Origin of the sequence: Bacillus multifaciens (genome assembly GCF_030756675.1) — a bacterium.
GTDB lineage: Bacteria > Bacillota > Bacilli > Bacillales > Bacillaceae_G > Bacillus_A > Bacillus_A multifaciens.
In genome coordinates, this window is the sequence record NZ_JAVBXD010000006.1 from 115,344 (window position 1) to 170,575 (window position 55,232).

Consider the following 55,232-nt stretch of genomic DNA (forward strand, 5'->3'; position numbering starts at 1 on the left):
TTCGGGAAAATGATAATGGACAATGGTGTATATGACGGGAAAGAAGTTATTTCTTCTTCTATAATTGAAGAAGTTAAACATATACAAAAATACGAACTTCCAGTCGGCGATGGTGAGGAATATTCTTATCATAATCAGTGGTGGATTTCACATAATGAACATAATGCTTTTGAAGTACTTGGCAGTTATGGACAAAGATTGTATATCGATCCAACTGCACATATGGTTATTGTTCATTTTTCTTCCAATGCGAATCATAATGGAGAAATACAATCCGCATATAGCAAAATGTATTTGCAAATCGCTGAATATTTACAGAAAGAGTCCTCTAATTAAGTTTAAATCCCTAAATTTTTGTTAAGAAAAGAGCTGTCTTATGACAGCTCTTTCTCAATAATTGTAATTACATGTTTCCATTGTTCTTCTGAAAGACATAACGGTTTTAATTGAAATACCATAAAACAGATATCTTCTATATAACGGACATTTTTTCGTAAAAATTCCCATTGGAGCAACTTAGGTACATACAAATCTGCAACTTGTTCACTTTGTTCTACTAAAATATCCACTTCTCTTTCACAAATGCCTCTTATAAGATACTCTTCTCGCACTTTTTGTTTGACTTTAGTAAATTGCTCGCTTTTCTCCTTTATACCAGATAAACACCTAAGATAAGAACAAAACAAATCATCTTCTCTTTTACATATACTCATAATTTTGTAAATCAGTTCTCTATTTTCCATAATTCCGTTGCCTTTTCATACATTCTTTATAACCATTCCTCTCTCTTTTGACTCATCAAATGTCAGCACAGAACTAAAGTATTCTTTATACAAACCAAGAACAGTTACAGAATATCCCCTCTCTTTCAATCCTGTTTTTTCATGTTTCAAAATTGCAGCATTGAGGCTAGAAGGGTTTGGATGCGCATATACAATTAATATGTTCATTGCAAACAGCACTTTCCTTTAATTCCCTTTTGACTTTTTCTATGCTCACATGCTATTCTAATACATGTCAGAGGGCAAGCCTCTTTGACAAAACGACTGACACCTATTCGGCGATGGTGTCTTTTTTATTTTTTAGCCGAGAACGCCCATCTTTTGGGGCACATTTAATTTTTTAACACTACACACTCAGCACCATTTCCTTGTAAAAAGACTGCATAGCACAGTCTTTTTATCTACATAACGCTTATCGAATAGGATGAATTTTTAAATAAATACCACTATAAAAAAGGGAGTGTAACTCCCTTTTTGTTATTTTACTATATAATAAACTCCCTTATCATCTATACATTTATGTTGCTCTGCTAAAGTAATTTTCCCATCTAATTTTAGTTCATCTAGCAGTCGCAATAAATAAAATTGCTGCAGCATTTTCTTCGCAAATTCCCCTTCATGTTCAGTAGTAATATGTTGTTGAATATCCAATAATGTAATCGGTTCTTCCTTCTCTTCCATATAATTATAAATTGCATTACGTAGTGTAATATATTTCTCGAGTGTCACAGTATGCTTGCTCCCTTCTTCTCGTTGTCCATTTTTCATTATCGGTTTTTTTACAATAAAAAAACCTCTTCGATAAGAAGAAGCGGATTATATCTCTTCCTTCTTATCTGTCAGAACAAAACTGTTCTGCTGGAATTAGCACCTGCATAGCGGTTGCTGGGTTTCATCGGGCCAGTCCCTCCACCTCTCTGGATAAGAAAATATTCACTTTATCTATTACTATAATGAGTACAAACTAAAAAGTCAATTCTTATAAGAATAATCAGGATTTATTTTTATTCGTTAGCTTAATATTAGCCATTCAATTGAAATAATATTATAGTAACAATGAAAAAATAAACTGAGTTGACGATTTCCCACACACCCACTTTTAAAACAGTTACTTTTTTACCATACAAAACGATAGCTCGAATACAACTTGGAATAAAGACAATGACAAACCATGGAGATACAATAAACGTACCAATTACAAGTAATACATGGTATCCCCATGAAATCCAACGATATGTTGGATTTTTCTTTTCTCGAATCATCGTTTTCACATAGAACGTACTTCCCATAAAGTATAAAAATGAAACAAGTGCGATCAGCCATGCTGTTTCATCAATTGTTTTCATCGTGAAGTAATAACTAATCATTCCACCAATACAAAAAACGATAATAGCACTAACGTCATTCAGTAATGCTCGTTCATTCTTTTGGCGAGCAAAAAAAATGTTTATAAAAAATAATGGAAGCATATATATTGCAAAAAATAGAATTCTCCATTCGTATGTAAGTGGAACTATACCAAATAAAATAGCAAGACTAAAATATATGAGCGCCCAGTGTAAATAGCGCTTTTGTCGCATTTGTTTCATATACATTAGAAAGGGATATGTTGCTAAATAGACAAATAACCATGCTAAGAAAAGTGGTATGTGTTGCCAAGTCGCTTTGCCAATGAAAGCACTCAGTAAAAAAGGGATTAGGAGCATCGCCCATGCACCATGTTGCTTCGGAATTACTGGTTTTATCATATAGACACCTCTAAATCGAAAATGATTCTCAATATTCATTATAAATAATTTCATTCTTCGACTTTTGATGAAAATGTGTCTATAATTGAACAATTCCAGTTGCAACAACACACTGAAATCTTTTTACATTGTAAAATTTTTTCTTAAACCTTTTTACTCACTATCTCCTTCTCCCATTCACTTAAATAAGGTACATATCCAAGCTCGTTTGGTTCATTAGATAATAGAGAAATAAATTCCAGTTTGTTCCCATCGTAATCTAAAAAATACAAACTTGCTGCTGGCATCCAACTTTGAACAATAGGCTCTTCATTCCCTTTTCCTTGACTTCCAATTACCTCTATTCCCCTATCTTCTAGCCAAGTTTTAGATCGCTTCAAAAAATCCAAGTCTACTCCAAAAGCAAAATGATTACGCTGAATCATAGCATCTTTTGACTTTTCCCATAATCCCAGCATTTGTTGTCTATCATTTCCTATCCAAAAAAAGGCCACTTTCCTTTCAGGTGATTTTCTTGCAAGTTTTAATCCAAGTTTATTTTGGTAGAAATCAATTGCCCTCTCTAAATCTCTTACATGTAAATGTGTTTCATAAATATTCTTTATCATATTTTACATCCCCTTCTTGGTTATAGTGTAATACGTTACAACTATTATTAGTGAGAATTTTCTCCCTACGCTAATTCATTTCACTTTATTACCATCAGTATATAAAAAATCTGATTCCGCCAACATCCCTCTGTTGTATGTACTTATATCTATCAATGTCATACCAAAGTATGACAGATTATCCAAATAAAGAAGACACCTCTTACAAGATGTAAGAAGTGTCTCAAAAGGCAAACGAATATGTAAGTCGCGATCCTACTGTATATATGTATGACTTCCAATAAAAATTTATTCATTATTTACGTACGAAAGAATTTATGGTATTTCCTTAATCTAAAATACCATACTTCCTCTTAAAACGTGTCAATATTTTAAGCCAAGATGTACTAAACATCCATAAAAAAAAGACATTAGAAAGTGCATGCGCCAAATCAAAATAAAAGCTTGTAATATATGCTTTTATAAAAGTATCCCATGTTACGTCTTTCAAAAAGCCAATGAGGAACCATAAATTCATAATCCAGTTAAAAGCAAATCCTGCGATTAAGCCAAAGAGAACTCTTCCCCATAATGTTTTCATCATCCACGTATGCCGCAATAGCCCTGCCGAAAATCCCATCATACCCCAGCAAAACATTTGCCACGGTGTCCAAGGTCCTTGTCCTAAAAATATATTAGAAACAAGGGCAGCTGTTGCACCAATAAGGAAACCAGCCTCACCGCCAAATACAATGGCTGATACGATAATCACAAATGATGTTGGTTGTACACTTGGAATGATGGAAAACGGAACACGGCTAATCGCGGCAATTGCCGCTAGTACAGCTACAAGTACAATTTCACGTGAAACAAACGCTTTTCTTTCAAAACGCACATAAAATGGGAGCATAATTACAATTAAAAAGAAGAGACTGCACCATATGTAGTATTGATCTGTTACAAAAGAAGTAAATAAAAGTGTACTAATCAATACGAACAAAACGGCTAAAACGATACACGCATATCTTTTGGACACGCCTCAAACACATCCTCCCACGTTAAAGCATACGGCAATTGTTTGCGAATAAACCGATTAATAGATGTTGTATAAAAAAAGTTCTCGCTAAAAAAACGTGCCGGCGTTTCTTCCATGATAATCTTCCCGTCAAATAACATCATACAGTTATCCACGTATTTTGCTGCAAATTCAATATCATGCGTCGCCATAACAATTGTCGTTCCTTCTCTTTGTAATTGCTGAAACAAATTCCCCAGTTCTTCTTTCTTTCCTGGATCTAGTCCCTTTGTCGGTTCATCTAATAATAATAGATTTGGCTTTGATAATAACACTGTACAAAGAGCAATTAATTGCTGTTCCCCGCCGCTACAATCATGCGGATGACGATTGCGAATATGGAAGATTGAAAAATTCCGAAGTATTTCTTCTACTTTTTCATTTGCTTCCCCTTTATATAATTCTTCTGCACGGCTAAGCAACTCGTTCCAAACAGTATCATGGGTAAAATGATAGTAAGGATACTGCGATACATAACCGATTTTTCGGAAGCGTTCTTTCGCTTCCACTTTATGAATGAGCTTTCCTTCCCAAACTACTTTTCCTCTGCGACACTTTTGCAATCCTGCTAAAAGCGCTAATAGCGTTGATTTTCCAGTACCATTTTTTCCAACAAGCGCTGTCCATTGTCCTTGTTTAACATTCAACGCCAAATCCTGCAAAATGAATGGTCCATGCTTTTCATATTGAAATGAAACATGCTTTGCTTGTAGTAGTACATCCCTTTTTTCTAAATGCTGTAATGGTATGTCATACCGTAACTCATTTAAAATAGGATACATTTGTTTCTGTGCATCACGAACGGTAAACGGGACATGGTCAGCCTTACACTCTAAAAACAATCGTGGAATTTGCGGAATATATGGACGAAATGCTTCTACTTTCCACATTTTTGGAATCACTTCTGTTGGTTTTCCATCATAAACAATCGTTCCTTCATCCATAAAAACAATTCGATCAGCAAGAGGAATCACTTCGTCTAAACGATGTTCGCTCATAATAATTGTAATTCCTAATTCTTCATGAATTCGTTTCAATAATCCTAAAAAGTCTTTTGCGGCAATTGGATCTAACTGTGCTGTCGGTTCATCTAATAACAACAATTTAGGTTGCAAAACAAGTATAGCAGCTAAATTTACAAGCTGCTTTTGCCCTCCAGATAACGTATGTACAGATTGATGCAACATATCTTGAAATCCTAAAAAGCTAATTAATTCAGCAATTCTTTTTTGAATGACAGTTGTTTCGTAGCCAACGTTTTCTAACGAAAAAGCAAGTTCTTGAATTACCGTATCCATCACAAGCTGATTTTCTGGATTTTGAAATACCATACCAATTTCCTGAGCTGATAATAAATCTGGTATTGATTGCAGGGATGCTCCATCATAATACATGTTTCCTTTTCGTGTACCAATTGGGAGAAGTTCTTTTTTGAAATGTTTTAATAGCGTCGTCTTTCCACAACCTGAGCGCCCTGCTAATACAACAAATTCTCCATGGGAAATCGATAAAGACACATTACATAAGGCAGCTGACTCTTCGTCTGTATATGTAAATGACAACTCTTTTATTTCTGCATGCGCCACCATAACCACTCCCTTCCTTCTATTAAAATTGGTAGACTGATATACATCAGAAATGGAATGAAGACAATTACATCATTTCGCGCTAAAAAGAGCGATTCTACTTTTGGATAAATTGTTAAAATGCCATACCCCTTACTTACACCGAAAAGACAACATGCAAATAAAATGACGAACAAGCTAAGAATAAACCAATCTCTATGTCCCATACGATATCGAATATATGTACTTCGTTTTGTCACACCGAATCCACGCGCTTGCATCGAATCAGCCGTTTGCAGCGCTTCTTCTAATGAACAAACTAATAATACTTGTAAAAGCTTCATGCCATTACGTGCCCGGTCTTTCAAAGAACCTGCGTCCACTTGAACTCCCTTTGTTTTTTGTACAAGTGTAATATGAGTAAGACGCCTCATAAATAAAGGTACAAAGCGAACTGTAATCATCGTGAGCAATGCTACCTTCGGTGAAACACGAGAAAATAAATATAAAAACTTATGACTCGATATCATCTCATTATAAGAAGTAAACGTAAACATAATGACAGCCAATGATAACGCCATTGTGTATCCATATGTTACAGCTTCTAAAGTAATTGGATTAAAACCAATATAAAATAAAATCGTACTGCCTCGATGCGTTAATAACGGATTGGCTATCGTAATAATAAAAGCGAAAAATAGTGAACTAGGTAACATTTTTCGCAATTTCGCTCCATTACCTTGCGTAATATTTAATATAAGGATCATACAAATTGCACCAATTAAAAAAACAGGATGAAGACATACCATACATAGTACCATCACCCCTATATAATATAGAAAATTGATGAATGGATGCATTGAAGAAAATGCTAGTTTCATTACCCTTTACCGATCTTCTTTCCTATAATCTAATGAATAAAACCATTCAATTTTATCACCTTGTTTCACTTTATAGCTACCTGCACCCTTATTCACAGCAACACCATTCACACGATACATCCATCCGCTCCCGGCACCTTTAGATTTCTCGTATAAATTATTAATACCTTGAACATATACACCGCTTCCGGAACCTGTATAATCCATTTGAATTCCTTTTTTCTTCAATGTCCGGCCCAATACTTTAAAGACTGTATCTCCATCTTGAAGTTCTACTTCTGTTTCTCCCAAGATTGTACCTTGATCATCTCGTACTGATAATGTAACTGTCTTTACTTCTGGTTTTGGCTTCGGTTGAGGTTCTGGGTTTGATTTCGGCTCAGGTTTCGGTTCAGGTGCAGGTACTGGATTTACTTGTGTTTGCTGTACATTTTCTTGTTTCTGTGTTTCTTTCGGTTCATTTACAACTTTAGATTGTTCTTTTTGATTTTGTGATGGTTCCGCAGCTTTTTCTTCTTTTTGTTTCTCTTCTTGTTTCTGTTCTTCAGCTGGCTTTTGTTCTTGCTTACTATCTTCTTGTTTTTGCTCTTCCTGTTTTTTCTCTTCTTGCTTCTTCTCTTCTTTTTTCTCTATTTGCTTTCCAGCAACTTTTGCGTCGGTTTTCACTTCATTTTGACTACATCCCGTAATAAAGCTAAAGGAGAAAACTAACAATACAAGCCATTTCATCATGTTCATCTTTCTCACACCTTTCATAATAAAATTAGGAGCAAATATTTGCTCCTAATTTTGTCAAGCCGCTTTTCTTCTCCATAATACATATGCACCGGTCATACATAATACACCTAGCGCAGCTGATGTAGCAATGTCTCCACCTGACATACCTGTCTCTGGTAAGTAACGATTTTCTACTTTTGTATCTTTTTGTACAGATTGGTTTTCATCATTTACGGCAGAAGATTCACTTGTATTCTTTTGTGGTTCTTCTACTTTAGGCTGTTCATTTGTTGGTTGCTTTGACTCGTCAGTTGGATTATTCCCTTCATTTGTTGACGTTTTTGTCCAATCATAAACAGAGCCTTTACCCGTTAAAAAGTTCTTATATTGCACAAGTGCTAACATCGCTTGCTCCGTTGTCATGCCACTTTCTTCCGTATCAGCTGACAACCATTTAAACCCACCATTTTCTAATTGATAGGATAATAGATTTTGCACCGCATTATAATTATTTTTTGTAAATGTAGCACTCGTTGGATCGATACCAGCTGCTGCAAGCCCAAGTATCGCTTGCGCTACACTGTTAGCATTTTCTACACCACCAGATGAAAATCCACCTTTACCTGTTTGTGTACTAGCTAAATATTTCTTCGCTTTTTCTAACGCTTGTTTTACTTCTGCTTGATCTTGATATGGTGCTAATGCCACAAGAGCCATTCCTGTTACATCAGCATCACCTGGTTCCTCTAAATTCCCCATATACGCCCAGCTACCGTCTGTATGTTGTAATTTTAAAATAGCATTAATTAAGGCGTCACGATTCCATTTTGCATTCGCTGGCACTTCGTATTTTCTTGTATCTAACGCTATTAAACTAAAAATGTAATCTGTAATAGTTTCTGTTTTTTCAAAGTTATATAGCTTTGAAATTAAGTTATTATTAGCAATGTTTGTTGGATCTCCATTTACTGCTGTAACTGCTAAAATGGTACGTGCTAATTCAGTAGAAGAAAATTTATTTTCTTTTTCATCAATACGTTCTACTAACGATTGTAAATAACTTGACTTTGTATCTTTAGAAACTTCTTGGCCTGATTGAGTAAGTCCAATCATGACCCAGTCACCATCGATACCATCTTTCATCATCTTTTGGGCAGTTTTTGTAATCGCTTCATCCACTTTCTTTGTTACATCAACTTTTGTAGGTTCTTGTGGTTTTGGTACATCTGGCTTATCTGTATTTGGCTTTTCCGTATCAGGTTGTTTCTTACATGTACCAAGTTTATCTAACACTTGTTGCAAAGTTTCTTGACTCATATTGTTCCAATTAACAACATAGCGATACGCAACAACATCTCCAGCATTTAATTTATAGCTATCTGCCCCAACCATTGGTGATTGATTATTTACCTCATATGTCCAGCCGCTTGTTGCACCAGCCATTAATCCATCAATACCTTTAATATATACACCATACTTTGTGTTTTCTGCCGTTACTTTATTACCCATTTCTTTTTGCAGTAAACTATAGGCTGTATCTCCATCTTGAATTGCAACTTCTTTTGGACATAGCATAATTCCTTTTTGCGAATCTCCAACAATTGCTAACGTTGCTGTATTCCCTTCAGCAAACGTAATATGTACAGTATTTGCAAAAGACAAGACAACCAATGCAACTGTCATAAATGACGTTACTAACCACTTTTTCATATTCGTCATACTGATGAATCATCCCCTCTCCTATAAATCACATAAAAAATACCCACAATGGCTGCTGCATAAACACGCAGCGAAACAAATATTCAATAAGCGCTTTACATTTCTGTTGCTTCCTTTATATATATTAGGAAACAATAATGTTTTACATCATAGATTTTACGCTATTGCAAATCCATAATGTTACAAAATTCTGTACTATTTTACTATTTATATATTTTTTTGTCTATGATTTCTCATATTTCCTTCTAAAGATTAATAGAATTTTTATACGGCTACTTGTGGGTATTCCCCCTCATGATTGTAAGAAATCCGATAAAGATAGACCTCGTAACAACTCAATAAGGAATGAAAAACATTAATACAAAATTCACTTTATCACCTTATTTTATATCATAACTCATGATGAATTTCTTTTTCACATACAATTACACCATCTTCGTCAACATAAACATAATTTCCCGGAATCCAAGAAACTCCGCCAAAAGACACCGGAATATTTGTTTCTCCCTTCCCTTCTTTCACACTTCGCTTCGGCATCGTCGCAATCGCTAAAATACCGATTTCTATTTTCTGTAAATCGGCACAATCACGAACACATCCATAGATAATGATGCCGGATAAATTCCGCTGCCTTGCTATGTTTGCTAAATTATCACCAAGTAATGCGCAATTGGTTGAACCTTCTCCATCTACAACCAATACCGTTCCTTCTGGTACCATTTCTAGTGCTCTTTTTACGAGTACATTGTCATCTTTAACTTTCACTGTCGCAATTTTCCCATGGAACTGCTTTTTCTTTCCATATGATTGAAATAATGGTTTACATACTCGTACTTCCCTTTCATTGTCATCATAAAGATCACTCGTTCTCCACATCATTTTCCCTCTTCTCTTTTCATAATTTATCCCGCATTAACGGGCAGTAATATTCCCACCTCAAAATTCGGCGAAAGCAAAGAAGTTAGGTGGGAGATAAACTGCCCGTAAAAGCCCGATTGGTTCAACTAATAATCAGTGGGGGATGAAGCCCCCCACTGATTAAAGTTTCACTTTATGTTACATATTCTTGTCCTTTCTTATTTTCCCTGTCTTATTTTGCAAAATTTTGTATACTGAATAGAAGAAATAAAAAAGGAAGTGTGTAACATGAGTAGTAAAACAAATGCTTGTCGTTTATTAGATAAGCACAAAATCGTATATACAGTTCACAAATATGAATGGGATGAGGAAAACTTAGATGCGAAACATGTCGCCGAGCAAGTTCATTTACAATTAGAACAAGTCTTTAAAACGCTCGTCCTTCGCGGTGATAAATCTGGCGTAATTATGGCCTGTATCCCTTCACACAAAGAGCTCAATTTAAAAGCGCTGGCATCTGCAAGTAAAAATAAAAAAGTTGAAATGGTTCCAATGAAAGAAATACTTGGATTAACAGGATACATACGCGGCGGTGTTTCACCGCTTGGTGGAAAGAAAAATTATCCACTCTTTATTGATGAATCTGCTGCAAATCTAGACCCAATTAGTATTAGTGCTGGAAAAAGAGGATTGCAAATTTTCATGAACGGCGCTGACTTAATCAAAATTAGTGACGCAACACCTACCTCCATTACTTCATAACAAAACCTGTCTCAATAGATGAGGCAGGTTTTGTTTATTTAATTTAAAGTTTAACACCTCTTGTTTTATAGAATTATTTCGTAACTACTCAGCTATACCTTTTAGAAATTTAGAAAAGGGTATGATTCTAGTGAAGATGTGTCTCTCTATTACTTATAAATTCATTTTTTGGCATACAGACTGCTGTCATGCAAACAAGGGCAGGGGCCTGCACTTATTGGCTGCTTTTTGCACGTGGCAGGAAAAGGCCCTGACCGCCCCTATGCATCGCCAGTACCTCTCGCCCATTTAAAAAAATGCTTTTCTGTCGGTTTTTCATAAAGTAACTGAGTCGTTACATTATTTCTAAATAAAAAAAGTTTGATAATTCAAATTTTAAGTAGTATACTACTTAAAACGCTATAGGAGAGATTGCTTATGTTTAGAATAGATTGTTCTTTCCAACTTTATCATCATACATAAAGCCTTGTATCCGAAGAATTTTTTCTTCGTGGGTACAGGGTTATTCCTGATTACCCACGAAGCGATTATAAAGCTATGTGGGTATTTTCATACCCACATAGCTTTTTTTATTTCAAAAAGGAGTGATAAGCATGAACTTACAAAATGTAAAAGGTACAAAAGATTATCTACCAGAAGAGCAAATGCTGCGTAATACCATTAAACGGACTTGTGAAGAAATATTTGAGACTTATGGCTGCAAACCACTAGAAACACCTATTTTGAACATGTATGATTTGATGGCTTATAAATACGGTGGAGGATCTGAAATTTTAAAGGAGATGTACACGCTTCAAGATCAAGGGAATCGCGAGCTTGCACTGCGTTATGATTTAACCATTCCCTTTGCAAAGGTTGTCGCTATGAATCCAGAAATTCGCCTTCCTTTTAAACGTTATGAAATTGGGAAAGTATTTCGAAACGGCCCTATTAAACAAGGAAGATTTCGAGAGTTTGTACAGTGTGATGTAGATATTGTTGGCGTTGAATCCGTCTTAGCTGAAGCAGAATTAATGGTAATGGCTCTTGACATTTTTAACAAATTGAACTTAGACGTAACCATTCAATATAATAATCGAAAACTATTAACAGGGTTGTTACAAGCAATTCAAATCCCTGAATCACGAGTACAAGATGTTATTTTATCTGTAGATAAACTTGAGAAAATTGGTATCGATGGTGTAAGAAAAGATTTAATAAACCGAGAGATACAAAGCGAAACGATTGATGTGTTATGTAAGACATTAGAAACATGTATGTCTATGCCACTTTCTGAATTTAATAAAGTGTTTCCTAACCTTCTTGTTAAAGAGGGAGTTGCTGAACTTCAAGAACTTCAGCAATACTTAGGTGCACTAGGAATTCAATCTAATACAATGTTCTCCCCCTTTCTTGCACGAGGGCTCACAATGTATACCGGAACAATTTATGAAGTTTTTTTAACTGATGGCAGTATTACGTCTAGCATTGGTAGCGGTGGACGCTATGATTATATTATTGGTGCATTTCGAAATGATAAAAAATCTTATCCGACAGTTGGAATTTCGTTTGGTTTAGACGTCATTTATACTGCGCTTATCCAAAAAGAACAGGCCTCCTCTTCTATCGATCTCTTTATCATTCCACTTGGAACACAGGCAAGATGTCTAAAAATTGCTCATACATTGCGAACAAATGAAAATTTAAAGATAGAACTTGAACTGGCAGATCGTAAACTAAAACGAGCCCTTAACTATGCAAACAAAGAAAACATTCCGTATGTACTTATTGTCGGTGAAGAAGAAATAAATAATGAATTAGCTGTTTTACGAAACATGAAGGAAGGCACGGAACAAACGATTCCCCTTGCTTCTATTGAAAATGGAACTTTCAAACAATACTTATGTCGTTAAGTAAATCAATCTAGCTAATTTTTAATTTGAAAACTGTATTATATATTTGTTGCAACTAAATCATAAAAAGAGAAACGTACACTGTTGCTACGTTTCTCCTTTTATGACATAGGCTATATATAGGATAAAATTTAATTTCGCATTCATTTTTTATTAAAGCTTATTCAACAATAGATTTAAATCTTGCTTTGTTTTCGTCGTTAACGTCTTTAGCTTCTTTAAATCTTGTTTTTGTTTTCCCATTTCAACAATGAGTGGATATAAATTTTGCTCAATTGTTTTATAATCAGATGCATGCTTTGCTTCAACTTCTTTCTCAACTACATCCCATTTATCAACAAGTTGCTTGCCAAGTTTATTTACAGTTTCTTGCTTTGGAGTTGCTTTCAATTGCTTGTCTACTTCTTCTATTACTTGTACAACTTCTTTTACTCCGCTCTTCATGCTAACATTTTGCTTTCCATTTGTTGATTTTGTTTCATTTGTTCCGTTTTTCTCACTTTTGGTTTGGTCTGCATTTGTTGATTTCGTTTCAGCTTTCCCATCTGCACTTGTTGTTTTCGAATCCTTTTCATCATTTTTACTCGTATTTGTTTGTTCCGCACTTGTTGTTTTCGCTTCTTCTTGTGCGTTTGTTTGTTCCTTTTTACTTTGATTTGCTTGATCTTTTTCTGTTGAGGTACCGCAAGCTGTAATGGAGAGCATCGCTCCAATTGCCAAAGAAGCAATCGATATTTTTTTCAATTTCATAATAAGCCTCCTAAAATTACAATTTCGCCTCCCAAATAGGTTTCTATATGCTTCCAAAAATCCCTTTTTTATAATTATAAAAAATACAAATTTCTCAATAAAACCTTTCAATCGCATGAATCAATTACCCGTTCACCTCGCTGTTTCTATACCCGTACCATCTCAATTTTCCAATAGCAATAAATAATAAATCCTCTGTATAGTAACAGAGGATTTACGTTTTACTTAATATTTGCTAGAATACGTTCAGCACCAAGTTGTAAACTACGAGACACAATAACATTTACAATAGTAAAAATAACTAGGATACTGAAAAACATCCCCCACATTCCAACTCCTAATGAGAAAAATAACGCACATGCTCCCCCAACAGTAAGACCGACTAATAATATATTCACAAAAAAGTTCCAAAGCGTAGTATAACGACTTTTAAACATTTTTTGTTCGGAATCCCAATGAATATCAGCTGTTTGCGCATCCCAGCGTGTGCCAATTAAATTGTTTAACCATAACCCATTTGCACAAAGTAAGAACCAAAGTAAGATAAATACTGGTGACACACCGCCTACAATCATAAGCACTAGACCAAAGACCGCTAAAATAGTAGTATTAATGAGCCAAGCTGTAAATACTTTCGCAAAGAAAATTCCTTCTGCCTTAACTGGTAAATACCGATTGATAAACCACGTACGACCTTCCCTTGAAAAAGATGTTGTCGCAATAACGTTGGACCCCATCAAAAACATACCTGCACAAAAAGCAAGACCAAGCGCAAGACCTGTTGTTTCACTATCATTTATAAATTTATTTATCCAAACCAAGCTCCCGTCTTGCACAAAAATAACAAAGAAAAACATAATTGGCATCACGAAAGTTTGCACAATACAATTAATAAAAAATTGTGGCGTACGAGTCAAAATACGAAACTCTTTTTTCACATATGCTTTCCAATGTGAATTTTGTACGGTAGCTTTATTAAAATTCGCAGAAGAAATCACTTCTTTTTTCGCAGTACTATTTGAAATTCCAATAACTCCTTTTAAATATGTGCGTTCTGCAACATAGAAAAACAATACATAAAATGCTAACGAAATCGCAGCGAAAAGAAGTAAATAGAAAATTCCTTTCCACGAAGTACTTTCTGTTAATGCTATTGCCCCAAAATATGTTGTCGGAAAATAGTTTGTCATTTCAAATAGAAATGAAGACTGATTATTTGTAAGAAAGTCTGCTGCTGATCGCCCAGAAGCAGCACTTCTATTTTTCCATTGTATAAATATATTAATACCGACAATTAGCAATAAAGTAAATAACCCCATAAACATATTACTTCGATCTTTATTTTTTGCGATATTTGTATAACGCATAATGATTGTCATAAGAAGTGAAGCAAGAACTAACGGAATAATTGGGAAAAATGCGTAAACAATTAAAAAGTAAACATAATATGTAATAAATGCACCACTTTGTAATCCATACACAATGAAAATAGGAAATAAAATAAACGAAGCCATTACATATTGTGTAATTAAAACGGTAATAAACTTCGCAGTAATAATGTGGGCTGGCTTAAGTGGTAGTGGTAATAACATTTCAACGTCACCGCTATAGTAAAACACTGTTAAAATTGTTGTAATACTAAACACAAATACCCAGATGCTGCCAACAGCTAATCCCATGCCAAGTAGTACGTTTTCCTGATTAACTTGTTTTAATACGCCATACATACCATTCGCAAGTGGACCTATAAATAAAAATCCAACAAAGAAAAGACCTAATAATGAAAGTAAAGATGAAACACGCTTCTTCTTATCAGTTACCATATCAGCATAGTTCATCTTTAATAATATTTTTGTTAACATCCAAATTTTATTCATTTTCTGTCATCTCCAAGAACATTTTTTCAAGAGATTCATTAGATTCAAAGTGCTCTCGTATTTCTGCTAAATTCCCTTGAAATTGAAGTGTTCCTTTATTAATAATCGCAACTTGATCACATAATTTTTCGGCAACTTCTAACACATGTGTTGAAAAGAACACCGTTTTTCCTTTATCAGCATGTTCACGCATCATTTGTTTTAGTATAAATGCCGATTTTGGATCTAATCCAGTCATTGGTTCGTCTAAAATCCAGACATCTGGATCATGCAAAAGAACTCCAATAATAATAATTTTTTGGCGCATTCCGTGTGAATAACTTTGAATTTGATCAGATAATGCTTCGTACAAACTAAAACGTTCTGCTAGTGTTCGGATCTTTTCTTGACGTACATCTTTCGGAACATCATACATATCCGCCATAAAGTTTAAATACTCAATGCCTTTTAATCGTAAAAACATATCAGGACTGTCAGGAACATACCCAAATAACTTTTTCGCTTCAAGCGGCTCTTTCGCAATGTCTTTTCCATTTACAGAAATCGTCCCACTATCAAGAGAGTGAATACCTGTTATCATCTTAATTGTCGTTGATTTCCCTGCGCCATTGGGGCCTAAAAAGCCAAATATCTCTCCGCTTGGCACTGTTAAATTTAAGTCTTTTACTGCAAATTTACTACCACTATAGCTCTTTGATACATTAATAATTTCAATCATTCATATCCAGCCCTTCTCTTATTTTCCAATAATTACATTTAAATTATAACATAGTATGTTTCTGTATTTTATAACTTTTTAGAATTATCGAACACAACATCTCTTTATCTCACATTAACGAAAATAAGACCTCCTACTGAAGGTCTTACTTTCTTTCTACTACCCTATGTTTCCTTATCCATAAAAATATATATATGAAGCTACCCCAACTGCTAAAACAACCCCTAAAAGTAGATAAATAATTGAAAGTCTCGTAAGATTTCCTTTCGTTGAAGTTCCGTAATTTTCTTCCTCACTTTTCCCAACCATTATCGTCCCCATCACTGTCACTGCTACTATGATTAATACTCCTAATATCCATGCTAACATTTCCCCATCCCTCCCTATATTTCTAATTTTACGTTATTTACACTATCTATAATGTGGATATCTTTGTAATTATTTCAACAATTTTCAAATTAATTATAAAATAAAGAAAATAAAAAAGGTAGAGATTCTAAAAAGCAATCTCTACCTTCTATCTTATTTTTCTTCTAATAATAAATTGCGTAAATTATCTATCTGTTCTTTCGAAAGTCCAATTCCTTTTTCAGCATATTGCCAGGCAGAACCATATACATTGTGAATTTCATCAAATGCCGCTTGCAAATATTCAACTCTCGCTTCAAACATCGCACTTAAAATTTCAATACTTGTTTCATCCTTAAGCTGTGCTCCTAAAAAGACCATCATTTTCTCATTCAACTGTTCGCGAAATCCGTTACTCAATAAATAATCCTGCATGACCGTTTCTTCTGGCACACCTAATAACAGTAATAATAAAGCAGATGCAAAACCAGTTCGATCCTTTCCTGCTGTACAATGGTTTAAAAGTGGTAAGTTGTTTGCGTCTTGTATAAGTTCTAAAAATGTCACAAATGCTTCATTGCCAGTTACGAAATCTCGGTTCATCTTCACTAAATATTCTCCTGGCTTGCCGAGCATTGATAAATCTCCTATATGGAAAAATTCATTAATATTTAAATCTTTCGCTAAATCTTGCATAACTGGTAAGGAAACTTGACGAACATCTTGTATCTCAGGGTTTGGTTTATGTTGCACTTCGAAATCTGTGCGATAATCGCAGACAGTTTTCAATCCCAAATTATGTATATAACGAATATCTTCTTCTGTTAGTCCTGCTAATTCTTCAGAACGGTACAATTTCCCCCATTTCACCACACGGCCATCTTTCGCTTCATACCCGCCTAAATCACGAAAGTTAAACGCACCTTGTAGTGGTAAGCGGCGCTCGGCTACTGTAATTCGCTCTCCTTTATTCGTGACCAATCGAAAATAAACACGCTCTGCTGGATTCGGATCTTCAATTGTAACTGATGAAGCATCTGTTACAATCGTTAATAATTGTCCATTTTCTTCAATACTCTCCGGAGATGTACTCCAATACACCTGCACTGATTCTTCTAAAGTACCCCATTTTATAGATAAAGTGTTATCGTTTTCTCGCTCTACTGTTACATCTAAACCTGTTTGTTTCATGTTCGTTTCCATTCATTCACCTATCACTTTCTCTATCTTTTCTAACCCCTATTTTATACTACATCAATGTAACGCGTCTTACATATTTCATGACATTTTGCAATCAATTTATAAATACAGAGAAAACATTTCTTGTATATCTGTAAAAGATGTACAAGGCATTCCTCGAAAGACATAGGCGATTTGTTCATTCCCCAAATCTTGATATACAACTGTACCTCTTTGTGGATGCACATAGTATTCACAGTTTTCGACTTTTTGCGGGAGCTATAATTTCTTATCCATGAGGATACAGGGTGATAGCAATAATTTGTATGCCGACATGCCCATAGTGTATATAACTGCTCTTTGGCATCCCAATATACATACTGCGTTTCGTTCTCACCAAAACCAACAGACTCTAATTCCCATGAATAAGGAACTAGAAGCGGTAATGCTTCAAATTTCTTTTCTTCAGGAGAACACCATACGGAGCAACGACTAATTTCGCCTCCACCCTTTTCTGTTTGAGCCTGAAAGCTTAGTTGATGAAATGGTAATTTTATTTGTTGTTTTGCTTTCTCTAATTCAAGTGGCTGTAACCCATATAAAAATTCCTCCATCTCATGCTGCTGAATAACTCCATTATCAATAGAAATTTCAATTTGTGTTTTCCACTTAGAAGTGACATAACTATCGCACCCTTTATAATTTACCCCACGCCAATATGTAAGTTTATTATATTGAAAACACACGCCCTGTGCGTGATACAGACAACTATCTGGAAAAGTCGGTTCCATAATATCCAGAAAAAACTGTTTCACTCGAAATATTCCTGTAGGAGTAATCACCTGAAACCAAAGTGATTCCCATTTTTCACTCTCCTGCCGCTGCGATATGTGTTCTACATGCCAGTCTGGAAATAATATTTCCGGATATAACGGAATCATTTTTTTAAATGCTTGTTTTATCATCCAATTCCCCCTTGATTGAGTTCTTCTATACTTCGAGAGGGAACCTCATTTACCCTTTTCTAATCACTCTAGTGTATTTCTCTATCTTTCCTAACTGTATACAGTTGTTGTAAGAAAACACTTGCTTCATAACATCATTCATTTCGTCAGTGCTCCCTACATAATATGAAGCACCAATTTCTTTTAAAATATATAATGCTTTTTCATGAAGCATTGTCCCGTATCGTTTTCCACGCATATTCGGAACAATACCGAGATAAAATAATCTTCCTTCTTCTACCGTACCTGGCTCTATATGCGGCAAAATAACACCTACTGGATCTTCTCCCTGAAGAGCGACTAAACAATGTTCATTCCATCTACCGCCAATTTCTGTTTGAAAAGCATATAATAATTGGTCTATAGATAACGATTCTTTCATATTTAAAGAATCCTGCATAGATTCTAGCCAAATTGTTTTAAATGTGTCTTCGCCTACTTCATCTATTGTTTTCAGTGTAAACGGAACTTCCACATCTGTAACATCAGATAAATCCTTCAGTACCATCACACAACTTTTTTGATGCTGAAATTGCAAACGCTGAAACACCTCTTCATAATGTGTAAAATTTGGACTTTTTGATGAAATAACGAAATGTAAATGTAAAATTCCTTTATCCGTTGCTTTTCCCATCCAATATTGCACAATTTCTGTAACTTGTTCCTTTGTGTAGGAAACTGTATTATTTTCTTCAATTGTAATATAATGCGGTTCTCCTACTAATACTTTAAAATCACGTTCCATATTAACAAATTGATTCATTCTTTAACCTCTTTCTGTATATTTTTTAAAATAACTTGTTTTCGATTGCATGAGCAGGAGTTTTTATGAATATGTAGAATACTAGAAATTTGATGTTTTTATCAAGAAAGGATACATTACCTTTCATTAGTAATTTTTAATCATATCGATAAAGCTAAAATGAGGGGGAGCATCATTGAATACCATTATGCTGCAGCAATTGTTAGAAACGATTCAAAAAAACGGATATTTATTACCTCAAAATATCGATTTAAATCAATTAAGCATACATATGCTAGAGCATATTGGAACGTTAGACAGCTATTTACGAGATCAATTGATTTACTCTACCTTTTCTTACCTCATTTCACGTGATTATTTTCCTGGAGCTCAATTAGAAAAATTACTTATCCTAACTTTAGAAGAACAATATTTATATTGCGGCATCACTTCTAATGATAATGATAGCGTCTTTACGCGTTCTTTCACAACATTATTAATCGCATTAATATTATGCGCAGATAATAAAACAAATTTTTTACCACCAGAAATGATTATTATCGTCAAAGAAAAATTAGTAGATTATATGAACCAAGAAATTGATTTAAGAGGATATGTACACCCTCACGGCTGGGCGCATAGTGTTGCTCATGCAGCCGATACTTTTGATGCCTTGATTCATAATCCAAAACTGCCGCAGCAATATTACGAAGAACTAACTCATTGTCTTTTAAATAAAATATTCGTTTATTCTATAGTGTATCATTTTGATGAAGATGAGCGTATTATTACCCCTCTTCTTTCCATGATATCAAAAGGTTTCTCACAAAAGCAGTTTTTTGAGATTATCCGTATCAAATTAAACTTGCTCCCGCAATATAAAGCAAGACTTCCAGTCAATGATTTTTGTAATCTATGTACAAATATAAAAACGTTCCTACGCAGTTTATATTTTAGAACTGTATCTAATATTCAATTTAGTAATATAACATCTCAAGCAGAAATAATGTTAAAAGAGTTGCCAGCATTCTATTAAGATATATTGGGAAACAATGATTGTGGCAACTATATAAATACGAATTAAAAAACCGACATAAAACCATCTTTTTATAGGTGGGCGAGAGCATCTGTCCATGCATAGAATCGGTCAGTGCCTTTTCCTGCCACATGCGAAGTGAAAACAAAGGGAGAAAGCGAGTGGAAGCTCCTTTTTTTCTGCATAGCAGCAATCTATATGTCGGAAAATCAAAATGAATTCATATATACAAAATACACAGGAAAAAACACTATTTTAAAAAGAGCCGATCATTCTGTTCCCATTTTAGAATAGTTTAGATTAACTCCATACGAAACATACTTACAACTTGACGTATGTAATATAAATAAAAAGGATTGGTGTCTATATGGGATATATCGAAGAAATGCGTAAATTAGTTGGAAATCGTCCACTCATTTTAGTAGGTTCACATGTAATTATATTAAACAAAAATAACGAAGTACTTCTTCAACTTCGCAGCGATTACAACTGCTGGGGTATAATTGGCGGCGCACTTGAATGCGGTGAAACGTTAGAAGAGGCCGCTAAGCGAGAAGTCTATGAAGAAACAGGGTTAATCGTGAAACAATTAGAACCATTTCAAAATTTTTCTGGGAAAGAATTTTTTAATACATACCCTAATGGAGATCAAGTTTATGGTGTTCTCGTTACATATATTTGTCGTGATTTTGAAGGAACATTACGAATCGATCACACTGAATCAAAAGAGTTACGATTCTTTCCTATCCAAGATCTCCCTACAAATATTGGATCAGTACATAAATTAATTTTAGATACATTTTTAAAGAACAATATAGATTAACAACCAATTCGTTTTTTTATTTCCGCTAAATTCACCCTAGCAATTACCCTGGCCCGCTCTACTCCTTTTTCTATCGCTTCTTGAAGTAAATGCGTCTCATTCATATACATTTCATATTTCTTTCTTGGCTCTTCTAACTCACGATTGATGACGCGGAATAACTCTTTTTTTACATCCCCCCAGCCGATACCTGTTGCGTATCGCTTTTTCATGATTGCAACTTCCTCAGCTGTGGCAAATTCTTTATACAACATAAATAATGTTTCAAGTTCCTTCGGTTCATTAGATAAAGAAGAAGCTGTTTTGATTTTAAAAATGAGTTTTTTCAGCTTTTCTGGTTCTTCAAATAACAGAATGACATTTCCATAGCTTTTACTCATTTTTCGTCCATCGGGACCTGGTATAATTGCTCCTTCTTCTTGAATGATATACTCAGGCAATACAAAGATTTCACCGAACGTGCCTATACTTTTAATTATAAATTACTATATATTAAACTTCTTTCTATTATTAGCAAATAATCCCTTAAAACCCAACAATTTATTTGTTATACTGAATAATGTAATAAATTCATGTTAGTTTTTGAGGAGGACATATTTTGAAAGACACTGTAAAAATATTAAAATGGGTGAGCGGTGGTTTGGAAGCCCTATTAGGAATACCTGTGCTAGGTGGAGCAATTATTGTTTCTTTACTCTGGCTACCACTTCTCTTCATGTTAGCATTACATATCATTACTTTAGTATTAGCTAAAAAGAGTGGAATAAACGCTAACGGTAATGTTTTAGGAATTGTAACATCTTGTATTGCCTGGATTCCATTTGTCGGGATGATTATGCACATTTTATCGGCTATCTTCATTATGATGGACGCAGCTCGTAAAGAAGAAACTTCAATTTAACATTCATCAAAAAGGTAGTGTTAAATGTATTTTATCTTATTCACAAAAGCTCCTCTCACATGAGAGGGCTTTTTACTCTATTCATTAAGTCTCGTGAAAAAGTTTCTTCTAAGTATCTAAATGCAGAAACTTCTTCTTTTTCATTTCTCTTACATAAATTGATTCCTCACGTATCGATAGTTCTAATAATACCAATCCTGATATATTTCTATACTCTCTTCTAAAATTCATTTGATCTTTTTCGCTAGGAAGTTTACTAAGAAATAGTCCAACAGGAACATGTGTTAAAAATTTATTATTTTTATCAATAAATTTAATATCTATGTTGTCATCAATTTCCCAAATGTGAAACAAGAAATTTTTATCTAGCTGAGCATAAGCCAATTGTTTTTGTTTATGTAACCTGTTGAATTTGGTTTGCTACGAAGACAATAACACCCTTCGTCTAATTCTATCAGCTCAACTTGTGCCAATATACTTCTTCCCCCTTGCAAACACGTTTCTTACCATTTGTTCTAACCTGAAATGCTCACTTGGGTGCAGTTCATAAACGTCCTTCACACATAAATGAAACAAATCTATTGGGTGGTTTTTACATTAACACCCAATCCGTTTTTTTATTTCTGCTAAATTCACCCTCGCAATTGCCCTTGCCCTCTCTACTCCTTTTTCTATTGCTTCTTGAAGTAAATACGGCTCATTCATATACATCTCATATTTCTTTCTTGGCTCTTCTAACTCACGATTGATGACGCGGAATAACTCTTTTTTCACATCCCCCCAGCCGATACCTGTTGCGTATTGCTCTTTCATGATTGCGACTTCCTCAGCTATCGCAAATTCTTTATACAACATAAATAATGTTTCAAGTTCTTTCGGTTCACTTGGTAAGGAAGAATCTGTTTTGATTTTAAAAATCAGTTTTTTCAGCTTTTCTGGTTCTTCAAATAACGGAATGACATTTCCATAGCTTTTACTCATTTTTCGTCCATCGAGGCCGGGCACAATCGCTCCTTCTTCTTGTATGATATACTCAGGTAATACAAAGATTCCTCCAAATGTGTTATTAAAATACGAAGCAATATCCCTAGCAATTTCTACATGCTGAATTTGATCTTTTCCAACTGGAACATAGTTTGATTGGAATAACAAAATATCAGCAGCCATTAAAATAGGATACGTATATAATCCCATGTTTACACCAGTATCTACATCTACTCCTGCTTCTAAATTTTGTTCAACCTTTGCTTTATATGCATGAGCACGGTTCATTAAGCCTTTCGGAGTAAGGCAAGCTAAAATCCAGTATAACTCTAAGATCTCTGGTACATCTGATTGGCGATAAAAGATTACATGCTCATCTAACCCTAATGATAACCACGTTGCCGCTACTTCTTTCGTATATTCACGAAATTTCTTTGGATCTTGTACGGCATTCAAGGCATGATAATCGGCAATAAAATATAACGCCTCTCCTTCTCTTTGTTTTGAAAGCTGCAAGGCTGGTTTAATTGCTCCAATATAGTTTCCGAGATGCGGATGTCCAGTTGGTTTAATTCCTGTTAACATAACTTTTTTATTCACAACTACTCCTCCTTTTACAAATAAAAAAGCCCCTCAATCCTAAAAAGGACGAGGGACTCCCGTGGTACCACCTTTATTAGCTACAATTTCATAGCTCTCTTTATGATTCGAGTAACGTCGAAACAACCGTCAAAGCCTACTCAATTCAGCTTGCAGCTCCAGAGCCCATTCCACATTTTTCCCTTACTGATTCCCACCAACCATCAGTTCTCTGTGAAGTTCCAAATATGTACTCTTCTCTTTCATCGCTTTTTCTTTAATTTTTCCTTATTATACCATGATGTTTTTTTAGATAAAAGGGAACTTTCTGTCTTATCAAGCAGGAATTTTCCTTTTTTTAGCTAATTACATATAAGTTTACGAAAAAGATTCATTCAACTATGGAGGATTTATTATGGTGAAATATATTTCAATTTTGGGATCAACTGGTTCGATTGGGACATCTGCTTTAGATGTAGTCGCTGCTCACCCAGAACATTTTCAAATTATTGGTTTAACTGCAAATGAAAATATTGATATGCTAGAACAACAAATCCAAACATTTCAGCCACGAATTGTCAGCGTTGGTACGAAAGAATTAGCAAATACATTGCGCTCACGTATTTCTACTAGAACAAAAATTGTATACGGAGAAGACGGCTTAATTGAAGTTGCTACGCACCCTGATAGTAATCTTGTCTTAACTTCCGTCGTTGGTGTAGCAGGACTGCTTCCAACAATCGAGGCCTTAAAAGCGAAAAAAGACATCGCTATCGCTAATAAAGAAACATTAGTGGCAGCCGGTCATATTGTTACAGAATTAGCAAAGAAAAATGATTGCCGCCTTATTCCCGTAGATAGTGAGCATTCTGCTATTTTCCAATGCCTAAATGGTGAAAATAATAAAGAAATTGAAAAGTTAATTGTAACAGCCTCTGGCGGTGCATTTAGAGATAAAACACGTGAAGAAATGAAACTTCTCAAAGCGAAAGATGCGCTAAAACATCCAAACTGGCTAATGGGAGCAAAATTAACAATTGATTGTGCAACATTACTAAATAAAGGATTTGAAGTAATGGAAGCACGTTGGTTATTTGACGTTCCCTATGACAAAATCGATGTTATGATTCATAAAGAAAGCATTATTCACTCTCTTGTAGAGTTTGTAGATGGCTCTATTATGGCTCAGCTTGGGGCATCTGATATGCGTATGCCGATTCAATATGCATTCCACTATCCATCACGTTTAGCATCTTCTTTTAAAAAATTAAATTTATTAGAGGTTGGTAGCTTGCATTTTGAAAAACCTGATTTAGAGAAATTCCCTTGCCTACACTATGCTTATGAATCTGGGAAAATCGGGGGGACAACTCCAGCTGTATTAAATGCTGCGAATGAAATTGCGAATGCATTATATTTACAAGATAAAATTTCATTTTTTGACATTGAAAACACAATCTATTCTGCCCTAGAAGCTCATCATAATACTGCGAATCCTACATTAGAAGAAGTATTAGCAGCTGATCAATGGGCACGTCGATATGCCAATCAATTACTTGTGAAAATGTAAAATAATGATACGAAAGCGTGAGAATTTTATATTCTCACGCTTTTCAGAAAAGGAGGACTTTATATGATTCGAAAACTATCAGCTTCTTCTATTGAAGAAGCTGCGGAAATTTTAGAAGTTCAAATTCCCGCATATAAAATTGAAGCACAGTACCTTCAAAACAATTCAATTCCGCGATTGTATGACACAATTACTGATATTCAAAATTGTAAAGAAATCTTTTATGGATATTTCAATGATAATACGTTAGCTGGGTTTATTTCGTTTCTATATGAGGATGCTATTGTTGATATACATCGCCTCGTTGTTTCTCCTACATATTTTCATAGAGGAATTGCAACTGCACTACTGCAACACCTTTTTCAACTACATGAAGAAACAACAAACTATATTGTACAAACTGGTAAAAAAAACACGCCTGCTCTTTCTTTATATAAGAAACATAATTTTATAGAAACAAAAGAAATTACATTACCAGACGGTCTCGTTCTTGTACAACTAAAAAAGCTAAAATAGATTGATTAACTTGGATAAATATGTTAATTTTATTTGTATATAACCTTTTGCTGAATCCAAATTTTGGAGCGGGGGAACCATTTCTGTGGCATATGCCACTTGGGGCGAATCTTTTTAGTAGGGATACTCTCACATTCCGAGTCCGACAGCTAACCTCGTAAGCTCATTGAGAGAGGAAGGTGCTTTTTACTTATGCTACAAAGCATTCCTCCTTAACTCTAACAGTATGTTTCTTGTGTACTTCAAATATATTGTTAGATAAAAGGAGATGATTTTCATGTTACGTATATCCGACCATGAAAAGAAAACAATGGAGCAAAGAGTAAAATTAGAACAACAACGTCCGTATTATACAGCTAAAACAGCAAGTTGCATTCAACATAAATATGTTATGCAGCATATTGTTCAGTGTAAAAAGTAAGAAAATAGCGGAAGCATTGCATAACTGCAAAGCTTCCGCTATTTTATATAACTTGAACTCGCTTTTCTCTTTGCTCGGTGCCTTTTTACTTTTGCAATTGTTCCGCAAGCTCGTCCCCCTTCTCCTTCAGCATACATACCGCACCAACGTTTACTACTGTTACGGGATTGATCGTAAAATACCCATTTACAATCTGGACAAGCTTTCAATCTTCCCCACTGTTTGTTTGTAATCGCAGAAATAATAATCCGCAATAAAAATGTATATAAATTTTCCTCATCAATTGCTTTATATGTAATGACGTCCGCTTCATCCAGCGTCATTACTTGCAATGGATATTTTTCAAACAATGGTTTTAACGGCTTTTGTTGTTCCATTGCCTCACGAATTGTATCTCGAAAAAATTTTACTTCTTCTAGTGAGCCAAAAGGCAACTCTTCATTCCACTGCTCCATCATAAACTGATATATATCTTCTTCCGATTCTAAACAATCAACTGGTTCTCTCGTTTCATTTGGAATTCTCCATGTATTTAAAAAGGCTCTTATACTTTCTAACATCTCTGGCGCAATTTGGTTGTTACTCAAAATCACCACCGACTTTCCATAGTTTACTTTATTTCGTATTTTCAGTATAATCATAACATAAAAAGGTTAACCACTAAAATAAATAGAAGGTTAACAGAAAGGGTGAAAACTTTGAAGTCTTTTTCATTACCTATTCGTTTTGTATTATTTTCGTCTTTTTTTATGACACTTGGTCATTTTGCTGTAATGGCTTTTTTAGCTATCTATTTATCTAATTCTTTACATTTCTCTGCTATGCAAGTTGGTACCATATTAACAGCCCTTACAATTACCTCTCGTATATTTCCGTTATGTACTGGAATACTTGCCGATCGGATTGGCTATATTACTATGATGATAATTGGAATGATTTTACGAGGTATCGGTTTTCTTTCATTAGGGATATTTTCTGGATTTCATGCCATTATGCTTGCAACTATATTCATTGGATTTGGAACAGCTTTCTATGAACCTTCTGCACGTGCTGTCTTTGGCTCTCAACCAGCACATATAAGAAAAGATACCTTTACATACCTAAACCTCTTTCTAAACGGTGGAGCCATTATTGGACCAATCGCAGGGAGTATATTGCTTCAATGGAATCCTTTGTATCCATTTATATTTACTGGATCACTCATGTTAGTTTTAGCATTCCTATTCTTTCTTCTTAGATCTCACTTTCATGTTACTGTGTACGAAACACAACTTTTAACAGGATTAAAAGCAGCTGGACAAGACAAAACCTTTTTATCTTTTTCACTTATCATGGTATTTTTTTATACGATGTTTACACAGCTTACGGTTGCATTACCACTTCATATGAATAACATAAGCCACGATCAAAACTTAGTAGGACTCGTCATTACAGTAAACGCAATTACAGGTTTTTTATTTATGATTGTATTTAAATATCTCTTCCAAAAATATCATGCGCTGTCTCTTGTAAAGTATGGAGTGTTACTAATGGGGCTATCTTTTCTTCTCATCCCATTTTCTTTTCATCCATATTGGCTGCTAGTATGTGTCATTTTATTTACGATTGGAGAAACACTTGTATTACCGAATGCCGATATTGCGGTAGCAAACTTTAGCAACGAACAATACACAGCAACCTATTTTGGTTTCTTCCAGCTATCACTTGCCTTAGGCTTTACGATTGGAAACTATACAGGAACTTTTTTTACGAAGTATTGGCAAGATATGAATCTTCCTTGGATTCTTTTTGGTCTTTTAGGCATTGTTGGATTTTCACTTCTTCATTTTTTATATCGAACTGTTAAAACGAATGAAAATCTATTGCATATAAAACAGAGTATATAAGTATGATCATGTTATTTCTTACTCACTTGTTAAAGGATCTTGGAGGCCATTAGAAGGAGCGCAACCTTTTAACGGTACTACAGGTGAAATATGCGTTGGCACTGAATATAAAATGGAATTTAAGTGCTTGTATGAGAAAATTGAAGAAGTGTTAAGTATTATCAAAAGCATTCATCCTTATGAAGAACCTGTAATAAATGTATTGCCATTATTGTTCTGAGCGAAACATGATAAAATCCATTCAAACTAACACGAAATTTATAAAAGAAAAGGCGAAGCTGCTCAGCTTCGCCTTCTTTAAGTAATAGTCAAAATCATACTGCCCATAATCTCTTTATATCAATTAATTGCTCACCATTAAATTTCATCTTGTAGACATCTGGTTTTGATGTCTCCATTAAAAATTCATATCCATATTGACTATCATAATATTCCATCATTAAAGTCATAACAAGTCCATGAGTTCCAATTACAATTTTATGCCCTTTAAAATCTGTTAATATTTCCTTCAATACTGCCACAGCACGGTTCTGACAATCTGCTTTTGATTCCCCGCCACGTAATGAATAATGCGGACTCGAAAACATCTCCTTTACAAGTGGATACAATTCCTTATCTGACATTATCGTGTCATCACTTGTAAACATACATTCTCTAAGATTTTCGTCTATTAAAATTTCTTTCTCATAAAAATGAGCTAACTCCTCAATTGTCAACATTGCTCTGCTATATGGGCTGGAAATGAATGTGTCTACTCCTTCACCTTTCAATAATTCAGTTACTCTATTTGCATCAAGCTTCCCCTTCTCAGTCAATCCACGCGTTCGTTCGTTACCTTCTGTTTTAGGCGATTCACCATGTCTTACCATATAAATGTATGTATACATACTTTCCTCCTGAAATTACTTTGATTTTATATTACAATTAACATTGCTACACAAACTTAGTATGTAACCTCGTAGAACCTTACGCGGCGATTAATATTACAATTTTAGAATCTTTTTTTCTTTGCCTTTATTATTAAAAAACTTGGTCGTTTCAATAACTTCTCATAAGATGATGGGTGATTTTTTCTTAATTCTTCTGTAGGGATCGGTTCAATCATTTTTTCAATCTCGAAGTGATGAAGTGTATCATTTATAATATCTTGCAACGGCCGACGGTAAAAATACATGTCAACATATTTACCGCTTTTCTTCCATCTATCGTGAAGAAATTCACGGTTAAAGTATTGTTTATTCTCTGATAAATGAATATCCATTGTTGGATGATGAACGGAGAACAAAAAGGTTCCATTTGGCTTTAATATTCTCGCAAATTCAGCAAATGTGTGGTTCCAATCAGCAATATAGTGAAGAGCTAACGAACTAACAATACAATCGTATGTACTGTCTGCAAAAGGTAACGTATTTTCAAAATCTAGTTGATAAACCTCTGCTTTCTCCCCTATTCTTCTTTTTGTAGCCGCAACCATCTCACTACTAACATCAATCGCGGTCACTTTTGCTGCCCTATTTAGAAACTGTTCTGTATACCATCCTGCGGCACAACCCGCATCGAGTATATTCATTCCTTTCATATCACTAGGAAACTGACCCATCATAGCCGGACGTTCATAATCTGTATTATACGGACTCTCATAATCAACACTATGTTCATAATGACTAGCTAATATATCGTATGCATCAATAATTTGCTGTTTATTCATACTCTATCTTCCTTTCATTTTTGAAGACGTAACTTTCATTCCAACAAAGTTCATATAATTAAAACCATTAACCCAAAACACTCTAGTCTTTAAAAAGACCCACTAAAAAATCCTCAAATATGCAGAAGAAAAGCTATTCTTTTACAGAACTTTTCATTATCTTCCGTTTAAAAAGGCAAAAAAGTAACCATATCAGCAACAAAGTCCAAACTAGAATATATATATGCCCACCAAGTGTATAAAACGTCCAGCTTTCTCCTTGAGAAAAAGACAACTTAAAATGATCCCATTCATTTCCCTCTCTTGCAATACTGTTCAAAGCAGAGAACACTGGAACAAACAAAATACAACAAATATTGATGATACTGCCTATCATACTGGTGCGTTGTTTCTTTTTCTGGGAGAAGTAAACACAAGAAAGGCTGAATGCGATTAATAAGCAACCATAATAAATTGCCCAAAACCAACCAGGTAAAGAAGAAAATATCACATGAATCCACCTTTCGTTTGTAAAGATGCATTTTACATTTTAACATAATTCTGAATAATCATGAATATAAAAATGTAAAATATTGGTCTTCATTTTCACATGAATATAAGAAGAAGCAGCAACTATACAGTTGCTGCTTCCTCTTGTTGTACATCCATTTTACGAATTTCAATACGCTTAATTTGATGTGCATCTTTTTCTAAAACTTTAAATTCATATCCTTCTGTTTCAACAAATTGTCCTTCTTGAATTTCGTGATTTTGTGTCATCACCCAACCGCCGATTGTATCAACTTCTACTTCATCAATGTGTAATCCAAATAAATCTTGAATCTCACTAATCAATACTTTTCCGTCAACAATTTTATGATGCTCGTCAACATGATGAATTGGGGGATGCTCATCTTCATCATATTCATCACGAATTTCGCCAACAATTTCTTCTAATATATCTTCAAGCGTCACAATTCCCGCTGTCCCGCCATATTCATCGTATAACACAGCCATTGGAATCCTCTTCTTTTGCATTTGTAGAAGCAAATCATGGATTGGAATTGTCTCCATTACTTCAATAATAGGACGCATAAATGTTTTAATAGATTGTAGGTCTTCTTTATCGTTTTTCATATAGCGAATAAAGAAATCTTTTACGTTCACCATACCGATAATATCATCTTTATCTTCTCCAAAGATTGGGTAACGTGTATACTTTTCACTTCCGATAACTTTCATATGATCTTCTACTGAATCTTCAAGATAGAAACCAACGATTTCTGTGCGCGGCACCATAATCTCTTTTGCAATACGATTATCAAACTCAAAAATATTGTTTACATATTTATACTCCGCTTGATTAATTTCCCCATTTTCATAGCTCTCTGAAAGAATTAAACGTAATTCCTCCTCCGAATGAGCTACTTCATGCTCAGAAGCTGGTTTTAATCCGAATAAACCAGTTACAAGACGCGCTGATTTATTTAACATCCAAATAAACGGGAACATAATTTTGTAAAACATAATAAGCGGTGCTGCAAACATCATTGTAATTGTTTCTGCTTTTTGAATTGCTAATGTTTTCGGTGCTAGCTCACCTACAACAACATGTAAAAAGGTAACCGTTGCAAATGCAAGAATATACGATATTGAATTCGCAACTGTTTCTGGAAAATGTAGATCTTGAAATAACGGCTGTAATAAACGATGAACAGTAGGCTCTCCAAGCGATCCGAGAGCAAGAGCTGTGATGGTTATCCCTAACTGACACGCCGATAAATATTCATCTAAATTTGCTGTTACCTTTTTGGCTGCTAATGAACCTCGTTTACCTTCTGCAACAAGTTGGTCAATACGGCTTGGACGTACCTTTACCATAGCAAACTCTGCTGCCACGAAAAATCCAGTAAATGCGATTAAAATCGCAATCATAACTAAATTAAATATTTCCAAAGAATCCCCCTTAGTTCAAAAACTAAGGTGTCCACCTCCTGTATGAATAATTGCTTTCTTTTACTCTCTAAATTTAGAAAATAAAGCGCTATACAGAAATTAAAAGGGTGGATAGCTCTACCTACTATAATAGTAAGATAAGAGATTGTATTAAAGCTGTCGTTTGAGTTGATAAATGTTTCGTTAGTTTTTCGCGTTGTGAATCTGTTAACCCATCTAATAACGGTTTTAATTCTACTAATTCCGTCTCCAAACGGTGGATACGCTCTGTTACATCATTTACTTGTTCCGAAACGTTTTCATTTACACCGAGCAGCTTTTTTTTCTCCTCGATCCTATCCTTAATTTCAGAAAGCGGTATATGCATTTCTTTACATCTCTCAATAAAACGTAATGTTTCAATTGCTGTTTCGTCGTAGTAGCGATAATTTGATTGAGATCGCTCCGCTTTCAAAATACCTAGATTCGTATAATAATCAATCGTTCGTTTCGAAACATGAGCCATGTGAGCCAACTGTCCGATTCGGTACACCTTCCCAACGACCTTCCCTCCCCAATATATGTTACAAACAATCATACAATACATAAACTGTACAGTCAAACGTTACAGTTGGAGATAACAATTTATAAAAATATTAAGATTCACTTTCTTCCGCACAAAAAGTAAAAGAAGCTACAAATCTACATGCCGTAGAATAGCTTCTTTTACTTACTACATATAGCCAAATTAAAAACCGACATAAAAACCTCTTTCTTTTTAGGGGAGGACGAGAGCATCTGGCTGTGCATAGAAGTGGTCAGAGCCTTTTCCTGCCACATGCGATGTTTTAAAACAAAGGGAGCAAGCGAGTACAAGTCGTGTTGCGGTCTGCATAACAGCAACTTATATGTCGAAAAATTAAAATTGATTTATATACATTTTATTTGATAAAAACTCTTTTGTTTCTCTGACGTTCGCAAACATATTATCTAAAGCGCTTATGAATGCCGCATGGACATGTTTAGCCTCAATCAGTTCATTGTTAAATACAAGATTTTTTGTCGTACAAGCATCTGCAATTACTGTACATCTAAATTCTAAATCACTAGCAGCTCGAACTGTTGTATCAATACACATATGCGTCATCATTCCGCATATCACCAAGTGATCAATTCCCTCTTGCTGAAGTAATTCGAGTAATTTTGTTTTTAGAAAACTGTTTGGATAATTTTTTTGTACAACAAATTCATTTTTAAACGGTGCTACACGAGGATGAATTTTTACACCTTCTGTATTCGGAAGAAAAAAAGTAGCCCCTTCTTTTACTGAAATATGTTGCACATGAAATACAGGTAGGTTCGTTTTTCTAAAAAAATCTAACACTTTTCTTGCATTTTCAACCGCTCTTATTGGTTCATGTAATTCACATCTGCCACCTGGAAAGTAATCATTTTGAATATCAATTAATACAAGTCCTGTTTTCATTATTAGCCCTCCAATATTTTGAAAATTAAGTTATAATCTAATTATAGAGCTTTATCGAGTTAGCTATAACATTCCCATGAAAGACTTTAACGTCACATGATTTCACCATGAAAGGGTTTAGAAACATGATTGATTCAACAGATTTGAAAATTCTTGATTTACTCAAGACCAATTCACGAATGCAGTGGAAAGATATTGGAAAAAGCGTTCATATGACAGGACAGGCCGCCTGCAACCGTATTCGAAAAATGGAGGATGCAGGAGTAATAAAAGCGTATACCATTTTAGTAGATCATTTGAAATTAGGCATGCAGTACACTGCTTTCATCACAGTTTTTATGAAGACAAATGAACACTCTACATTCACATCATTTATAACAAAAGAAGATTCCATCGTAGAAGCTCATAAAATTAGCGGTGAAGGATGTTATTTCCTCAAGGTACAAATAGACTCCCAAGAAAACTTACATAACTTATTAAACGAAATTTTAAGGTTTGGTAACTACCGGTTAAACTTATCCATTCACCAAATAAAAGAAAACCCTTTATAGAAAGGAGAATCGCGATGTATTACAACAACTTATTCGAAAATGATCAACCAGTCATCCGTCTCTAAGACGGGCATAATAATATTGCTTCGTCTTAAGGATACGTATTCCTAAAAATAGACGGAGGTCATATAATTATGAAACATTCATTACTCGGTGCATTTTGTTTATCGCTTGCTGCAAGCATCTGGGGAGGCATGTACGTTGTTAGTAAATACGTACTAGAGTTTATTCCCCCACTTACGCTTGTTTGGTTACGCTTCGTCATCGCTTTTGCGATTTTGTTTATCATTTTAAAAATCACGCAGCGAAAACAGAAAGCAAAGATTCCAATCACGAAAAAGGATTGGTTATTATTTGCTTGGATCGGATTTATCGGTTATTTTGTTTCCATTACATTTCAATTCATTGGAACAAAATTATCCGATGCTCATACAGGATCCTTAGTGACATCTGCAACACCAGCCTTTATGATCATTTTTGCAAGAATAATAGTAAAAGAGCGTATTACCATTCGCAAATTCATTTCCGTACTCCTAGCAACAATAGGTGTTATCATCGTTATCGGATGGGATATAAAAGTTGGAACGTATTTCACCGGAACTATCATCTTAGTAGGGGCTGCTATTACGTGGGCATTATTATCGATTTATGTCAAAATTGCCTCGCAACGTTTTTCATCCTTAATCATTACAACGTATGCAATATTGTTTGCGATTTTGTTTATTACACCTTGTATGATATGGGACTTACAAACATACCGCATACAAAACCTTAACGCATTGATAATCTTAGGAGTTTTCTACCTAGGCATCATTTCAACTGCTGGTGCATTTTTTCTGTGGAACAAAGGTATGGAGTTAATGGATGCAGGCATTGGCTCACTCTTTTTCTTCTTTCAACCTCTTGTTGGATCATTTCTTGGATGGTTACTACTGGATGAAGAGTTGAAAATTACGTTTTTTATTGGAGCTATGCTCATTGTAGTGAGTGTTCTTATTGTTACAATTGATAAAAGAGAGACATCTTCACACAATAAATGTGCAATTCTATATACCAATGATAAATAGAGAAAACAAGGGTGGTGTAAATGCCATCCTTGTTTTTTTCATAGCTTATTTTATTCGTTACATCTCTACTGGGCTATAATAGTCTAACACATTATTACCTATTCCTACTTCTGAAAAAATAACATGTGTAACTGTTTCAGCAAATTTTGAAACATCATCGATAAACGCTTCTACTTCTTGAAAGCTTCGAACAGAAATTTTCACTATATAATTAGTAGGCCCTGCTACGCGATAACAAAAAACAGCCCTCGGATAATTTTTCATGTATGCTCTAAACCTTTCACACTGTCCATTTTTTGTTTTCACTTCTAATACAGCATGAATGTTAAAACCTAACTTATCATAATTAATTTTTGTCGTATACCCTTCAATAATCCCCTCATCCTCTAACTTCCGTACTCTTTCAGCCACGGAAGGCGCAGACAAATTAACTTTTTTAGATAGTTCACGAATGGAAAGACGAGAATTTTGATTTAAACATTGTAAGATTTGCGCATCAATTACATCTATTTTCATTTGTAATGTCCCTCTCATAAATTCGTTTTAAACACAAAGAAAAGTCTTAAAATGCATTATTAACAGAAAGGAAAATAACTCTATCTCATATTATCATATACTTATAAAACTTATTTCACTATGTAAGGAGAAAATCCCATGACACTAGAAATGAAAACGAACTGTCAAACTTGTAATACTGCTCTTCAAGGAGATTCAGAAGCATATATATGCGTATATGAATGTACCTTTTGCTCACCTTGTACAGAAAGTACAAATCACGTCTGTCCAAATTGTGGTGGTGAATTAGTCCGAAGACCGAAAAAGAAATAACGGTTTTACGTATTAAAAGCGCAAAGTCTTATAAATTTTGCGCTTTACTTTTTCTTTTCTTCACCACTTAATTTCTTTTATCTTTTCAATGATTACTTCTGCTAAATATTCATATCCATGTACTCCAAAGTGTAGTCCATCCTGTTTTTCATTCTCTAAAAGAAGCTTATAATTTGGTAGCTGGATGAAAGATGTATACAAATCGAGGAAATCGCTACCAGTTCGAGCTGCTACATCTGAGACAACCTCTGCATATTGTTTTAAAACAGCATTTGTTCTTGCATATTGCCTTTCCTCATCAATTGGAGCTGGGCTAATTAATAATACTTTGTATGGTGAAATTCGTTCCACAATTTCTAGTAAATTCCCTCTATATTCTTGTAATGGTATTTGTTTATGAAATGCAGCATCATTCGCACCAAAAAATACAATTACAAAACTAGGTTGATGAGATAATACATCTTCTTCAAGTCTTTTAAGTGCATCATTCGTGTTATTACCTGGGATACCCGCATTCAAAATCTCCCATTCAGGGAAAGCGTTTTGCAATCTAGGCGTTAACCGCAATGCCTTATTCTCAAACATTTCTCCTGCTGTTATACTATCTCCAAAACAAATTAACCTTTTCACATTCTCCACCAACCATTTCTATTTATAACCTATCTTTGTAATGATATTATTTATGAAGTAACTTTCCTTCAAGTGCCTCAATATACCTCTTCGCTGATTTCTGAACAGCTTCATTTGCACTTCCCTTCACAATTCCATGAAACGCATTATACAACCGATTAAACTTCAAGTTGTTTACTTTCTCTGCCATTTCTTTCACTTTCCATGCAGGTAATGGAATGAGATTCGGATAACTGTACATAAAGCTTACCCATCTTGAATCAGCAACGACTTGAATAATATCTCCAGTTAATAGAACTCCTCTTCCTTCATCCCCACTTTTCCAATGTAAAACAGAACCACCGCTAAAATGTCCACCTAATCGATACAGCGTAAGTTTCTCAGAAAGTTGTAATGATTCTCCAGACCAAAATATGATACGCTCACTTGGACGTATTACCCATTCCTTATCATCTTCATGAATGTAAATAGGAACATCAAATCGCTCTGCCCATTCTACTTGTGTAGAATAATAATGCGGGTGTGATAAAGCAATTCCATGAATTCCCCCTAGTTCATTTATTCTTTCTACAGTCTCTTCATCAATATATGTAACACAATCCCATAACAAATTATATGAATCTGTTTGAACTAAATAAGCATTTTGACCAATTGCAAACTTCGGTTTTGTTGTGATGCTATATAAATTTTCTTCTTCTTTTACAATCTCATTCTTATACGTTTTGCTTTGCTGTAGACTGTCTAACGTTGTCCATGTTTGCCCCATCGGATTTACATATTGACGCTCTTCATTACAAATTAGACAGTTTATGGGTGGTTCATCATTAAGTGGGTATTGTACACCACATGTGATACAAACATAATGATTCATCTTTATTTCTCTCCTTTTCATTAGCTAGAGATATCATAATCAATGTGTAGTCCAGTTAAGTACACACTTACTATCCCTTGATGTGTACATTCAAAATGAACCAGCCAATTGAAACATTTTTCGATATTAGGATCATTCATTTCTTCCCAAACCACAGTTCTTTCCCACTCGATTTGCTCCGAAGTCAACAGTTTGTAACCATTTTCTAATTCACTATAATATGCTTTCAACTTATCGAGATTTACAGCCATTTCTGAATCCATCCGTTTTTCTCGCCATGATGGCCCTCTTTTATTCACCATCGCACGCAGATAAATTTCACGTGCATCTGCAATATGGCGAAGCACCTCCCCTAATGTTTTCATATATTCATATGGCCGAAAAGAAAGATCTTCTGAACTTAAGTGATTCAATAAACCATTAGTAAGATTAGAATAATACTCCCAATATTCAACAATTGATGTTTGAGCCATAACCATCCCCCTTGCAAACATTCGTTCTTTTTACAGAATATCACAGGATAAACTTTCGAATCAATATTTTGTTATTATTGGGAAATAAATGAATATTTAATTTATTATTTTGTTTGTTATACAAAAATAACATTTATCATAAACTATCTTGTAATACACTACAGAAAGAAAGCGCTTAACAAGTGAAATTAATTAAATTTTCTATACAATGAAAATGATAGAAAAAATAAATTTACGAAAAATTCATTTTTGTCTTGCATAATAATTTATTTTTGTTATTATCGTAGTAATTCGACAAAAATTGACTTTGCAATGTATTTGTTGTACAAAAAATTCAAAATATTTAAATTTGGAGGTTTTTTCGTGTCAAAAAATGTGCAAACATCACATGTTTTTGTGATTGGGCTTATGCTCTTTGCCCTTTTCTTTGGAGCAGGTAATTTAATTTTCCCTGCTATGTTAGGACAAACAGCAGGAAGTAACGTATGGGTTGCTACCGCTGGATTTTTAATTACAGGAGTTGGTGTACCACTACTTGGTGTAATAGCATTTGGTGTTTCTGGTAGCGATGACTTACAAGCAATGGCAAGTCGCGTACATCCATTGTTTGCGAGTGTATATACATTTATTCTGTATTTAGCAATTGGCCCTCTTTTCGCTTTACCGAGAGCAGGAAGCGTGTCATTTGAAATAGGTGTAAAACCATTCGTAGGAGAAAATAGCGGTCATTTACCTTTAATTATTTTCACTATTCTATTTTTCGGCATTACTTGTTTACTCTCTTTAAATCCAACAAAGATTGTTGATGTTGTCGGAAAGTTTTTAACTCCGATTAAATTATCATTTATCGGTATTTTAGTTGTTACTGCTGTCATTAAGCCAATTGGTGAGATTCAAGCACCAACACAAGAATTTGTTACAAACTCTTTCTTCAAAGGCTTTCAGCAAGGCTATTTAACAATGGATACTCTCGCAGCTTTCGTATTTGGTATTATCATTATTAATGCCATCAAAGCAAAAGGTGTAAGTGACAAAAAAGTGGTTATCAATGTTTGTATAAAAGCATCGCTTATTGCCGCAGTCGTATTAATTTCTGTTTACACTGCACTTGCATTTATGGGAGCTTCTAGTGTTTCTAAATTAGGGCATTTAGAAAATGGTGGAGAAGTTTTATCAAAAGTAGCAAATTACTACTTCGGTTCTTTAGGAAATTTATTATTAGGAATGATGATCACTGTAGCTTGTTTAACGACAAGTGTTGGGCTTACTACAGCATGTTCATCCTATTTCCATAAAGTATTTCCACAAATCTCATATAAAACATTTGCTGTTATTTTAGCTACTTTCAGCGCTGTTATTGCAAACCTTGGTTTAACAGAGCTGATTACCATATCAGTACCTGTATTAACAGCGATTTATCCTTTAGCGATCGTGCTAATTTTCTTAACGTTTTTACACCGATTCTTTAAAGGAAGATCAGAAGTATATCAAATGAGTTTGCTGTTCACTTTTATTGTCAGTCTCTTTGATGGACTAAATACTGCAAATCTAAAAGTTGAAGCAATCAATTCTTTATTCTCTCGCCTATTACCTTTATATGATGCAGGACTCGGATGGATTATGCCTGCACTTATCGGAGCCGTATTAGGCTATGGTATTAGTTTATTACGAGGGAAAAATACTTCTAGTGTAGATACAACTCATGATCTTGCACGTAAAAAAACCTCCTAAACTGAACAAGTTTAGGAGGTTTTTCATTTTCAATTTTCTTCTGTCCACTTTTTCACTTTCTCTACCTCTTCACTTGAAACATCACGATTTCCGTAGCGTACATCTTCGTAGATTGAAACAATATCTTTACTTTTCCGTACACGAAATAGCCATTGTTGAATGGTTTCAAAAGCACGTCGGTGTTCATTTTGTGGTAATGTTCGCTCCCACTGTACAACAGCGGCTCTAATTTTATTTTCTGGTAAAGAAGAGAAAGTTTGCTGAATTGTAGCCTCCTCACCTTGCGGCTCACTACTCATCTTTACAATTTCCGCTTCACTTTCTCCTCTCTTTCTCTTCAAACGATATAATACAATTATAACAATTACGATTGTCATAACTGAAAGAATGAGGAACAATTGCTGATTAGGGAAGGATTTACTGTTAGCAGGAGATACTACTCTTCTTTTTTCCACTTCACTATTATCTTGTTCCATCAACGCCCCTTCGCCTTTTTTGCTATTTGCTAGTGTTTGTTTCCGTTTTCCTTTTTCAGGAGGAATCATTTCTTCTTTCTTCTTATGTGTTTCAGGAACCTCCCATCCATCCGTAAGCGGCCACTCTTGTTTCAACAATCCTTTCAAAATCGTTTGCGTATAAAGTGCCCCGCTTGATATAAACATAGCAAGTAATAAACAAATACTAACTAATAGTATCTGAAATACAAAACGCTTTCGTTTATATATCATATTCATGTGTCCTCCCGGTTCTATAACCGTAAAAACTTTTGATTTCCCCACGCTATTTTATTTCACCACTTGCAGCCATCTTCCATGTTTTTCAGGTGGATTCCCAATTATAATCGGAATCGCTCCAGCTTCTTGCTGGCGAAAACCTGTTTGATAAAAAAAGGAAGAAGATAACGGAACATCTCGATCTGTTAAGGACGATAATAATTGTAATGTTTTGTGCAATTGTTTTCGGTATTTACCAGACGTTATATGGACAATTCCGTTTTCGCACATACTATTCACCCATAGTTCAAATGAACAATCTTGCGCTATTAGTTCCCGGCAAACACCCGCTGTTACTTCGATTAAATACTCTATATCAGTACGCAATGTATAGCCCGTTGAACCTAATACATTTAAATAAACCGCATACCGATCACCTTGCGTATATTCATACTTTTTTGCACTTAATACACCTGTTTTTGCAGTTGCTCCCCAATGGATAGCACGAAATGATTCCTGTTCATATGCCTTTACGCCAATAATCTTCGTTTCATCATAAAGAGGCGAAACAGCTGCAGTTCGAAATCCGTGTTTCCAGCTGTTTGTTTCCGGAATATTTACTTTGACAATGCGAGGATAAATACGAAAACACGGCATTTGTTGTTTCCGGATCGGGATGTGAATTGTAATGAGATGAAATGGATCAGACAAAATGATTTCAGCTTCTTGCCAGCTATGTAGTCCTCTTTGCTGCGCTGATACATGTAATTCTATGTCTAACGTTTCCTGCTTTTTCAGCTGCAAAGGAATACGATACGAATGAACAGATTGCTCTAATTCTCCTTCTGACCATACCCATTTCATCTGTTCATCTGAGCGAAAACGAAAAGCAACTTCAAAAATCGGCAGTTTTGTTGGATTTACAATGCGTACACGGCAATGTCCAGTCTCATCGATAAAAAGGCGTTCGTGTTGTTGTGTTATTTCACAATATATTTGTGAAGCCTTCCGAACATACCAATGAGCAAAACTAACCATAAGCAAATAGAAGAATGCAAGTACAAACAGTAAGAAATTTTGCACAAATAGCCACATGAGTATGGTAATAAAAGCGACTATCCCTGCAACATACGTTTCCACAAACGGACGTTTAATTGTTAATTTCTCTTTCATACATTCTCCACTGGAACAGCTACTTGCTCCAAAATCTCTTTCATTACATGTGCTTTCGTTGTTTTCATATCTCCTTCAATGCTAAGAGTTAATCGGTGAGCACATACTGGCTCTGCTAAAGTATAAAAATCATCTGGTGTACAAAATTCTCTTCCCTTTAATAGTGCCCGGGCCTGTGCTGCTTTCATGAAAGCTAATGAACCACGCGGACTTACTCCGATTTCAACGAGTTCATGCTGACGTGTCTTTTCCACAATATCTAATAAGTAATCTTCCACTTCTTCATGAATTTCAACCTGCTTCGCTTGTTCTTGCAAAGATAAAATATCTTCAAGAGACACAACACTTTGTAAGCTGCGCATCGGGTCTTGCTGGCGGAAACGACGTAACATCTCCTTTTCATGTACTCGATTTGGGTACCCTTGCCTGATCGTTAATAAAAAACGATCTAACTGCGCATCCGGAAGTGGAAAAGTACCGGCAGACTCTAATGGATTTTGCGTAGCAAGTACAATAAACGGCTGCGGCAACACATGGGTTTCTCCGGCAATGGTAACTGTACGCTCCTCCATTACTTCTAATAGAGCTGACTGTGTACGCGGAACAGCGCGATTAATTTCATCGACTAGCACGATATTCGCAAAAATCGGGCCCATCCTTGTTTTAAAGTCCGATTCTTTCATGTCGAAATACTCTAAGCCTACTACATCTCCCGGCAATGTATCTGATGTAAATTGTACTCGTTGAAATTTGCCATCTATACTTTTCGCAAGGCTTTTTGCTAATGATGTCTTCCCCGTTCCTGGAACATCTTCTAATAAAACATGTCCATTTGCTACTAACGCAATCATCGCTAAATCAATAACCTCTTCTTTTCCTACGATTACTTGCGAGACATTCCCTCGAATTCTTTCTAAAATTGACATACTCTTCTCATCCTCCTTTTTTATTTTTTGTTTTTTCTGATATTTATTTGTAGTATATCAGAATTCATATATTTACCGTTTATTTTTTGAGACTTTTTGTAAATAAAAGTTTTTTTTTACATATAATACTTGTAAAAAAATACATGTTGTAAACCCTAATCAAAAACGAAAGTTCTAAAAAAATTCACAATTTATCCCAAAAAAAGATTTGCAAAAATAATTTAAATACTGTATATTATGAATCAACATACTAATGCTATAAAAAAGCAACGAAAAGGACACGAGATATTCTTACGGTTTTACAGAGAAGGAAGAGTTGCTGAGATCTTCCTAAACGCAGAAGAATATACTTACCACCTTGGAGCTGTATTGGGGAATTATAGTATCCAATACCGTAGACGCTACGTTACAGCGCACGGAGCCATCGACACTTTTTTTAGTACGATGGGAATCTGGGTGGAACCACGGGTATTAACGCACTCGTCCCTGTTTTAGGGATGAGTGCGTTTTTTATTTTTCTCAATTCCATATAATAATTAGCTATGAAAAGGACACGAGGTATTCTTACGGTTTTACAGAGAAGGAAGAGTTGCTGAGATCTTCCTAAACGCAGAAGAATATACTTACCACCTTGGAGCTGTATTGGGGAAACATAGTATCCAATACCGTAGACGCTACGTTACAGCGCATGGAGCCATCGACGCTTTTTTAAAGTGCGATGGGAATCTGGGTGGAACCACGGGTATATACGCACTCGTCCCTATTTTAGGGATGAGTGCGTTTTTTTATATTATGAAATGGAGTGATAATGATGAGTAACAAAATGATTCAAATTCGTTTTCCAAATGGTCGTGAACAGGAGTATATGAAAGGAACTACATTAGAATCAATCGCAGAATCGATTAGTCCTGGGTTAAAAAAGAAAGCTATTGCCGGAAAAGTGAATCAGCAACTATTTGATTTACGTAGAGGCATACAGGAAGATGCAGAAATTGAGATTCTAACTTTAGAATCAAAAGAAGGTTTAGATGTACTACGTCATACAGCAGCCCACATATTAGCACAAGCCGTTAAAAGAATACACGGTCACATCAACTTAGGCGTTGGTCCTGTTATTGAAAATGGCTTTTACTATGATATGGATCTTCCAAATAGTATTGCAGTTGAAGAATTAGTTCAAATTGAACAAGAGATGCAAAACATTATTGATGAAAATTTAGAAATTCAACGAATCGAAGTAAGCCGCGATGAAGCAAAACAAATATTTGAGGAGCTCGGTGATCATTTAAAATTAGAGCTATTACAGGACATTCCTGCTGATCAAAACATAACTCTTTACAAACAAGGTGAATTTTTAGACTTATGTCGCGGACCACATCTACCGTCTACTGGCTTTATGAAAGCTTTTAAATTAACAAATGTTTCAGGAGCATATTGGCGCGGTGACAGTAATAACCAAGTTCTTCAAAGAATATATGGGGTTGCCTTCCCTTCTAAAAAAGAATTAGATGAGTATGTAATCTTTTTAGAAGAAGCCGCAAAACGCAATCATCGTAAATTAGGCAATGAATTAGAATTATTTATGTTCTCTGAAGAAGCACCAGGAATGCCATTTTATTTACCAAAAGGACAAATTATCCGAAATGAAATGGAAGCTTTTTTAAGAGGGATTCAACAAAAGCGTAATTATCAAGAAGTCCGTACTCCTTTAATGATGAATCAAAGGCTATGGGAAAACTCCGGTCATTGGGACCATTATAAAGAGAATATGTATTTCACAGAAGTTGATCATGGAAAATTTGCCTTAAAGCCAATGAACTGCCCTGGCCACATGTTGATGTTTAGAAATAAGCTGCATTCTTATCGTGATTTACCAGTTCGAATGGCTGAATTTGGGCAAGTCCATCGCCATGAATTTAGCGGCGCTCTTAATGGACTCCTCAGAGTTCGTACATTCTGTCAAGATGATGCCCATATTTTTGTAACACCTGAACAAATTGAAAATGAAATAAAAGAAGTCATTGATTTAATCGATTATGTATATCGTATATTCGGTTTTGAATATGAAGTTGAGCTCTCTACAAGACCAGAGAATTCAATGGGAGACGACGAGTTATGGAATAAGGCGGAAGGTGCCCTGCAAAATGTATTAGAAGAACTCAATTTCCGCTATAAAGTGAATGAAGGTGACGGAGCATTTTACGGTCCGAAAATTGACTTCCATATTAAAGACGCTTTAAATAGAAGTCATCAATGCGCAACTGTACAGCTTGACTTCCAAATGCCGGAAAAATTCAACTTAAGCTATATTAATGAAAAAAATGAAAAGCAACGTCCTGTTGTCATTCACCGTGCTGTGTTTGGTTCAATCGATCGATTCTTCGGTATCTTAATCGAACATTTTGCCGGAGCATTCCCAACATGGTTAGCTCCCGTACAAGCGAAAATCATTCCTGTATCTGCCGAAGTACATGAACAATACGCAAGAGAAATAGAAGAAAAGTTAAAAGATGCTGGTGTACGAGTAGAACTTGATCTTCGTAATGAAAAACTCGGTTATAAAATGCGAGAAGCACAAGTTCAAAAAATCCCATATGTCCTTGTCGTTGGTGATCAAGAAGCCGAGCGTAACGAAGTAAATATTCGAAAATATGGAGAACAACAATCTAAAGCTATACGATTTGACAAATTCTTTGCAAATATTCAGCAGGAAATTCAAAATAGAAGTTTATAACATAAAAGAAAACGCAAGAAAGCCAAAAAACATAATTTGAGCTTCCTTGTGTTTTCTTTTATTTGCACCAATTATTTTTAACTATTAATATATGTAATCACTTCATTTATATAACAATCTAAAGGTTGTCCAGAATCAACAACCAAATAATGAGCATCAGATGGCTTTTTACTATTTTCAACCCATTTCCTAAATAATTCTTCAGATTCTACATGCTGTATTTGACTAATCATTCGCTTCCGGTTTTTTAACCTGTTATCAATTTCCTGCATATCATTCAAATAACATTCCACATATTTGTATTTTGCATAATGTTTCTTAGACACAGCTGTCCCCTTTTCCACCATTTCTACATACAAACAAGGACTATCAAGTATCACATCATGCCCTTGTGACAGATGAAAATCTATTAACGCCCACTCAATATCATACAAAATTTTACCAGCAAGCCTTGTATCAATATCATCTACCCCAAAAGATTCTAGCAGTGCCGTTTTTACAATATCATGATCTATTATAATAGCACCTGTCATTTTTGCTATTTCCCTAGACAAAGTTGACTTACCCGAACCTGGAAAACCTGACATTTGAAGAAAAAACATAAGAATACACCTACCATATACTTTAGTCTTATATCGTTCAACTCTACTTATTAGCGTAAACTACTTTCATTCATAATCAAGTAAATTAGAAATATTCTTTCATTAATTCCTTCATCCATATTGGAGAACGAGTATCTTCTCTTGAATCAAACTCTGATACATAAGGTTTAATATCTAGAACTGGTGTCTTATTATTCGCATCTAGTCCTTTAACAATCATTACATTATCCTCAATTGATAGTATCTCAACAGTAGAAATCCCAATAGGATTCGGACGATACTTTGTTCTTTGTGCAAAACATCCTTTTTCATCTAAAGACTCTATCCCTCTTGGTTTTCTAATCCAAGACTGCGTTTTTTCCTTAAATTGATCCATATAAAAAATAACGATTGCATGTGAATATTCTTCTAATCCAACTAGCCCATCTTTATATTCTGGATGAATTATGATTGTTGAAACAACCCCTCCCCACCGTTCATATACCTTTTCATCAATAGTTGATGCTACTCCACCTATAGAGGACATATTTATTAAATTCAATTTTAGTTCCTTCTTTCTTTACATGGTGTACACTTATTAGCAGTAAATAAAAATATCTTCTTGATTTTGAATTCTAACTGTTCAGTTAAAATAATGTTTTAGACTAAACATCATTGGTTTAATTGTTTTTATCTATTCTTATGTTTCAAATTTAATAAAATAAAGATGTAGACTGATGACTAAATTTCATTTTATACAAAGATTTTTTGTTAAAATAAAGTATTAGACTACATAATCAATGTACAACTTATATATGAGAGCTAGAGAATGTACAAGAGAACTTATTGAATATCTAAATAAAAAAGGAATAGACAGGAAAAATATTCAATTTATATGCCAAAGTAGTAATAATGAACCAAATTTTACCTAACGCTCTTTTAATCGAAGATGCATATTTTAGAGTGCATTAAACCTTTTTACTGATAATATGTTCAATTTCTTTTGGCGTCTCTTTAAGTTTTTTTAAGTATTCATTAAGAAACATTGGCAATATAGTGATACTATCAATTTCATCGATTTTAAACCATCTGAACTTTAATACTGAATTAGATTCATGTTCATAACCTTCAAAACTTCTTTGTTCGTAAATTGATGTGTCTGTTGAGACTTCAATTAGGTAATAAAATTCAATTCCTTGTTCCTTTTTATTCTCATACTCAAAAAAGTTTTCAGCTACCCATAATAGTTTTATGATATTAATTTCCACATCTAATTCTTCTTTGTATTCTCTTCTTAAGGCTTCCATAGTAGTTTCGAAATCTACACCATTAAACTCTACAGCCCCTCCTGGTAAAATCCAGAAGTCGTCCATCTTATGTAAAAGTACATGTTCATTATGTATTAATACACCAGAGGTTCTAATGTTTGTTCTCACAAAAACACATCCTTTCTCACTTAAATCAAATATTAATACATCAAAAACTTCCTATAGTTAAATAAAAATATCCGTTCAGTCTACAACTATTTTTTAGTAATCTAATACTTTTTTCTATAGTCTAAAACATTTTTTTAATGGGACACTAACACCTATATTCCTCATCTTCTTACAACCCCAAAAGTAATTTTCATACTCGGAGCATAGTTTAAAGATGAATTAATGTTAAATACCTCAGAAAATCGTAGTTCTGCTTTATACTGTTCATATGCCTCATTAAATGTAGCCCCTCGATTTATTAAACGTTCAATAAATTCTTCTCTTTCAGCGGGAGCTATACCTAGTCCTTCTTCTTTGAGAGAATCATATAATCTCTGCTTATCTGTTTGGTTTACGTTAGAGTCGAGAAAATTAACTTTATCGCTAACTCGGCAATCAATATTTTTTACACCTAATTTACTTAAGTATGTCGGTAATTTAATCCCAATGTTTCCATCTTTTCCACTTCGTTTTGCATCTTCTTCAAACAGTTTCTGAAGAAAACCAAGCTGCATAATTTCTGATTGATCGTATTCACTAAGATGATACGAAGACATATTAGAGATCCAATGCGGCTCAAAACATATAATATTCCCTTCATTAACAACTGAATGTATCATTTTCTGCAACATTTTTATTGGATCAGTCATATGCAGTAGAAAAGCATGACAAACTGCTATATCATACTTACTCTCTAATTCAATTTCAGTAACATCAGCCACTATAAATTCAGCTTCATATGGAAGGGTTTGAAACAACTTCTTTGCATCATTAATCAATTTCTGCCCTTTATCAATACCTGTATATCTTGAACCTATCGGTAACAATGGTAATAACTTAAGCCCTAAATAGCCATACCCACAACCATAGTCAACGATATGTACAGGCTTAGAAATCTTCCAAACTGAATTCACTAAAAATCCTAAATAGTCATCGTTATAATATAAATCTCTTGTATTTTTCAAATAATCCAACTTTTCATCCCAATAATATTCTTCCAAATTAACACGCTCCCTTCTTTACATTGAATTAGTAATTTAGTTACTCCCTAGCAATATATCACTTATTTCCGTCACATCTGATACGATTGCAATTGGAATATGTGCGGTGGCTTTGGAAATACCCTTTTTGTTTATCCAAATAGCATCCATTCCAGCATCTATTGGTCCAACTACGTCATGGATCCATGAATCACCAATAAAAAGAGTCTCCTCTGGTTTTTTGCCAAAGCGTTCCAATACCATCGAATAGATTTTTGAATCTGGCTTTCTATAACCTAATTGTTCTGCGTGGAATATTGTGTCGCTACTAAATACTTTTGACAATCCCATTTGGATAATTTTTAATTGAGGGTCATATAATCCATTGCTGACTATTCCAAGGTTATAATGTGTTTTTAACTCATTTAATAAGCTTGTAATTGAATTATTTATACCAATGCAAGCCATACCTGTTTTAAAAAACAGTGCATCAATCTCATCAATAACTTCTACATCAGGTGACATGTTAAAATGAGCAAAAGCATGATTCCACCTAGCTCTTCTAAATTCAACTGGGGTTAGTTCCCGGTTCTTAAAACGTTCCAATAAAGAAGTAGGAATATGCAAATTTTTTTCAAGGAATATAGATGCATCAAGGTTTTTTGTTATTGGATGCATTTCAAGAGTCTTAATTAGCCCCGCATGAAACCAAGTGGAATTAAGAAGTGTATCGTCCAAATCGAATAAGAGTAAACTATACTTATTCAAATCTCTCCCCCTCATATCATGTTATTTTCCGCAGTAATAATATTCCAATTCAAGAAAAATCTTTTATATTTTCCTTCTATTATACTACACATACTAATCTCAAAAGCATAAAAAAAACACCTCCAAATAAAGGAGGCGTTTACTTAGCAAATACGTGGGAACATAGTACCCGTTAATCGATTCAACATTCGTTTAGAGCCAATGGGAGTTTCCAAAAGTAACTGTCCTTTTCCTTTGCCAGTAATGCTGCCAATGATGGTAGCATCTTTTCCTTCGGGACAGGATTTTAAAATATCAATTACTTTTTCTTTTTGACTGTCTGCAACGATAAAAATAGCTTTCCCTTCATTTGCAAGATAGAGAGGATCGAAGCCTAGAATATCACAGGCACCATGTACCTCTTGTTTAATCGGCAGCAACCGTTCCTTAATTGTCATCGTAATTTGAAAATCTTCAGCAATTTCTACAAGTGTTGTCGCAAGACCACCTCTTGTTGGGTCTCGCATAATGCGAACCGTCCCGCATTGCTGAAGTACGCTATCAATCATTCTATTTAGTGAGGCGCAATCGCTTAAGGTAGGAGCTGTTATTCCCAAATCTCCTCTTGCTGTTAAGACTGCAATGCCGTGATCACCAATCGTTCCTGAAATGATAATCGCATCACCTTCTTCAAAGGCAAGGCTGCAACCCTTATTTTGTTCATACACGCCAATTCCAGTGGTGTTAATATACACACCGTCGGCACTTCCCTTTTCAACTACCTTCGTGTCACCAGCAACAATCGTAACACCCGTTTTTTTCGCTTCATTCGCCATATCTATTACGATTTTCTTCAAATCAGAAATTGGAAAGCCTTCTTCAATGACAAAGCCGCACGTAAGATAAAGCGGCTTTGCACCGCTCACAGCTAAATCATTAATCGTACCAGCAACAGCTAATTTTCCAATCGAACCGCCTGGAAAGAAAATTGGTTTAATGACAAAGGAATCCGTTGTGACAGCAATGTTTCCAGTCGGGATATGTAAGGATGCCGCATCAAACAATGCTGTATCCTTCTTACCAAATGCAGCTACAAATACATCACGAATGAGACGATGCGTTAATTCTCCGCCATCTCCGTGCGCCAAGTTGATGAACGTTTCCATTACAAACTCTCCCTCATATATTGATAATAGGCAGCGCAGCTACCTTCTGCCGATACCATGCATGGACCGATTGGATTTAATGGTTGACATGCTTTTCCAAATAAACGGCAGTCACTCGGTGAAATCACACCTCTTATGACTTCCCCGCAACGGCATTTTGTTTTCCGCGGTTCTCCTACTTCCACTTTAAACCGCTTTTTTGCATTATACAAATCATATTCTTTCTTTAAATCTAACCCGCTATTTGAAATAACACCGATGCCACGCCATGATTCATCACAAGTCGTTAAATATGTTTCCATCCATTGTTTAGCAACTTTATTTCCGCTGTTGCTTACAACCGATGAATAATTATTTTCAATAGCAATCTTTTCTTGCAATGCTAAATCAATGAGTTTATAAATGGTAGAAAGTAATTCAGCCGTTTCAAATCCTGCGATGCTACCTGACATATTATACTCTTCAACTAAATAGTTATACGACGATTCCCCTAACACAATAGACACATGCCCTGGAAGGATAAAGCCATCGAGTTGTACATCTCCTGCTTCTAGTAAATAGCGCAGAACAGGTTCCACCAATTTCGTAGTCATCCAAATAGAAAAATTTGTAATCCCCTTCTTCTTTGCTTCCCCAACCATTAGTGTAAGAATCGGAATGGTTGTTTCAAACCCAACACCTAAAAAAATGACTTCTTTATCCGGATTTTCTTCTGCGATTGCAAGCGTATCAATCGGAGAATAGACAACCCGAATATCACTCCCAGCAATTTTTTTATCTAACAAGGTTTTGTTCGACCCAGGAACGCGCATCATATCACCAAATGTGCAAATGATACGATTATCTCCATCGCTAAGCGCAATCATTGCATCAATAGACTTTTGATCCGTAACACAGACCGGACACCCCGGACCAGATATTAAATTCACATCAGCCTTTAGGCATTGCTTTACTCCTGTTCTAGCAAGGGCCATCGTATGAGAACCGCATACTTCCATGAAAGCTGGTTTTCGTCCAAACTTTTTTTGAAATTCTTTCGCTTTTTCAAGAACTGCTTCCACAAGTGGCATACATATATCTGGGTCATTCGACTGTTTCAGAATTTCGAGCATCGATCAACTTCCTCCATTCCAACACACTATCTTTTGCATATTGTTCGTCGACAATACTCATCGCTTGACCTGCATGAACAATAACAAAATCTCCTTCTTCTACTTCGGGAATAAAAATAATACCAACAGTCGTTTGTGATCCCATCACATCAACTACCGCCGTATATTCTTTTTTTTCCACAACCTTCGCTGGTACTCCTACACACATGACTTATCCTCCTTTTTTGCCGCTGCAACAGCCAATTGACCGTACGATAAACCACCATCATTACAAGGAACTTGTTCTGGAACATAGACGGTAAACTCTCGTTTCGTTAATTCTTCTCGTAATCGTTTACGTAAATAACGGTTATGTAAACTACCACCGCCTAATACGACGACTTTGCTTCGCTCAGGTTGTGTACTAGCTATCCTTTCTATTGCGGTAAGAATAGACTGGACAACCGTTTCATGAAAACGACCGCTAATATTTCCTGCCTCTTCACCTGCTAAAACGTCACACACAATTTCTTTAATCATTGCTTTCATTTGAATTGTAACAAACTCGTCTTCTATGTATTCATACGAATATGGCTCATGCACGCATGTTTCATCCACTAATTCCGAGAGCAATATCGCTGCCTCTCCGTCATAGCTCGCAATTTTCGTAATCCCGCATAGCGCGCTAACTGCATCAAACAAGCGACCGCATGTACCAGCTTGAATAATATTTATATGGTTTTCTATCATTTTCTTTATAATATGAATCTCTTTCTCTTTATCTGGAAATAGAAGGATTGCTAAGCTTTCTCCTTCTTCCCCAAGCAGGAATAGCAGCATAGCGACCGCATTTCGCCACGGTTCACGAATACACACTTCCCCGCCAGGAAGAGGTGTATATTGCAAATGAGCAAGTCTTTCCACACTGTTGGCATCCCCATAAAAAATTTCGAATCCCCAAATGTTTCCGTCAAGTCCGTATCCGGTTCCATCAAGGATAATCCCATAGACTTTTCCTGTAAGATGGTGTTCCTCCATACATGCGGCCATATGGGCATGATGATGCTGCACTTCGATTTTTGTATGAAATCCTTCAATAAACTGTCTCGTTACATAACCTGGATGCATATCGATAACGGCAATGTCCTGCTTTATATCCATCCATTTCATTAAATGGTTATACTCCTGCCAGTAATGATTCATTGTTTCCATATTTTCTAAATCACCAATGTGCGGTCCGAGAAAGATTTGCTCATTTCTTCCAATTGTAAAAGTTGTTTTCTGTTGTCCACCAAAAGCAACCATTCCATTTGCATCATAACTTGCCGCAAAAGGATCAGGGACATACCCCCTAGCTCTTCGAAAAAAATCGAAACGATCGTCATTTACTTGCACAACTGAATCATCAACAGGATGAAGGATGTCTCGATCATGAACGAGAAAATAATCAGCAATTCCGTTTAGATACGTAAGCGCTTCGTTATCTTTATAGAGAATCGGCATTCCAGAAGGATTGGCACTCGTCATGACAAAGCAACCATTTTCATTATGCTTAAACAACAAGTGATGAAGCGGTGTATACGGAAGCATCACACCAACTGTTGTCATATTCGGCGCTACATTTCCTGCAAGCTTTCCTTCTTTTTTCTTTACAACTACAATCGGTGCCTCTGGATTTTTCAACAAGTTCTTCTCCGCTTCATTCACATAAGCGAAAGCATCAATTGCAAGAAGAGAAGCCGCCATTACCGCAAGAGGACGTGCTGGACGATTTTTTCGTTCTCGCAGCAGCGCCACAGCCCGTTCATTTGTTGCATCACAGCAAAGATGATAGCCTCCGAGTCCCTTTATTGCTAGTATATGTCCCGCTTGTATCAACTTCACAGCCTGTTGAATCGGTTGCTTCGTTTCAAGCTTATGTCCATGTTGATCCAAAAGTGTAACTTTCGGACCACATACAGGACAAGCAATGGGCTGAGCATGATGGCGCCGATTCGTTGGATCTTCATATTCTCTTTGGCAATCAGAGCACATCGCAAAATCCTTCATCGTCGTGTATGAACGGTCATAGGGCAATTCTTCAATAATGGTATATCGCGGTCCACACTGTGTACAATTGATAAACGGATATTCATAACGGAAATTTTCCTTATCATTCATCTCTTGTAAACAATCATCACATACTGCAGAATCGATTGGAATGACAAGCGAAGATGTTCCAGAGCGCTTGCTATCAATAATGATAAAGTCGGTTGCACCAATTGGCTCTGCATCTACTATGGTTATATTGCTAATATGCGAAAGACGAGGCGCTTTACTTTGCAAATCTAACAAAAACTGCTGTACATTCGTCTTCGTTCCTTCAGCTGTAATTTTTACGCCGTCCATATTATTTTGTACCGTTCCTGCTAGATGATATGTATGGGCAAGCTGGTATACAAACGGCCGAAATCCAACCCCTTGTACCCGTCCGCGGATGCTAACGTTTACTGCGTGCATTTTTTATACGCCTCATGAATCCATTCATACCACTCTTCCAGTCCGATTTCTGATCTTGCTGAAAGAGGAATAAGCGTTGAATTTGGGTTAATCTCCATTAAATCCTTCTTCGCTTCCTCCACATTAAAATCAAGATAAGGAAGTAAATCAATTTTGTTCAGAAGAACTAGCTCAGTACGCATAAACATTTGCGGATATTTGGGAATCTTATCATTTCCCTCAGGTACACTAAGAACCGCAACTTTATGATTCTGTCCCAAATCATATCCAGATGGACAGACAAGATTACCTACATTCTCAATAAATAATACATCAATCTCATCTAAATCCAGTTCGCCAAGGCTCGCTACAACCATTCGTGCATCTAAATGGCAGCCGCCATATGTGTTAATTTGGACCGCCTTCGCTCCCATTGCGCGGATACGATCAGCATCTCGCTCCGTTGCCAAGTCTCCTTCAATAACAGCAATACGATAGGATCCAGATAACGCCTTTACCGTCTCCTCTAACAACGTCGTTTTACCAGCTCCAGGAGAACTCATTAAATTAATCACAAGTGTATTTGTTTTTTCAAAAAGATCACGGTTAAATTCAGCCGCTTTATTATTGTTTGTTAATACATCTGTTCGTAACGTTATATTCATCAATCATCGTTCCCCTCATAAGATAAAATTTGAAATGTTTCCCCCGCTAATATCTTGCCAGATGGAATGTTGCAGTTCGGGCACAATGCGATTTTCTGAGTAGGATGATATATCAAACCACATATAACGCATTCTGCCTTCGCTTCCTCTGTATGAATAATTAATTGTGCTGCGCCGCTAAATAGATGCAGATTTTGATCACGAAAAATTTCGAAGGCCATCTGCAATGCCTCTGGCATTGCATTGCTAATTTCCCCTACAATTAATTCAATTTTCTTTATTTGTACAATATTTCTTTTTGCTGCATCCTCTTGCACAAGCTGCAAAATATCTCCCATCAATGACATTTCATGCATCACGATCACCTTTTACTGTTGTCTGTAAAACCAACAACATACATTTGGTCCTTCCTTTTTATCTGTAACCTTTGGACAGATAACTCTCCGCCCAGCGTTTTAAAATCGTAGTCCTTGTCACAAATCGGACATGTCGCCATATGATCATACATACGAACTTGAATGAGATTGGAGCAAAGCGAACAAATACCGCTAATCGCATGAAGCTTTTCTTCATGTGAGAAAACGATAATCGATTTGCCAGAAGCAAAGCGAATTTCCGGGCCAATACCCATTTCATCAACTTTCATCACAGGTACCCATGTAATTCCAAGTGCTCGATCTGCCGCTTCTTCCACTTTTTCTAAATCATCCTTTAAAAAAGGCTCATACACATATTTCACGGTTTGAAATATGCTTCCTGTCACCTCTTTTAAGAAATCAAGACGATTCATGATACATGTCTCCAACGGTTTACTTGATGCATAACTGCTTCCGCTAAGTCTCCTAGTTTTGCCTGGTTCGTTTCCGTTAGTTCTACACCAAGCTCTAATGAAGTGGGCTGCATGCCAAACATTATAATCTTTTTCGGATAGCGCTCTCTGAATTTCGCTGCAAATAGAACTTCCTGAAAACCCATTTGATGAACAGACATCTTTATACCAAAATAAGCAGGAATTTCGTCTCCTTCTAATGAAAGAATGGTTCCCCCTTCTACACCTGCATTAATCGCATCAATAATAATAAGATTTTCTGCTTCCTCAACCGGACCTAGCAGCTTCATCCCATCCGTTAATCCCTCTATAATCTCAACTTGCATATCATCCTTATACGCTTCTTCAAGAAGCGGCAACAAATGAATACCAACACCCTCATCTGTAAAGAGGGTGTTGCCATGCTGTTGAAAAACAATCTAGTCAATAGACAAAAACTAAAAATTTCGATACACTCTCCTCGTGAATGAAATGAAGCGAGGAGAGTTTTTATGT

60 protein-coding genes, 3 pseudogenes, 2 riboswitches and 3 other annotated features (1 of these 68 only partly in view) are annotated in these 55,232 nt (G+C 35.3%); of the genes and pseudogenes, 16 read left to right on the forward strand and 47 right to left on the reverse strand.

Features of this window, described 5'->3' with window-relative positions:
* Positions 1 to 336 carry the 3' end of a serine hydrolase domain-containing protein gene (locus Q9306_RS06380; protein WP_306196430.1) on the forward strand. Its footprint begins 927 nt before the window's first position, so 336 of the gene's 1,263 nt are visible here — the last part of the coding sequence; the start codon falls outside the window, past its left edge; it ends in the stop codon at positions 334 to 336.
* A 38-nt stretch (positions 337 to 374) separates the two neighbouring features.
* On the opposite strand, the gene Q9306_RS06385 is transcribed toward Q9306_RS06380, so the two are convergent.
* The 11 genes and pseudogenes from Q9306_RS06385 to rraA all read right to left on the reverse strand — a co-directional run bounded on the left by Q9306_RS06385 (position 375) and on the right by rraA (position 9,950).
* On the reverse strand, positions 375 to 743 hold the full coding sequence (locus Q9306_RS06385) for a group-specific protein (RefSeq protein ID WP_306196432.1): 369 nt from the start codon (positions 741 to 743) through the stop codon (positions 375 to 377).
* A gap of 39 nt (positions 744 to 782) precedes the next feature.
* Positions 783 to 950: pseudogene (locus Q9306_RS06390) on the reverse strand (NAD(P)H-dependent oxidoreductase); the annotation flags it as partial.
* Between the two features lie 309 nt (positions 951 to 1,259).
* Positions 1,260 to 1,550, reverse strand: coding sequence for a hypothetical protein (locus Q9306_RS06395; RefSeq protein ID WP_306196435.1), 291 nt, complete (start codon positions 1,548 to 1,550; stop codon positions 1,260 to 1,262).
* A 61-nt stretch (positions 1,551 to 1,611) separates the two neighbouring features.
* Positions 1,612 to 1,710, reverse strand: a riboswitch (SAM riboswitch).
* A 94-nt stretch (positions 1,711 to 1,804) separates the two neighbouring features.
* On the reverse strand, positions 1,805 to 2,527 hold the full coding sequence (locus tag Q9306_RS06400; RefSeq protein WP_306196548.1) for a YwiC-like family protein: 723 nt from the start codon (positions 2,525 to 2,527) through the stop codon (positions 1,805 to 1,807).
* A 146-nt stretch (positions 2,528 to 2,673) separates the two neighbouring features.
* Complete coding sequence (locus Q9306_RS06405) at positions 2,674 to 3,138, reverse strand: VOC family protein (RefSeq protein ID WP_306196437.1); 465 nt, start codon at positions 3,136 to 3,138, stop codon at positions 2,674 to 2,676.
* Between the two features lie 328 nt (positions 3,139 to 3,466).
* Entirely contained in the window at positions 3,467 to 4,153 is a 687-nt protein-coding gene (locus Q9306_RS06410; RefSeq protein WP_306196440.1) for an ECF transporter S component, read from the reverse strand.
* On the reverse strand, positions 4,123 to 5,781 hold the full coding sequence (locus Q9306_RS06415) for an ABC transporter ATP-binding protein (RefSeq protein WP_306196442.1): 1,659 nt from the start codon (positions 5,779 to 5,781) through the stop codon (positions 4,123 to 4,125). The genes Q9306_RS06410 and Q9306_RS06415 overlap by 31 nt, the downstream gene beginning before the upstream one ends.
* Positions 5,760 to 6,638, reverse strand: coding sequence for an energy-coupling factor transporter transmembrane component T (locus Q9306_RS06420; RefSeq protein WP_306196444.1), 879 nt, complete (start codon positions 6,636 to 6,638; stop codon positions 5,760 to 5,762). The genes Q9306_RS06415 and Q9306_RS06420 overlap by 22 nt, the downstream gene beginning before the upstream one ends.
* A 6-nt stretch (positions 6,639 to 6,644) precedes the next feature.
* A complete protein-coding gene (locus Q9306_RS06425) occupies positions 6,645 to 7,376 on the reverse strand; it encodes a DUF4430 domain-containing protein (protein ID WP_306196447.1) in 732 nt (243 codons plus the stop codon).
* Positions 7,377 to 7,430: 54 nt separating this feature from the next.
* Complete coding sequence (locus Q9306_RS06430; protein ID WP_306196449.1) at positions 7,431 to 9,074, reverse strand: DUF4430 domain-containing protein; 1,644 nt, start codon at positions 9,072 to 9,074, stop codon at positions 7,431 to 7,433.
* A gap of 390 nt (positions 9,075 to 9,464) precedes the next feature.
* Positions 9,465 to 9,950, reverse strand: coding sequence for a ribonuclease E activity regulator RraA (gene rraA, locus Q9306_RS06435; protein WP_306196451.1), 486 nt, complete (start codon positions 9,948 to 9,950; stop codon positions 9,465 to 9,467).
* 270 nt (positions 9,951 to 10,220) lie between these two features.
* Here rraA and ybaK point away from each other — a divergent pair, with 270 nt between their 5' ends.
* Entirely contained in the window at positions 10,221 to 10,694 is a 474-nt protein-coding gene (gene ybaK, locus Q9306_RS06440; RefSeq protein ID WP_306196453.1) for a Cys-tRNA(Pro) deacylase, read from the forward strand.
* 593 nt (positions 10,695 to 11,287) lie between these two features.
* Positions 11,288 to 12,586 carry a histidine--tRNA ligase gene (locus tag Q9306_RS06445; protein ID WP_306196455.1) on the forward strand — a complete coding sequence of 433 codons (1,299 nt, stop codon included), beginning with the start codon at positions 11,288 to 11,290 and terminating at the stop codon, positions 12,584 to 12,586.
* Positions 12,587 to 12,739: 153 nt separating this feature from the next.
* Here Q9306_RS06445 and Q9306_RS06450 read toward each other — a convergent pair whose 3' ends face one another.
* From Q9306_RS06450 to Q9306_RS06480, 7 genes and pseudogenes are all read right to left on the reverse strand, one after another.
* Positions 12,740 to 13,336, reverse strand: a complete 597-nt coding sequence (locus tag Q9306_RS06450; protein ID WP_306196457.1) for a hypothetical protein — start codon at positions 13,334 to 13,336, stop codon at positions 12,740 to 12,742.
* 221 nt (positions 13,337 to 13,557) lie between these two features.
* Positions 13,558 to 15,213, reverse strand: a complete 1,656-nt coding sequence (locus Q9306_RS06455) for a putative ABC transporter permease subunit (protein ID WP_306196459.1) — start codon at positions 15,211 to 15,213, stop codon at positions 13,558 to 13,560.
* Complete coding sequence (locus Q9306_RS06460; RefSeq protein WP_306196460.1) at positions 15,206 to 15,931, reverse strand: ABC transporter ATP-binding protein; 726 nt, start codon at positions 15,929 to 15,931, stop codon at positions 15,206 to 15,208. The genes Q9306_RS06455 and Q9306_RS06460 overlap by 8 nt, the downstream gene beginning before the upstream one ends.
* Positions 15,932 to 16,105: 174 nt before the next feature.
* Positions 16,106 to 16,300, reverse strand: coding sequence for a hypothetical protein (locus Q9306_RS06465; protein ID WP_306196463.1), 195 nt, complete (start codon positions 16,298 to 16,300; stop codon positions 16,106 to 16,108).
* 153 nt (positions 16,301 to 16,453) lie between these two features.
* Positions 16,454 to 17,470: a tyrosine-protein phosphatase gene (locus tag Q9306_RS06470; RefSeq protein WP_306196550.1), complete on the reverse strand. Its 1,017-nt coding sequence runs from the start codon at positions 17,468 to 17,470 to the stop codon at positions 16,454 to 16,456.
* Between the two features lie 108 nt (positions 17,471 to 17,578).
* Positions 17,579 to 18,423: pseudogene (locus tag Q9306_RS06475) on the reverse strand (hypothetical protein).
* A gap of 49 nt (positions 18,424 to 18,472) precedes the next feature.
* Complete coding sequence (locus tag Q9306_RS06480) at positions 18,473 to 19,225, reverse strand: GNAT family N-acetyltransferase (protein ID WP_306196466.1); 753 nt, start codon at positions 19,223 to 19,225, stop codon at positions 18,473 to 18,475.
* Positions 19,226 to 19,400: 175 nt separating this feature from the next.
* On the opposite strand from Q9306_RS06480, the gene Q9306_RS06485 reads away from it, so the two are divergent.
* Both Q9306_RS06485 and Q9306_RS06490 read left to right on the forward strand, forming a co-directional pair.
* The gene (locus Q9306_RS06485) at positions 19,401 to 20,240 is read left to right on the forward strand and encodes a DUF2785 domain-containing protein (RefSeq protein ID WP_306196468.1); all 840 of its coding nucleotides are present in this window, start codon (positions 19,401 to 19,403) and stop codon (positions 20,238 to 20,240) included.
* Positions 20,241 to 20,607: 367 nt separating this feature from the next.
* Positions 20,608 to 21,063: an NUDIX hydrolase gene (locus Q9306_RS06490; RefSeq protein WP_306196470.1), complete on the forward strand. Its 456-nt coding sequence runs from the start codon at positions 20,608 to 20,610 to the stop codon at positions 21,061 to 21,063.
* On the opposite strand, the pseudogene Q9306_RS06495 reads toward Q9306_RS06490, so the two are convergent.
* A pseudogene (locus Q9306_RS06495) lies at positions 21,060 to 21,524 on the reverse strand (nucleotidyl transferase family protein); the annotation flags it as partial. The gene Q9306_RS06490 and the pseudogene Q9306_RS06495 sit on opposite strands and share 4 nt — an antisense overlap.
* A 137-nt stretch (positions 21,525 to 21,661) precedes the next feature.
* Here Q9306_RS06495 and Q9306_RS06500 point away from each other — a divergent pair.
* On the forward strand, positions 21,662 to 21,964 hold the full coding sequence (locus Q9306_RS06500; protein ID WP_306196472.1) for a hypothetical protein: 303 nt from the start codon (positions 21,662 to 21,664) through the stop codon (positions 21,962 to 21,964).
* A gap of 597 nt (positions 21,965 to 22,561) precedes the next feature.
* Here Q9306_RS06500 and Q9306_RS06505 read toward each other — a convergent pair.
* Positions 22,562 to 23,548, reverse strand: coding sequence for a tryptophan--tRNA ligase (locus tag Q9306_RS06505; RefSeq protein ID WP_306196475.1), 987 nt, complete (start codon positions 23,546 to 23,548; stop codon positions 22,562 to 22,564).
* 41 nt (positions 23,549 to 23,589) lie between these two features.
* Positions 23,590 to 23,803: a binding site (T-box leader), on the reverse strand.
* A 139-nt stretch (positions 23,804 to 23,942) separates the two neighbouring features.
* On the opposite strand from Q9306_RS06505, the gene Q9306_RS06510 reads away from it, so the two are divergent.
* The 3 genes from Q9306_RS06510 to Q9306_RS06520 all read left to right on the forward strand — a co-directional run bounded on the left by Q9306_RS06510 (position 23,943) and on the right by Q9306_RS06520 (position 26,034).
* Entirely contained in the window at positions 23,943 to 25,097 is a 1,155-nt protein-coding gene (locus Q9306_RS06510) for a 1-deoxy-D-xylulose-5-phosphate reductoisomerase (RefSeq protein WP_306196476.1), read from the forward strand.
* Positions 25,098 to 25,160: 63 nt separating this feature from the next.
* Positions 25,161 to 25,613 (forward strand): GNAT family N-acetyltransferase, encoded by a 453-nt coding sequence (locus Q9306_RS06515; protein WP_306196479.1) that lies wholly within the window; start codon positions 25,161 to 25,163, stop codon positions 25,611 to 25,613.
* Between the two features lie 38 nt (positions 25,614 to 25,651).
* Positions 25,652 to 25,793: riboswitch (cyclic di-AMP (ydaO/yuaA leader) on the forward strand.
* A gap of 97 nt (positions 25,794 to 25,890) precedes the next feature.
* The gene (locus Q9306_RS06520) at positions 25,891 to 26,034 is read left to right on the forward strand and encodes a hypothetical protein (protein ID WP_306196480.1); all 144 of its coding nucleotides are present in this window, start codon (positions 25,891 to 25,893) and stop codon (positions 26,032 to 26,034) included.
* 38 nt (positions 26,035 to 26,072) lie between these two features.
* Here the strand turns inward: Q9306_RS06520 and Q9306_RS06525 are convergent, their stop codons facing one another.
* Positions 26,073 to 26,594 carry a CGNR zinc finger domain-containing protein gene (locus Q9306_RS06525; RefSeq protein WP_306196551.1) on the reverse strand — a complete coding sequence of 174 codons (522 nt, stop codon included), beginning with the start codon at positions 26,592 to 26,594 and terminating at the stop codon, positions 26,073 to 26,075.
* A 138-nt stretch (positions 26,595 to 26,732) separates the two neighbouring features.
* Between Q9306_RS06525 and Q9306_RS06530 the strand changes: the two genes are divergently transcribed.
* Together Q9306_RS06530 and cutA are read left to right on the forward strand one after the other, a co-directional pair.
* The gene (locus Q9306_RS06530; protein ID WP_306196482.1) at positions 26,733 to 27,920 is read left to right on the forward strand and encodes an MDR family MFS transporter; all 1,188 of its coding nucleotides are present in this window, start codon (positions 26,733 to 26,735) and stop codon (positions 27,918 to 27,920) included.
* Between the two features lie 88 nt (positions 27,921 to 28,008).
* Positions 28,009 to 28,140, forward strand: coding sequence for a divalent cation tolerance protein CutA (cutA, locus tag Q9306_RS06535; RefSeq protein WP_306196553.1), 132 nt, complete (start codon positions 28,009 to 28,011; stop codon positions 28,138 to 28,140).
* A 94-nt stretch (positions 28,141 to 28,234) separates the two neighbouring features.
* Here cutA and Q9306_RS06540 read toward each other — a convergent pair whose 3' ends face one another.
* The 6 genes from Q9306_RS06540 to Q9306_RS06565 all read right to left on the reverse strand — a co-directional run bounded on the left by Q9306_RS06540 (position 28,235) and on the right by Q9306_RS06565 (position 33,028).
* Positions 28,235 to 28,807 (reverse strand): histidine phosphatase family protein, encoded by a 573-nt coding sequence (locus Q9306_RS06540; RefSeq protein ID WP_306196484.1) that lies wholly within the window; start codon positions 28,805 to 28,807, stop codon positions 28,235 to 28,237.
* Positions 28,808 to 28,911: 104 nt separating this feature from the next.
* Entirely contained in the window at positions 28,912 to 29,628 is a 717-nt protein-coding gene (locus Q9306_RS06545) for a class I SAM-dependent methyltransferase (RefSeq protein WP_306196486.1), read from the reverse strand.
* 133 nt (positions 29,629 to 29,761) lie between these two features.
* Entirely contained in the window at positions 29,762 to 30,118 is a 357-nt protein-coding gene (locus tag Q9306_RS06550; protein ID WP_306196487.1) for a hypothetical protein, read from the reverse strand.
* A 122-nt stretch (positions 30,119 to 30,240) separates the two neighbouring features.
* Positions 30,241 to 31,563 carry a hemolysin family protein gene (locus Q9306_RS06555; RefSeq protein WP_306196489.1) on the reverse strand — a complete coding sequence of 441 codons (1,323 nt, stop codon included), beginning with the start codon at positions 31,561 to 31,563 and terminating at the stop codon, positions 30,241 to 30,243.
* Positions 31,564 to 31,687: 124 nt separating this feature from the next.
* A complete protein-coding gene (locus Q9306_RS06560; RefSeq protein WP_242222425.1) occupies positions 31,688 to 32,095 on the reverse strand; it encodes a MerR family transcriptional regulator in 408 nt (135 codons plus the stop codon).
* A gap of 366 nt (positions 32,096 to 32,461) precedes the next feature.
* On the reverse strand, positions 32,462 to 33,028 hold the full coding sequence (locus Q9306_RS06565; RefSeq protein ID WP_306196492.1) for a cysteine hydrolase family protein: 567 nt from the start codon (positions 33,026 to 33,028) through the stop codon (positions 32,462 to 32,464).
* A 107-nt stretch (positions 33,029 to 33,135) separates the two neighbouring features.
* Here Q9306_RS06565 and Q9306_RS06570 point away from each other — a divergent pair, with 107 nt between their 5' ends.
* Both Q9306_RS06570 and Q9306_RS06575 read left to right on the forward strand, forming a co-directional pair.
* Positions 33,136 to 33,579 (forward strand): Lrp/AsnC family transcriptional regulator, encoded by a 444-nt coding sequence (locus tag Q9306_RS06570; protein WP_306196493.1) that lies wholly within the window; start codon positions 33,136 to 33,138, stop codon positions 33,577 to 33,579.
* A gap of 134 nt (positions 33,580 to 33,713) precedes the next feature.
* Positions 33,714 to 34,646 (forward strand): DMT family transporter, encoded by a 933-nt coding sequence (locus tag Q9306_RS06575; protein ID WP_306196495.1) that lies wholly within the window; start codon positions 33,714 to 33,716, stop codon positions 34,644 to 34,646.
* 57 nt (positions 34,647 to 34,703) lie between these two features.
* On the opposite strand, the gene Q9306_RS06580 is transcribed toward Q9306_RS06575, so the two are convergent.
* Positions 34,704 to 35,162 (reverse strand): Lrp/AsnC family transcriptional regulator, encoded by a 459-nt coding sequence (locus Q9306_RS06580; protein WP_306196497.1) that lies wholly within the window; start codon positions 35,160 to 35,162, stop codon positions 34,704 to 34,706.
* 138 nt (positions 35,163 to 35,300) lie between these two features.
* On the opposite strand from Q9306_RS06580, the gene Q9306_RS06585 reads away from it, so the two are divergent.
* Positions 35,301 to 35,474 carry a DUF1272 domain-containing protein gene (locus tag Q9306_RS06585; protein ID WP_306196498.1) on the forward strand — a complete coding sequence of 58 codons (174 nt, stop codon included), beginning with the start codon at positions 35,301 to 35,303 and terminating at the stop codon, positions 35,472 to 35,474.
* A gap of 60 nt (positions 35,475 to 35,534) precedes the next feature.
* Here the strand turns inward: Q9306_RS06585 and Q9306_RS06590 are convergent, their stop codons facing one another.
* The 3 genes from Q9306_RS06590 to Q9306_RS06600 are packed head-to-tail and all read right to left on the reverse strand — an operon-like array spanning position 35,535 to position 37,448.
* A complete protein-coding gene (locus Q9306_RS06590) occupies positions 35,535 to 36,104 on the reverse strand; it encodes an SGNH/GDSL hydrolase family protein (RefSeq protein ID WP_306196500.1) in 570 nt (189 codons plus the stop codon).
* Positions 36,105 to 36,150: 46 nt separating this feature from the next.
* Positions 36,151 to 36,975, reverse strand: a complete 825-nt coding sequence (locus Q9306_RS06595) for an MBL fold metallo-hydrolase (RefSeq protein ID WP_306196502.1) — start codon at positions 36,973 to 36,975, stop codon at positions 36,151 to 36,153.
* A gap of 20 nt (positions 36,976 to 36,995) precedes the next feature.
* A complete protein-coding gene (locus tag Q9306_RS06600) occupies positions 36,996 to 37,448 on the reverse strand; it encodes a DinB family protein (RefSeq protein ID WP_306196504.1) in 453 nt (150 codons plus the stop codon).
* A gap of 363 nt (positions 37,449 to 37,811) precedes the next feature.
* Between Q9306_RS06600 and brnQ the strand changes: the two genes are divergently transcribed.
* A complete protein-coding gene (brnQ, locus tag Q9306_RS06605; RefSeq protein ID WP_306196506.1) occupies positions 37,812 to 39,179 on the forward strand; it encodes a branched-chain amino acid transport system II carrier protein in 1,368 nt (455 codons plus the stop codon).
* A 29-nt stretch (positions 39,180 to 39,208) separates the two neighbouring features.
* Here the strand turns inward: brnQ and Q9306_RS06610 are convergent, their stop codons facing one another.
* The 3 genes from Q9306_RS06610 to Q9306_RS06620 are packed head-to-tail and all read right to left on the reverse strand — an operon-like array spanning position 39,209 to position 41,991.
* On the reverse strand, positions 39,209 to 39,907 hold the full coding sequence (locus tag Q9306_RS06610) for a hypothetical protein (protein ID WP_306196508.1): 699 nt from the start codon (positions 39,905 to 39,907) through the stop codon (positions 39,209 to 39,211).
* A gap of 57 nt (positions 39,908 to 39,964) precedes the next feature.
* Positions 39,965 to 41,065 carry a DUF58 domain-containing protein gene (locus tag Q9306_RS06615; RefSeq protein WP_306196510.1) on the reverse strand — a complete coding sequence of 367 codons (1,101 nt, stop codon included), beginning with the start codon at positions 41,063 to 41,065 and terminating at the stop codon, positions 39,965 to 39,967.
* On the reverse strand, positions 41,062 to 41,991 hold the full coding sequence (locus Q9306_RS06620; RefSeq protein WP_306196511.1) for an AAA family ATPase: 930 nt from the start codon (positions 41,989 to 41,991) through the stop codon (positions 41,062 to 41,064). Before Q9306_RS06620 ends, Q9306_RS06615 begins: the two co-directional genes overlap by 4 nt.
* Positions 41,992 to 42,251: 260 nt before the next feature.
* Positions 42,252 to 42,482: a binding site (T-box leader), on the forward strand.
* 42 nt (positions 42,483 to 42,524) lie between these two features.
* Positions 42,525 to 42,756: a binding site (T-box leader), on the forward strand.
* 46 nt (positions 42,757 to 42,802) lie between these two features.
* Here Q9306_RS06620 and thrS point away from each other — a divergent pair.
* Entirely contained in the window at positions 42,803 to 44,725 is a 1,923-nt protein-coding gene (thrS, locus tag Q9306_RS06625; RefSeq protein WP_306196513.1) for a threonine--tRNA ligase, read from the forward strand.
* A 77-nt stretch (positions 44,726 to 44,802) separates the two neighbouring features.
* Here the strand turns inward: thrS and Q9306_RS06630 are convergent, their stop codons facing one another.
* The 13 genes from Q9306_RS06630 to Q9306_RS06690 form a co-directional block, all read right to left on the reverse strand.
* Complete coding sequence (locus tag Q9306_RS06630) at positions 44,803 to 45,327, reverse strand: P-loop nucleotide/nucleoside kinase family protein (RefSeq protein WP_306196516.1); 525 nt, start codon at positions 45,325 to 45,327, stop codon at positions 44,803 to 44,805.
* Between the two features lie 85 nt (positions 45,328 to 45,412).
* Positions 45,413 to 45,868, reverse strand: a complete 456-nt coding sequence (gene tsaA / locus Q9306_RS06635; protein WP_306196518.1) for a tRNA (N6-threonylcarbamoyladenosine(37)-N6)-methyltransferase TrmO — start codon at positions 45,866 to 45,868, stop codon at positions 45,413 to 45,415.
* A 406-nt stretch (positions 45,869 to 46,274) separates the two neighbouring features.
* The gene (locus Q9306_RS06640; protein ID WP_306196520.1) at positions 46,275 to 46,742 is read right to left on the reverse strand and encodes an NUDIX hydrolase; all 468 of its coding nucleotides are present in this window, start codon (positions 46,740 to 46,742) and stop codon (positions 46,275 to 46,277) included.
* 161 nt (positions 46,743 to 46,903) lie between these two features.
* Positions 46,904 to 47,782, reverse strand: a complete 879-nt coding sequence (locus tag Q9306_RS06645) for a class I SAM-dependent methyltransferase (RefSeq protein ID WP_306196522.1) — start codon at positions 47,780 to 47,782, stop codon at positions 46,904 to 46,906.
* A gap of 36 nt (positions 47,783 to 47,818) precedes the next feature.
* Positions 47,819 to 48,529 carry an HAD family hydrolase gene (locus tag Q9306_RS06650; protein ID WP_306196524.1) on the reverse strand — a complete coding sequence of 237 codons (711 nt, stop codon included), beginning with the start codon at positions 48,527 to 48,529 and terminating at the stop codon, positions 47,819 to 47,821.
* Between the two features lie 143 nt (positions 48,530 to 48,672).
* Positions 48,673 to 49,674, reverse strand: coding sequence for a hydrogenase expression/formation protein HypE (gene hypE, locus Q9306_RS06655; RefSeq protein WP_306196527.1), 1,002 nt, complete (start codon positions 49,672 to 49,674; stop codon positions 48,673 to 48,675).
* Positions 49,674 to 50,786 carry a hydrogenase formation protein HypD gene (gene hypD, locus Q9306_RS06660; RefSeq protein ID WP_306196532.1) on the reverse strand — a complete coding sequence of 371 codons (1,113 nt, stop codon included), beginning with the start codon at positions 50,784 to 50,786 and terminating at the stop codon, positions 49,674 to 49,676. Before hypD ends, hypE begins: the two co-directional genes overlap by 1 nt.
* Entirely contained in the window at positions 50,758 to 50,994 is a 237-nt protein-coding gene (locus Q9306_RS06665; protein ID WP_251229138.1) for a HypC/HybG/HupF family hydrogenase formation chaperone, read from the reverse strand. Before Q9306_RS06665 ends, hypD begins: the two co-directional genes overlap by 29 nt.
* Entirely contained in the window at positions 50,985 to 53,264 is a 2,280-nt protein-coding gene (hypF, locus tag Q9306_RS06670; RefSeq protein WP_306196535.1) for a carbamoyltransferase HypF, read from the reverse strand. The genes Q9306_RS06665 and hypF overlap by 10 nt, the downstream gene beginning before the upstream one ends.
* A complete protein-coding gene (hypB, locus tag Q9306_RS06675; RefSeq protein WP_306196537.1) occupies positions 53,252 to 53,908 on the reverse strand; it encodes a hydrogenase nickel incorporation protein HypB in 657 nt (218 codons plus the stop codon). Before hypB ends, hypF begins: the two co-directional genes overlap by 13 nt.
* Positions 53,908 to 54,264, reverse strand: a complete 357-nt coding sequence (locus tag Q9306_RS06680) for a hydrogenase maturation nickel metallochaperone HypA/HybF (RefSeq protein ID WP_306196538.1) — start codon at positions 54,262 to 54,264, stop codon at positions 53,908 to 53,910. Before Q9306_RS06680 ends, hypB begins: the two co-directional genes overlap by 1 nt.
* Before the next feature lie 5 nt (positions 54,265 to 54,269).
* On the reverse strand, positions 54,270 to 54,698 hold the full coding sequence (locus Q9306_RS06685) for a hypothetical protein (RefSeq protein WP_306196541.1): 429 nt from the start codon (positions 54,696 to 54,698) through the stop codon (positions 54,270 to 54,272).
* Positions 54,695 to 55,156 (reverse strand): HyaD/HybD family hydrogenase maturation endopeptidase, encoded by a 462-nt coding sequence (locus Q9306_RS06690; RefSeq protein WP_306196556.1) that lies wholly within the window; start codon positions 55,154 to 55,156, stop codon positions 54,695 to 54,697. Before Q9306_RS06690 ends, Q9306_RS06685 begins: the two co-directional genes overlap by 4 nt.
* Positions 55,157 to 55,232: the final 76 nt, after the last annotated feature.

Bases quoted from the DNA above. Each gene is read 5' to 3' on its own strand.
- Q9306_RS06510 (WP_306196476.1), top strand. From the start codon at position 23,943: ATGGTGAAATATATTTCAATTTTGGGATCAACTGGTTCGATTGGGACA.
- hypF (WP_306196535.1), bottom strand. From the start codon at position 53,264: ATGCACGCAGTAAACGTTAGCATCCGCGGACGGGTACAAGGGGTTGGA.
- Q9306_RS06570 (WP_306196493.1), top strand. From the start codon at position 33,136: ATGAAAGGGTTTAGAAACATGATTGATTCAACAGATTTGAAAATTCTT.
- Q9306_RS06445 (WP_306196455.1), top strand. From the start codon at position 11,288: ATGAACTTACAAAATGTAAAAGGTACAAAAGATTATCTACCAGAAGAG.
- Q9306_RS06385 (WP_306196432.1), bottom strand. From the start codon at position 743: ATGGAAAATAGAGAACTGATTTACAAAATTATGAGTATATGTAAAAGA.
- Q9306_RS06405 (WP_306196437.1), bottom strand. From the start codon at position 3,138: ATGATAAAGAATATTTATGAAACACATTTACATGTAAGAGATTTAGAG.
- Q9306_RS06540 (WP_306196484.1), bottom strand. From the start codon at position 28,807: ATGTATACATACATTTATATGGTAAGACATGGTGAATCGCCTAAAACA.
- Q9306_RS06465 (WP_306196463.1), bottom strand. From the start codon at position 16,300: ATGTTAGCATGGATATTAGGAGTATTAATCATAGTAGCAGTGACAGTG.
- Q9306_RS06630 (WP_306196516.1), bottom strand. From the start codon at position 45,327: ATGTTTTTTCTTCAAATGTCAGGTTTTCCAGGTTCGGGTAAGTCAACT.
- Q9306_RS06460 (WP_306196460.1), bottom strand. From the start codon at position 15,931: ATGATTGAAATTATTAATGTATCAAAGAGCTATAGTGGTAGTAAATTT.
- Q9306_RS06585 (WP_306196498.1), top strand. From the start codon at position 35,301: ATGACACTAGAAATGAAAACGAACTGTCAAACTTGTAATACTGCTCTT.
- Q9306_RS06565 (WP_306196492.1), bottom strand. From the start codon at position 33,028: ATGAAAACAGGACTTGTATTAATTGATATTCAAAATGATTACTTTCCA.
- Q9306_RS06395 (WP_306196435.1), bottom strand. From the start codon at position 1,550: ATGAAAAATGGACAACGAGAAGAAGGGAGCAAGCATACTGTGACACTC.
- hypB (WP_306196537.1), bottom strand. From the start codon at position 53,908: ATGAATATAACGTTACGAACAGATGTATTAACAAACAATAATAAAGCG.
- thrS (WP_306196513.1), top strand. From the start codon at position 42,803: ATGAGTAACAAAATGATTCAAATTCGTTTTCCAAATGGTCGTGAACAG.
- Q9306_RS06620 (WP_306196511.1), bottom strand. From the start codon at position 41,991: ATGTCAATTTTAGAAAGAATTCGAGGGAATGTCTCGCAAGTAATCGTA.
- Q9306_RS06480 (WP_306196466.1), bottom strand. From the start codon at position 19,225: ATGAATCAATTTGTTAATATGGAACGTGATTTTAAAGTATTAGTAGGA.
- Q9306_RS06680 (WP_306196538.1), bottom strand. From the start codon at position 54,264: ATGCATGAAATGTCATTGATGGGAGATATTTTGCAGCTTGTGCAAGAG.
- Q9306_RS06545 (WP_306196486.1), bottom strand. From the start codon at position 29,628: ATGAATAAACAGCAAATTATTGATGCATACGATATATTAGCTAGTCAT.
- Q9306_RS06600 (WP_306196504.1), bottom strand. From the start codon at position 37,448: ATGGCTCAAACATCAATTGTTGAATATTGGGAGTATTATTCTAATCTT.
- Q9306_RS06430 (WP_306196449.1), bottom strand. From the start codon at position 9,074: ATGACGAATATGAAAAAGTGGTTAGTAACGTCATTTATGACAGTTGCA.
- hypE (WP_306196527.1), bottom strand. From the start codon at position 49,674: ATGGAAACGTTCATCAACTTGGCGCACGGAGATGGCGGAGAATTAACG.
- Q9306_RS06420 (WP_306196444.1), bottom strand. From the start codon at position 6,638: ATGAAACTAGCATTTTCTTCAATGCATCCATTCATCAATTTTCTATAT.
- Q9306_RS06525 (WP_306196551.1), bottom strand. From the start codon at position 26,594: ATGTTAGAAAGTATAAGAGCCTTTTTAAATACATGGAGAATTCCAAAT.
- Q9306_RS06515 (WP_306196479.1), top strand. From the start codon at position 25,161: ATGATTCGAAAACTATCAGCTTCTTCTATTGAAGAAGCTGCGGAAATT.
- Q9306_RS06685 (WP_306196541.1), bottom strand. From the start codon at position 54,698: ATGAATCGTCTTGATTTCTTAAAAGAGGTGACAGGAAGCATATTTCAA.
- Q9306_RS06490 (WP_306196470.1), top strand. From the start codon at position 20,608: ATGGGATATATCGAAGAAATGCGTAAATTAGTTGGAAATCGTCCACTC.
- Q9306_RS06415 (WP_306196442.1), bottom strand. From the start codon at position 5,781: ATGGTGGCGCATGCAGAAATAAAAGAGTTGTCATTTACATATACAGAC.
- Q9306_RS06455 (WP_306196459.1), bottom strand. From the start codon at position 15,213: ATGAATAAAATTTGGATGTTAACAAAAATATTATTAAAGATGAACTAT.
- Q9306_RS06520 (WP_306196480.1), top strand. From the start codon at position 25,891: ATGTTACGTATATCCGACCATGAAAAGAAAACAATGGAGCAAAGAGTA.
- Q9306_RS06610 (WP_306196508.1), bottom strand. From the start codon at position 39,907: ATGATATATAAACGAAAGCGTTTTGTATTTCAGATACTATTAGTTAGT.
- hypD (WP_306196532.1), bottom strand. From the start codon at position 50,786: ATGCTCGAAATTCTGAAACAGTCGAATGACCCAGATATATGTATGCCA.
- ybaK (WP_306196453.1), top strand. From the start codon at position 10,221: ATGAGTAGTAAAACAAATGCTTGTCGTTTATTAGATAAGCACAAAATC.
- Q9306_RS06580 (WP_306196497.1), bottom strand. From the start codon at position 35,162: ATGAAAATAGATGTAATTGATGCGCAAATCTTACAATGTTTAAATCAA.
- Q9306_RS06615 (WP_306196510.1), bottom strand. From the start codon at position 41,065: ATGAAAGAGAAATTAACAATTAAACGTCCGTTTGTGGAAACGTATGTT.
- Q9306_RS06450 (WP_306196457.1), bottom strand. From the start codon at position 13,336: ATGAAATTGAAAAAAATATCGATTGCTTCTTTGGCAATTGGAGCGATG.
- Q9306_RS06665 (WP_251229138.1), bottom strand. From the start codon at position 50,994: ATGTGTGTAGGAGTACCAGCGAAGGTTGTGGAAAAAAAAGAATATACG.
- Q9306_RS06575 (WP_306196495.1), top strand. From the start codon at position 33,714: ATGAAACATTCATTACTCGGTGCATTTTGTTTATCGCTTGCTGCAAGC.
- Q9306_RS06595 (WP_306196502.1), bottom strand. From the start codon at position 36,975: ATGAATCATTATGTTTGTATCACATGTGGTGTACAATACCCACTTAAT.
- Q9306_RS06425 (WP_306196447.1), bottom strand. From the start codon at position 7,376: ATGAACATGATGAAATGGCTTGTATTGTTAGTTTTCTCCTTTAGCTTT.
- Q9306_RS06470 (WP_306196550.1), bottom strand. From the start codon at position 17,470: ATGAAACAAACAGGTTTAGATGTAACAGTAGAGCGAGAAAACGATAAC.
- rraA (WP_306196451.1), bottom strand. From the start codon at position 9,950: ATGTGGAGAACGAGTGATCTTTATGATGACAATGAAAGGGAAGTACGA.